The sequence below is a fragment of the Candidatus Hydrogenedentota bacterium genome (genome assembly GCA_013359265.1).
Lineage (GTDB): Bacteria > Hydrogenedentota > Hydrogenedentia > Hydrogenedentales > SLHB01 > JABWCD01.
This window is the reverse complement of record JABWCD010000040.1, coordinates 1-40,667: the sequence shown is the minus strand read 5'-3', so window position 1 is coordinate 40,667 and position 40,667 is coordinate 1. Positions and strand designations below refer to the sequence as shown.

Annotated in this window: 32 protein-coding genes; 7 read left to right on the top strand and 25 right to left on the bottom strand. The window is 60.7% G+C overall.

Going from position 1 to position 40,667, the window contains the following annotated elements; translation table 11 throughout:
- Window positions 1–188 precede the first annotated feature (188 nt).
- The gene (locus HUU46_24520; protein ID NUM56806.1) at window positions 189–1,064 is read left to right on the top strand and encodes a protein-L-isoaspartate O-methyltransferase; all 876 of its coding nucleotides are present in this window, start codon (window positions 189–191) and stop codon (window positions 1,062–1,064) included.
- Between the two features lie 17 nt (window positions 1,065–1,081).
- Here HUU46_24520 and HUU46_24515 read toward each other — a convergent pair whose 3' ends face one another.
- The 8 genes from HUU46_24515 to ubiE form a co-directional block, all read right to left on the bottom strand.
- On the bottom strand, window positions 1,082–1,792 hold the full coding sequence (locus tag HUU46_24515) for a leucyl/phenylalanyl-tRNA--protein transferase (GenBank protein ID NUM56805.1): 711 nt from the start codon (window positions 1,790–1,792) through the stop codon (window positions 1,082–1,084).
- 168 nt (window positions 1,793–1,960) lie between these two features.
- Window positions 1,961–4,198: an ATP-dependent Clp protease ATP-binding subunit ClpA gene (gene clpA, locus HUU46_24510; GenBank protein NUM56804.1), complete on the bottom strand. Its 2,238-nt coding sequence runs from the start codon at window positions 4,196–4,198 to the stop codon at window positions 1,961–1,963.
- 8 nt (window positions 4,199–4,206) lie between these two features.
- Window positions 4,207–4,524: an ATP-dependent Clp protease adapter ClpS gene (clpS, locus tag HUU46_24505; protein ID NUM56803.1), complete on the bottom strand. Its 318-nt coding sequence runs from the start codon at window positions 4,522–4,524 to the stop codon at window positions 4,207–4,209.
- A gap of 107 nt (window positions 4,525–4,631) precedes the next feature.
- On the bottom strand, window positions 4,632–5,366 hold the full coding sequence (locus HUU46_24500) for a hypothetical protein (GenBank protein ID NUM56802.1): 735 nt from the start codon (window positions 5,364–5,366) through the stop codon (window positions 4,632–4,634).
- 110 nt (window positions 5,367–5,476) lie between these two features.
- Window positions 5,477–6,541 (bottom strand): glycosyltransferase family 4 protein, encoded by a 1,065-nt coding sequence (locus HUU46_24495; protein ID NUM56801.1) that lies wholly within the window; start codon window positions 6,539–6,541, stop codon window positions 5,477–5,479.
- A gap of 62 nt (window positions 6,542–6,603) precedes the next feature.
- Window positions 6,604–8,370 (bottom strand): 2-succinyl-5-enolpyruvyl-6-hydroxy-3-cyclohexene-1-carboxylic-acid synthase, encoded by a 1,767-nt coding sequence (menD, locus tag HUU46_24490; GenBank protein NUM56800.1) that lies wholly within the window; start codon window positions 8,368–8,370, stop codon window positions 6,604–6,606.
- Entirely contained in the window at window positions 8,367–9,755 is a 1,389-nt protein-coding gene (locus HUU46_24485; protein NUM56799.1) for an isochorismate synthase, read from the bottom strand. Before HUU46_24485 ends, menD begins: the two co-directional genes overlap by 4 nt.
- A gap of 181 nt (window positions 9,756–9,936) precedes the next feature.
- Window positions 9,937–10,668 carry a bifunctional demethylmenaquinone methyltransferase/2-methoxy-6-polyprenyl-1,4-benzoquinol methylase UbiE gene (gene ubiE, locus HUU46_24480; GenBank protein NUM56798.1) on the bottom strand — a complete coding sequence of 244 codons (732 nt, stop codon included), beginning with the start codon at window positions 10,666–10,668 and terminating at the stop codon, window positions 9,937–9,939.
- A 78-nt stretch (window positions 10,669–10,746) separates the two neighbouring features.
- Between ubiE and HUU46_24475 the strand changes: the two genes are divergently transcribed.
- Both HUU46_24475 and HUU46_24470 read left to right on the top strand, forming a co-directional pair.
- Complete coding sequence (locus HUU46_24475; GenBank protein ID NUM56797.1) at window positions 10,747–11,388, top strand: cyclase family protein; 642 nt, start codon at window positions 10,747–10,749, stop codon at window positions 11,386–11,388.
- A 179-nt stretch (window positions 11,389–11,567) separates the two neighbouring features.
- Window positions 11,568–12,692, top strand: a complete 1,125-nt coding sequence (locus tag HUU46_24470) for a peptidoglycan DD-metalloendopeptidase family protein (GenBank protein NUM56796.1) — start codon at window positions 11,568–11,570, stop codon at window positions 12,690–12,692.
- Here the strand turns inward: HUU46_24470 and HUU46_24465 are convergent.
- The 4 genes from HUU46_24465 to larA all read right to left on the bottom strand — a co-directional run bounded on the left by HUU46_24465 (window position 12,666) and on the right by larA (window position 16,607).
- On the bottom strand, window positions 12,666–13,922 hold the full coding sequence (locus HUU46_24465; GenBank protein ID NUM56795.1) for a sulfatase: 1,257 nt from the start codon (window positions 13,920–13,922) through the stop codon (window positions 12,666–12,668). The genes HUU46_24470 and HUU46_24465 overlap by 27 nt on opposite strands.
- An 8-nt stretch (window positions 13,923–13,930) precedes the next feature.
- Window positions 13,931–14,461, bottom strand: a complete 531-nt coding sequence (locus tag HUU46_24460; GenBank protein NUM56794.1) for a hypothetical protein — start codon at window positions 14,459–14,461, stop codon at window positions 13,931–13,933.
- A 172-nt stretch (window positions 14,462–14,633) separates the two neighbouring features.
- Entirely contained in the window at window positions 14,634–15,239 is a 606-nt protein-coding gene (locus HUU46_24455) for a glutathione peroxidase (protein ID NUM56793.1), read from the bottom strand.
- A 78-nt stretch (window positions 15,240–15,317) separates the two neighbouring features.
- Window positions 15,318–16,607 carry a nickel-dependent lactate racemase gene (larA, locus tag HUU46_24450; GenBank protein NUM56792.1) on the bottom strand — a complete coding sequence of 430 codons (1,290 nt, stop codon included), beginning with the start codon at window positions 16,605–16,607 and terminating at the stop codon, window positions 15,318–15,320.
- A 113-nt stretch (window positions 16,608–16,720) separates the two neighbouring features.
- Between larA and HUU46_24445 the strand changes: the two genes are divergently transcribed.
- Window positions 16,721–17,734 carry an HD domain-containing protein gene (locus tag HUU46_24445; protein NUM56791.1) on the top strand — a complete coding sequence of 338 codons (1,014 nt, stop codon included), beginning with the start codon at window positions 16,721–16,723 and terminating at the stop codon, window positions 17,732–17,734.
- Here the strand turns inward: HUU46_24445 and HUU46_24440 are convergent.
- The 3 genes from HUU46_24440 to HUU46_24430 form a co-directional block, all read right to left on the bottom strand.
- Window positions 17,715–18,617, bottom strand: a complete 903-nt coding sequence (locus HUU46_24440; GenBank protein ID NUM56790.1) for an esterase-like activity of phytase family protein — start codon at window positions 18,615–18,617, stop codon at window positions 17,715–17,717. The two genes, HUU46_24445 and HUU46_24440, sit on opposite strands and share 20 nt — an antisense overlap.
- Before the next feature lie 7 nt (window positions 18,618–18,624).
- Window positions 18,625–19,731 (bottom strand): IMP cyclohydrolase, encoded by a 1,107-nt coding sequence (locus HUU46_24435; protein NUM56789.1) that lies wholly within the window; start codon window positions 19,729–19,731, stop codon window positions 18,625–18,627.
- Window positions 19,732–21,239: 1,508 nt separating this feature from the next.
- A complete protein-coding gene (locus HUU46_24430; GenBank protein ID NUM56788.1) occupies window positions 21,240–21,665 on the bottom strand; it encodes a DUF4189 domain-containing protein in 426 nt (141 codons plus the stop codon).
- Between the two features lie 574 nt (window positions 21,666–22,239).
- On the opposite strand from HUU46_24430, the gene HUU46_24425 reads away from it, so the two are divergent.
- Window positions 22,240–24,909: a DUF2339 domain-containing protein gene (locus HUU46_24425; protein NUM56787.1), complete on the top strand. Its 2,670-nt coding sequence runs from the start codon at window positions 22,240–22,242 to the stop codon at window positions 24,907–24,909.
- A gap of 284 nt (window positions 24,910–25,193) precedes the next feature.
- The gene (locus tag HUU46_24420; protein ID NUM56786.1) at window positions 25,194–27,680 is read left to right on the top strand and encodes a hypothetical protein; all 2,487 of its coding nucleotides are present in this window, start codon (window positions 25,194–25,196) and stop codon (window positions 27,678–27,680) included.
- Window positions 27,681–27,922: 242 nt separating this feature from the next.
- Here the strand turns inward: HUU46_24420 and HUU46_24415 are convergent, their stop codons facing one another.
- The 5 genes from HUU46_24415 to HUU46_24395 all read right to left on the bottom strand — a co-directional run bounded on the left by HUU46_24415 (window position 27,923) and on the right by HUU46_24395 (window position 33,312).
- The gene (locus tag HUU46_24415) at window positions 27,923–30,367 is read right to left on the bottom strand and encodes a hypothetical protein (protein NUM56785.1); all 2,445 of its coding nucleotides are present in this window, start codon (window positions 30,365–30,367) and stop codon (window positions 27,923–27,925) included.
- Window positions 30,368–30,569: 202 nt separating this feature from the next.
- Entirely contained in the window at window positions 30,570–31,667 is a 1,098-nt protein-coding gene (gene leuB, locus HUU46_24410) for a 3-isopropylmalate dehydrogenase (GenBank protein NUM56784.1), read from the bottom strand.
- 65 nt (window positions 31,668–31,732) lie between these two features.
- Window positions 31,733–32,008, bottom strand: coding sequence for a BrnA antitoxin family protein (locus tag HUU46_24405; protein NUM56783.1), 276 nt, complete (start codon window positions 32,006–32,008; stop codon window positions 31,733–31,735).
- Window positions 32,009–32,021: 13 nt separating this feature from the next.
- Complete coding sequence (locus HUU46_24400) at window positions 32,022–32,291, bottom strand: BrnT family toxin (protein NUM56782.1); 270 nt, start codon at window positions 32,289–32,291, stop codon at window positions 32,022–32,024.
- Between the two features lie 31 nt (window positions 32,292–32,322).
- On the bottom strand, window positions 32,323–33,312 hold the full coding sequence (locus HUU46_24395; protein NUM56781.1) for an RluA family pseudouridine synthase: 990 nt from the start codon (window positions 33,310–33,312) through the stop codon (window positions 32,323–32,325).
- Between the two features lie 55 nt (window positions 33,313–33,367).
- Here HUU46_24395 and HUU46_24390 point away from each other — a divergent pair, with 55 nt between their 5' ends.
- Window positions 33,368–35,854 carry a penicillin acylase family protein gene (locus HUU46_24390; protein NUM56780.1) on the top strand — a complete coding sequence of 829 codons (2,487 nt, stop codon included), beginning with the start codon at window positions 33,368–33,370 and terminating at the stop codon, window positions 35,852–35,854.
- An 18-nt stretch (window positions 35,855–35,872) separates the two neighbouring features.
- Here HUU46_24390 and HUU46_24385 read toward each other — a convergent pair whose 3' ends face one another.
- From HUU46_24385 to HUU46_24365, 5 genes are all read right to left on the bottom strand, one after another.
- A complete protein-coding gene (locus HUU46_24385; GenBank protein ID NUM56779.1) occupies window positions 35,873–36,250 on the bottom strand; it encodes a DUF86 domain-containing protein in 378 nt (125 codons plus the stop codon).
- Window positions 36,207–36,515 (bottom strand): nucleotidyltransferase domain-containing protein, encoded by a 309-nt coding sequence (locus HUU46_24380; protein NUM56778.1) that lies wholly within the window; start codon window positions 36,513–36,515, stop codon window positions 36,207–36,209. Before HUU46_24380 ends, HUU46_24385 begins: the two co-directional genes overlap by 44 nt.
- 37 nt (window positions 36,516–36,552) lie before the next feature.
- A complete protein-coding gene (gene xylB / locus HUU46_24375) occupies window positions 36,553–38,079 on the bottom strand; it encodes a xylulokinase (protein ID NUM56777.1) in 1,527 nt (508 codons plus the stop codon).
- A gap of 90 nt (window positions 38,080–38,169) precedes the next feature.
- Window positions 38,170–38,361 (bottom strand): 30S ribosomal protein S21, encoded by a 192-nt coding sequence (gene rpsU / locus HUU46_24370; protein ID NUM56776.1) that lies wholly within the window; start codon window positions 38,359–38,361, stop codon window positions 38,170–38,172.
- Between the two features lie 1,519 nt (window positions 38,362–39,880).
- Window positions 39,881–40,667: KH domain-containing protein (locus tag HUU46_24365; GenBank protein NUM56775.1), on the bottom strand; the 787-nt coding region annotated here is incomplete at its 5' end.

The window sequence follows — 40,667 nt, the reverse complement described above, 5'->3', positions numbered from 1 at the left end:
CCCGGCGCCCGCGCCGGAGGCGGCCCCTGCTCCCGCGCCCGCGGCAAGTTCGTAGGACCGCAGTTACAACTTACACTCCTGGCGTAAACCACGCACGCGGGAGCGCTCGCCTGCGTGGTATGCTTTTTATAGAACCAAGGATAAACGGAAGCCCGAATCGGCGCTTGCTTCGTCGGGAGGTGCCGGGCATGACGAACACGTTCCGCCGCGCGATATCGTCCGTCGTCCTTGCGGCTTGTGGCGCACTCTCGGCGAGTGCCGAACCAACCAAGGGCACTCGCCCGGCATGGACGTTTGAGCGTTACAGCGACTTGGTCCGCGCGACGGAACGGAACATGAACATGTCGCGCGAGGCGTTCGACGCGGTGCAAGCGCGCAAGCCCATCGCGATCGCCCAGACGAAGCGGTACTTGGCGTCGCGATTTGGAGAGGCCGATAGCGCGGTCATCGCGGCGTTCGAGTGTGTACCGCGCGAGTACTTCCACTACAACTACGAGCGAAAGCAATCTTCGGCGGAAGACGCCTACGAGACGTTTGGGACGCCTTGGCCGATTGGCTTTGGGGCGACGATCAGCGAATACAAGCTGCAGTGTTACATGACGCAGCTTGGCCGGCCGAAACCCACGGACGTCGTGCTTGAGATAGGGGCGGGCAGCGGGTTCCAGGCCGCTTTGTTTTCCGAGATTGTAAAGGAGGTCTACACCATCGAAATTGTCGAGCCGCTGGGAAACGCCGTGAGAGAGGTGTTGAAAAAAGGCGGGTACGACAACGTTCGCGTGAGCGTGGGTGACGGATTTTACGGTTGGCCGGAGGTGAAGGGCGGGTTCGATATCATCATGGTGACGTGCGCGGCGCGGTATGTGCCGCCGGCGCTGATTCAACAACTTAAGGTCGGCGGCCGCTTGATAATTCCGGTTGGCCCTCCGGGCCGCGGCGGGCAGGTCCTGTATTTGTACGAAAAAGACGCACAGGGCAAGGTGCGATCGATGCGCGACCTGAGCGTGATATTTGTGCCGATGACCGGTGCGATTGACAAACAACGTGAAACGGCGCACGTGGAATAGGACACGTCACCGATACGTCAATCGGGTTTTCTGATATCCGTCCAACCGACGAATTTCCATGCGCCACGATGTGTTTCGTGCGCGATCGCTCGGCCCAATCGAAGAAGGTAATCGGAGCGCGGCACTTCGCGCGCGCCGAGGCTGGCGAGGTGGGGCGTGTGGAGTTGGCAGTCGATAAACGGAAACTTCCAGTGGAGCGCCTGGCGCACGAGCGCGGCCATAGCAATCTTGCTGGTGTTCGGCTCGAGCGAAAACATGGATTCGCCGATGAAACATGCGCCGACGGATACGCCGTACAGGCCGCCGACCAATTTGCCGTCGCGCCACGTCTCGACCGAATGCGCATAGCCTTCGCGGTGCAGCCGGCAGTAGGCGTCGCGCATTTGGCGCGTGATCCAGGTGCCATTTCCCTTCTGCCTGGGCGCCATGGCGCATGCGGCGATGACGCGATCGAATACTGTATCCATGCGCACGTCGAACACGGCCTGTTTGATAGTCCGTTCGAGCCGGCGCGAGAGATGAAACTCCTCCGGAAAGAGCAGCATGCGCGGGTCCGGCGACCACCAGAGAATGGGATCGCCTTCCGAGTACCAGGGAAAGATTCCGGACCGGTACGCAAGCAACAATCGATTGACGCTCAAATCGCCGCCGACCGCGAGCAGGCCGTCGGGCATGGAGAGCGACGGCGGCGGAAAGGTCAGTTCGCGAGACAGGCGGAACAGAGGCATTGGGAATTTTGGATTTTGGATTTTGGATTTTGGATTGGAGAACGCAAATCGTAATTACACCCGCACATATTGCCGTCCGCCACCACCAAGCGAACATTACGGAGCAGACACGCGCCAAACCACAACGCAACTCGCGGCAATCCGAAATCCAAAATCCAAAATCCAAAATTATTCGAACGCAAAACCGATCTTTCCTTCCGATACGTCCACGGTTACGCGTCCGCCGCGCTCGAGTTTTCCGAATAGGAGTTCGTCGGCAAGGGCGTCTTTGATTTCCGTTTGGATGAGACGTGCGAGGGGGCGCGCGCCGAAGGCGCGGTCATAGCCGTGTTCCGCGAGCCACGCGCGCGCCGCATCGGCCACACTCAACGTAACCTTGCGCGCGGCGAGCTGGAATTGTACTTGTTCGATGAATTTTCCGACGATGCGCAGCATGATTTCCTGTGTAAGCGAATGGAACGAGATGATAGCGTCGAGCCGGTTGCGGAACTCGGGACTGAACGCTTTTTCGATCGCTTTCAGCCCTTTCGACGACGCGTCATCCGCGCCGGAACCAAAGCCGATCGTATGCGACGCCATTTCGCGCGCGCCCGCGTTGGAGGTCATGATCAGCACGACATTGCGAAAGTCGGCCTTCTTGCCGTTGTTGTCGGTGAGCGTCGCGTGGTCCATGACCTGCAGCAGGATATTGAAAAGGTCCGGGTGCGCTTTCTCGATCTCGTCGAGCAGCAACACGCAATACGGGTTGCGGCGAATCTCGTCGGTTAACAAGCCGCCTTGATCGAAGCCGACGTAACCCGGGGGCGCACCGATAAGCCGCGCGACGGTGTGTTTCTCCATGTATTCGCTCATGTCGTAGCGGGCAAAGTGTACGCCGAGAATCGCGGCGAGTTGCTTGGCGACTTCCGTCTTACCCACACCGGTCGGGCCGGTGAAGAGGAAACACCCCGTCGGCTTCTCCTCGTTGCCGAGGCCAGCGCGCGAGCGTTTGATTGCCGTGGCGAGCACGTGAATCGCTTCGGCTTGCCCATAAACGACGCGATTGAGTTCGTCTTCGAGCGTGCCCAACTGCACCTTGTCCGAGGACGATACGCTACGCGCGGGAATTCGGGCGATGTCGGCGACGATCTTTTCGATATCCGAAGGACGAATGGTCTTTTTCTGCGCGCTTGCGGGCAACAACTTTACCGCCGCGGCCGCTTCGTCGATAACGTCGATGGCTTTGTCCGGAAGGAACCGGTCATTGATGTGCTTTGCGGCCAGTTCCGCGGCGGCCTGCAAGGCAGTGTCGGTGTAGGTAATGCCGTGGTGCTCTTCGTAGCGCGCCTTGAGTCCGCGCAGAATGAGCACGGTTTCCTCGACCGACGGTTCGTGAATCTCAATCTTTTGGAAGCGCCGCGACAGGGCTTTGTCGCGCTCGAAGTGGTTCTTGTATTCCTCGTACGTTGTCGAGCCGATGCACCGGATGTCGCCGGAGGCGAGCGCGGGCTTCAAGATGTTCGAGGCATCCATCGTGCCTTCACCGGTCGCGCCCGCGCCGACGACCATATGGATTTCGTCGATGAAGAGAATGACGTTCTTCTTCTCGAGGATGGCGCCGATGACGGCCTTCAGGCGCTGCTCGAATTCGCCGCGAAACTTCGTTCCCGCGATGATAGCGGAAAGGTCGAGTTGCAGAATTACGGCTGCCTTCAACGCGTCCGGCACACCCCCCTGATGGATGTGCAGGGCAAGACCTTCGACGATGGCCGTCTTCCCCACTCCCGGTTCCCCGACGAAGATCGGGTTGTTCTTGCGGCGGCGGCACAGCACCTGCAGCGTGCGGCGGATTTCCAAGTCACGCCCGATGAGCGGATCGATTTTGCCGTCCGCGGCGCGCTGGTTCAGATTGATCGTAAACGCCTCGAGCGGATCGGTCAGGGGGCGGCCTTCTTCGTCAACGGCCGTTTGGCCTCCGGCGCCGGCTCCGGCCGGGATTTTCGAAACGCCGTGGGAGATGTAATTCAATACGTCGAGCCGCGAGACGCCTTCAGTCTGGAGGAAGTAGGCCGCGTTGCTGTTTTTTTCTTCGAACACCGCGGCGAGGATGTCGCCGGCGTCTACCTCCTTTTTTCCGGAAAAGCGAACGTGCGCGATGGCGCGTTCGAGCAGGCGCTCGAACGCGAGCAACTGCTGCGGCACGTAGTCGCGCTTGCCCGGGACCACCGGCACGTGATTCTGAAAATAGTCTTCGAGCGCGTTGCGCAAGTTGGTCACGTTTGCGCCGCAGTTCGTGAGAATCTCACGGCCCTGCACGTCGTCGAGCAGCGTGTAGAGCAGGTGCTCGATCGTGAGGTACTCGTGACGCCGCTCGCGCGCGAGCGCCAACGCGCTGTTGAGTGATATTTCGAGGGGTTTGCTGAACATGTTGCCGCCTAGTCCGCCGGCTCCATGGAACACATGAGTGGATACCCACTATTCCGGGCGCGGTCGTGCGTTTCCGCAATTTTGGTTTCCGCGATCTCGTGCGTGAATACGCCGCACATGCCGATACCTTTGTGGTGGATGTTCAACATGATGCGGACGGCGTCCTCGATCGGCTTGTTGTAAATGGTGCAGAGCACTTCGACGACGAACTCCATGGTCGTGTAGTCGTCGTTGTGCATGAGCACACGATACATCGGCGGCTTCTTGACCTTTTCCTTGGTCTCGGCCAGCGCCGCGTCGCCGGTTTGTGGGACATATTGGGGCACGAAATCCTACCTTTGACTTGTTCGCGAATCTGCCGTAATTCCTTCAGGGCAACGATTCGTGGATGCGCCTGCGAGAGAATCGCGTTCAATTGCATACAAAAATCATATCACAAGAGCGCAGAAGCGATGGCGGCGGGCACGACCTGCAGGGTGAAATTGTCCCAGCCGTGGGGCGATACGGCTTCACATAGCGCGCTCGCGAGTCCGATGAGCAGGCATAGGCCGGCAACTCCGGCCATGGAAAGTTCGCTGCCGTTTAACGATGCCGCGAGTAGCGCCGCGAGCGTCGATACTGCAAACACCGCGGCGGACCCTTCGAGCGAGCGGGTGCACGTAACGCCGCGCATGGATGGTACGCGGTAGGGGTGCTTGCCGAAGCGGGTGCCAACGGGCTCGCCGATGGCGTCGCCCACGCCGGTGACAAGAAACCCGTAGAGCGTGTAACCGGTAAAGAACATCGACGTCGTGAGGCCACCAAGTAACGTCGCGATATATGGCACTACAATGTAGTGCGTGCGGTACGGCGCGTCCTTTTCCCGGGCGATGGCTTCATAGTGGAGGTTGCCTTCGCCGCGCATAAGAGCATACGCGACGACGACGGTCGTCATCGCGCCGAACAGACACACCGCGCGCAGACCGAGTGTGGCCTGCAAAGCGGCGACGGTGAAGAAGATGGCGAAGTGAAAGACTTTGCGCGTATATCCCGTGCGCATGGCGACGCGCCGCTTGAGCCATCCCGCGAGAGTGAGCGCGGCGAACGCCCAGAACAACATGGGCGGCCCGTGCAGCGCGAATTCGCGCCACGTAGGCCAGTTCGTGTAGACAAAATCGATAAACGGCATCTGATTTCGCGGTTTTCCTGCTATGGTCGGAACACGCAATACTGAAGTTTACTCGCACGAACAGCCAAAATGGTGGCGGAGCGGCCAAATGGAGACGCCGCATTCGCTGCTTAATTATTGCTCAGCGCCATGCAAAAGGTGTCAAGCGTCCGACTTGCACACGCGCCCCATGTGAAGCGTTTGGCGTTCTCGCGGCCACGCGCGATCCATTGGACGCGGACATCCGGCGGCTCATTCAAAGCGTCGACAATGGCTTGCGCAATACCGTCCTCGCTCTCGCCATCGAAATACGTTGCGCCATCGCCGCCGATTTCGGGTATGGCGGCGGAGCGCGATGCGATGACGCGAGTGCCCGCTTCCTGCGCTTCTACGACGGGGCGCCCGAAGCCCTCGTAGAGCGACGGGAACACCACAAGGTCGGCGGCCTGCACCATGCCGATGAGTTCTTCGTAGGCGATGTAGTGGATGCGTTTCACGCGCGGGTGCGGGGGCGGTTCGCCTTCGCGGGGTTGGCCGCAGATGACGAGGGTGTGGCGAATGCAGTCCTTGATTCGGTCGAACGCGCGGACCAGACGCGTCGCATTCTTGTGCGGGTACGTGTTCGCAATGTAAAGGAGGAACGGTCTCTCAAGCGCACAGGGTTTGGGTGGGGCGAACAGTCCAGACAACGCTGAGTGCGCCACGATAATCTTCTCACGCGGAACGCCGAAGCGTTCGGCGATGCGCCTACGCGAGAACTCCGATACTGTCGTAATTGCGTTTGCGCGCCGCGCCGAACCACCTACGATAATGCGCTGCGCCGCGCGCGACAACCATGGGAAATCCTCCGGGAAGTCGAGGAATTGCGTGTCGTGGATCGTAACTACCTGCGGGAACGTCGCACGGAGCGGAGCAGTGTAGCCGGGCGAATAGAGAACGTCGACTCCCGCTCGGGCTGCTGCTCGTGGCAATGACGTTTGCTCGGCGACGATGCGCCGTGGCCGAGATGTGGCCGCGACGTCGATGAGCGTACGGTCGTAATCGGCGAAGGAGTCATGATTCTCGCGATTGGTGAAGACGGTCAGCCGCAGGCCTGCTTCCAGCGCCTGCAGCGCGGGCAGCAGGCTGCGCACGTAGATTTCCGTTCCCCCCACTTCGCGGGGAATCAGAAAGAGAGTGTTTACGCCGACATGCACAGTGTGTCCCGAGTTCCCCAAGCCAATTGGCGGCGGCAACCCACCGCGATGGGTGCGGCGGTCTAGAGATTCTCCAGTGCGTTTACTACTGCCTCGCCGATCCTACGGTGCAGGCGCAGGTTTTCCTCGCGGTCCGTCACCACCTCGATGATGCTCGATCCGCCCGACTCGCGTGCCCTCTGGAACGCCGCGACAAACTCGTCCTTTGTCGCCGGCCTCGAGTAAGGTAGCCCGAACATTCGCGCTGCGTCCTCAAAGTGCAAACCGTGCGGCGTCGCAAAATACTTCTCGAATACGTCGGAATGTTCGGCGATAGGCAAGAAATGAAAAATACCGCCACCATCGTTGTTGAGGAGGACTAACGTTACGCGTACTCCGTTGGATTTGAGCAAAGCTAAAGATCCCAGATCATGCAGTGCGGCGAGATCTCCGACCATTGCGGTCACGTGGACGCCCGACGCTGCCGCATACCCTGCCGCGGTAGCAACATTTCCATCAATGCCGCTGGCCCCGCGATTTGCAATGACGTGGGTGGTCGCGTGAAGGAGGCCACTGTACATCTCAAGATATCGGACCGGCATACTGTTGCCGGCAAAAATCGCTGTGAACTCGTCCGCCGGCTGCAGGCCACAAAGTAGATTTGCGACAAGTGGCTCCGTTAGTCGAGTCTCTCCGCTCAGGATTTCGGCGACAATGTCCTCAGCGCGGCGGGAAAAATCGATGATGTTCCGCACCCACGACTCCGCCTGGACAGGTTGTTCGTCTTTCACATGTGCGAGAAAACCCACCGCCGACATGCAAACGCGGTGCGTAACTATGCTGCACGGATCGACTCGCTCGAGGTGTGGGGCAATCCGCACGTAAATATGGGGCTTTACGTGGGCCAAGTGCTCCGACAGCCGCTTAGATACGATAGCCCCCCCGACGTGAACAACTGCGTCCGGACTGCAGATGTCTCGAAATCGAGGTGAGAACAGAAGAAGATCGTAATTTGAAACGGGAATTGTTCGCTTTGCATCAATCGGCTTGCTGCGCGCCGAAGAAGTAACGTCGGCAAGTAAAGGGCGCGTCAAACCCAGCTCAAGTGTATTGCCAACGCTAAACTCCGACTTCCGACAATCTTCCTGCCCTATCAAAAGCAGCACACGTTCAAGCTTTTGCAGCTCGTCGATTATAGGTGCCATGTCGTCGACATAGTAGCGGTCTTCGTCGATTACCCACGTTGTATACGGCTGGCGTGAGTCCCTCCAAGGTTGAGGCGCGTCGGATTGGATTGAGTTAAGCGGGGGCGCGAGTGGTTCTCGGTACGCGCAATTTATATGGACGGGGCCGCTCGGCGACCTTCGCGCCGCAGCAACCGCGTGATCAATGGCCGTAAGCACATACTCCGGCAAAATCGTTTCGTCCGGGCAGGGCATCGCCACGAAGTGGCGAACATACTCGCCATAGATGCGCGTTTGGTCGATCGTTTGGTTTGCGCCGGTATTTTGGAGTTCCGGCGGGCGGTCGGCGGTGAGGACAACGAGTGGCACGTAGGACATGGACGCTTCGATGAGCGCGGGGAAGTAATTCGCGACGGCGGTGCCGGAGGTGCAAATCAGCGCCGCGGGTTTGCCGAGGGCTTTCGCAACGCCCAGCGCGAAAAAGGCCGCGCCGCGTTCGTCGAAGTGGACGGTTGTTTTCGCGCGCGGATTGCGCGCGGCGGCAACGGTGAGCGGCGTCGAGCGCGACCCGGGCGAGATGACGAAGTGGTCGACGCCGTTACGGATCAATTCTTCGACAATCAGTTCCGCCCAGAGGATGTTCAAATTCGGTGCATCGGTGATCATGCGTCGAGAACAGCGGTGTATGGCGTCAGCTTGTTTTCGAGTTCGGCCCATTCTTCGTCGGGGACGGACCCGTCGACAATGCCCGCGCCGGTGTAGACGGAGAGCGTGTTGCCGGTGACAAGTGCGGAGCGAATTGCGACGGCGAACTCCGCGGAGTCGCAGCCGACCCAGCCGACGGGCCCCGCGTACCACCCACGATCGAAAGGCTCCGATTCGGCAATCCAGTCCAACGCCGTCCGGGTCGGCACACCGCCGACGGCGGGCGTCGGATGCAGTCCGCGCAACAATTCCGCGTCGGTGCCAAAATGATCGAGGATGCCTTCGATTCCGACGTAGAGATGCTGGTACTTGTCCAGGCGCATCACGCACACGTCGTCGTCGGTGTGTACCGCGGTGCATTGGCGCGCCAGTTCCGCGCGAACCGCATCGAGCACGTGTTTGTGTTCGCGGCGGTCCTTATCGCTGTTCAGCAACTCGTCCGCAAGCGCAGCGTCGACGCGCAGGTCGCCGGTGGTGGGACGCGTGCCCGCAACGGCCTCGGTACGCACGTAGCGATCTTGCCGCTTATACAACCGCTCCGGCGACACGCCGATGAACGCCACGCCGGGCTTCGGCTGAAAGCAGAATCGATACGACTTCGACGCCGAGGCGTTCAATTGGCGCAACAGCGCCACGGGATCGATGGGGGCGTCAAACGCAAAAACGCTTTCGCGCGCCAGCACCGCTTTCTCGATTGCGCCGTCGTGTATTGCCGCAAGCGTGCGCTCCATTTGCCTGATCCATTCGTTCCGATCCGGCGCGTCCGCGCGCGACTGCGGGTGCGCGATCGCCGCGGGCGCATCGAGACCTGGAAACGGCATCGCGTCCAACTGGTCCAACAATTTCGCCAGCAGGTTTTCCTGTTCATCCTTCAGCATCGCGTTGCACGCGAGGTAGGTTTGGTCGCCGCGCGACAACACCTCGAACTTCGGTAACACAAACCGGTACGCGCCGAAGGGGGCCCACTTTTCGACGGGCGGCGTGGTGAGGCTGAAGCGCATCCCGCCGTAATAGTGGAGATGCGGGTGCACGCTCGCGATGCACGCGCGCAGATGATCGAACAACTCGTCGTAGTTCGTCAACACCTCCGCGGTGATGATGTCCGCGGTGCCGACACCCGCCAACTCGAAGTGCCGCTCGCGGTCGCACCAGTACCCGCGCGATCGGTTCCCCTGCGCCTCGAGCCATGCCAGCGGATCGACGCCATCGACCGGCACTTCGCACCGGACGACGCGGCGCGGTTTCGACGAGTGCGCCGCCGAATCGAAGGCCTGCTCGAGCAGCGTGGCGAGCGCGCGCTTTGCGTGGGTGGGTTCGACGACATCTGGGTAGAGGTACGGGGTCATGACGCGAGTGCAGCCCCGCGATCATGGAGGATTTTGGATTTTGGATTTTGGATTTTGGATTGTAGCAGAGACGTTGACCTGCCTTGCACATTCTCTTGATGGCGGCGTCGACTGCAATGTATAAACGGCGAACTCACAAATTCCGTAATCCAAAACCTGAAATCTGAAATCTGAATTTGCATCACTTGTCACCCTGATAAATGGTCGCAATTCCGAACGTCACCGAATGCATTTTCACATCCGAAAAGTTCGCGTCGCGCATCATCGCGCAAAACGCCTCGCCATACGGGAATGTCTCGACCGTTTGGTTGAGATAGCGGTAGGCGTACGAATCGCCGGACACCAGCCCGCCGATGCGCGGCAAGAGGTATCGGAAGTACAGCAAGTAAGCGCGACGCAGGAGCGCGTTGGACGGAAGCGAGAACTCGAGGATGAGCACGCGGCCGCCGGGTTTCAGCACCCGGTGCATCTCGCGCAGCGTGGCGCCCACGTCTACTACATTGCGAATTCCGAAGGACATGGTCACGACATCGAACGACGCGTGGGCCGCTGCTATCCGCGTTGCGTCCCCGCGCACCATTTGCAGGGCCGAAGCCTGGCCCTTGTCCTCGAACTTCACCGTGCCCAGTTCGAGCATTTTGCGGGCCATGTCCATTCCCACGCCGGACCGCACGCGCGGACATCCGGCCCGCAGCGCCAGCAAGACGTCGCCGGTCCCGGTAGCGAGGTCCAACACGCGCAGGTCCTCGCGTTCCGGCAATAAGGTTGCCAGCCGCTTGCGCCAGGCCACGTCCTGCCGCATGGACAGCACACGGTTCAGCAGGTCGTACCGGTGGGCGATACGGTCGAACATCCGCCACACGTCGTTGCGCGCGGGCGTAGGGGGACTTTCCAGTTTTGAAACAGTCGCCATGAGAATTGACCTAGTATAGCGTATGGTATAGTCGGTTTTCGCGGCGATTCGCCCAGGTTTCAGAAGGGAACGTTTACGATGTTTGCCATCGATCTTTCGCGCTACGACCTCGTCGATCTCTCGATGCCTGTCGTCCCCAATCAGCTTACGGAGGGGCGGCCCTTCGAGGTGAAGGAAGGTCGCCTCGGCGATGGCACGCTGAAGTACGACATTGTCAACACGCACACCCACGTGGGCACGCACATCGAGTCGCCGGTCCACTTCTATTTCAGGGGCAACACGTGCACGGACTATCCGCTCGACCACTTCATGGGCCGGGCCGCGTTGGTAACGACGGCGATTCCGGAATCGGCGCAGCGTGTTACGCTCGACCACATCCGGCCGCAACTTGAACCCAAGCGGGGCCAATTCGAGATACTCTACGTGCGCAACGACACGGCGCGCCGGCCGCTGTTCATCGATCTCGATTGTGTGCGCTATTTCGCCGAATTCAATCTCAAGCTCTTCATCTTCGAGCACACCATTAATTTCGGCGACACGTCGCTCGAAGCCGGGCGCATCTTTCACGACCTGCTCCTGAGCCGCGATACGCTGCTCGTCGAGTTCCCGCAAAACGGCGCCGCCCTCACGAAGCCCGATTTCTATGTCTTCGCAGTTCCGCTGAGAATTCAGGGGATCGATTCGAGCGGGTGCCGATTGTTCGCCGTCGTCGAGCGGTAGGTCGGCACGCAATCCCGGCATAATCCGCCAGTCCACGGGAACAATATTCCGTTGGCGGGCAGGTCTCGCGAAGGCGAGATTCTCACAAGTCATTATGCACAAATATGTTACGAACAAAATGCGTTTCGGGCATGGCCATTGCTGTCGAGGTACGACCTTGAGTCGCAGGGGAGTGTTACATGGTCATCAAGCCTGTGCAACCGGCCACCCCGCCGGAACTGGGAGAGGCGCCGTCGCTGCGGACGCTGCCGTTTCGCCAAGATTCCCGGTTTATGGAGCTGCTGCAGGCGGCAACGACGGCCAAGGTTTCCGCGAGCCGTCCGCCGGTGGATCACCAGGTTCGGGCCGGCGAATCGCTCTGGAGCATTTGCCGGGACGCGCTGAAGGCGAATGGCGACGCCCCAACCAAGAGCGCGATCAATGCGGCCGTGCATCGTGTTGCGGCCTCAAACAAATTGCGTGATGCAGACGTAATTTCGGTCGGTCAGAAGCTCGACTTGTCCGAGTTGGCTGGGAATTCACCGATTGCGCGCGGGCAGATCGAATCCAGACGCGACGTTCCCCCGTTGATGCCTGCGCAAGGCGTGGCAGAGACCAACGGCGTTCCTTCGAAGGAATTCCATGCCACCGGGCCGGTCACGGCGCGCGCGCCGCTCGCGACATTGTCGGAAACGCGGCGCGGGACGGCGATGGGCGGCGCGCAACCGACGTTGCGGCCAATTTTCCACCGGCTGTCGAATGCACGGCCCATGCTGCATACGCATACGCCATTCGCGCACGTAAACGAGGCTGCCGCGGAATCGGCCAAACCGGTCGATCTCACCGCGCTCATGCAATCGATTCTCGAACCCGGAACTGCTGCGCGCGAGGCCGCGCCGGCGGCCGGTCCATGGTCAAAGCTGTTGGCGGGCGCGGGGCGATTCACGTCGGGTTTTGGCGTGCGCAGCGATCCGTTCTCGGGCAAGCCGCAATTTCACCAGGGCATTGACATCGCCGCCGCGGCAGGTACGGAGATTTATCCGTACATGCCGGGCACGGTGAAGTCCGCGGGATGGGACGGCGGACACGGAAACATGGTGGTGATTCAGCACCCGAACGGCATGGAGACGGTGTATGCGCACGCTTCCGAGTTGTTGGTGAAGACGGGCGACGTGGTGCTGAAGGACACGCCGATCGCGAAGGTGGGTTCGACGGGCCGGTCCACGGGATCGCACCTGCATTTCGAGGTGCGTCAGAACAACAAGGCGGTGAACCCGCTGCCGCTCATCAAGCAGGACTCACTCGACGTAGCCAAGGCTCTTTAGGGCGTCCACGTCTTCGTCGCTGAGCTCCGCCGCTTCGGTCGTTCCCTTGGGTGTCTTCTCGTCCCATTCATCGATAAGCGCGCGCAGTTCTGCGGCGCGCGGCTTCTCCTCGTCTATTAGATTCTTCAGTTCGCCCGGATCGGTGCGGAGATTGAAAAGTTCCGGGCCGGGCCCTCCGACGATCAATTTCCATTCGCCCTTGATTACGCTCTGGCGCATGGGTGGCCGCGCGGTCATCACGGCTTTCGCTCCGGGCACACCGGGTACCGCGCCGCCGTATGTTTCGACGACGCGCGCGCGATCCATCGGTGGCGAATGGTTGATCAGGTCAACGCCGAACATGTCCTTCATCGGGGGAAGTTCTGCGAGCGACAGAAGGGTCGGGGCGATATCGACAAGGCGGGCCGGCGCGTTCGACCGTCCGGGCGCGACACCCGGCGCGCGCAGAATGCACGGCACGCGAATGCTGTTGTGATAGAGCCTGCGACCGTGACCGAGGTATTCGTGCTCGTGGAGGCTCTCGCCGTGGTCGGCGACAAACAGAATGACGGCGTTCTCCTTCGGTAACGCGTCGAGCACTTTGCCGATCTCCGAATCCGTATACGCTACTTCGGAATCGTACCGCGCGCGGGTCGCCTCGACCTCGGTCATCTTCCATAGCGGTTTGCCGACGGGATGAAACTTGTCATGGAACTTGTATGGCGCGTGCGGGTCGCTGTAGTGAAACCACGCGAACATCGGTTTGCCCGCGTCGCGTTCGTTGAGCAGCTTGAGCGCGCTCTTGGTGACGTCGTCGGCGAAGCGTTCGGCGATCATGAATCCCCAGCGCTTGTCTTTGAACCCGTCGTCGTATACGTCAAATCCACGATCGAGTCCGGACAAGTCCGCTTTCAGCGTCCAGTTACTCGTCACGCAGACGGTCTGGTAGCCCGCCGCTTTGAATTGTTCGGTGAGCGCCGGGACACCCGGCGGCAGCGGCAGACCGTTGCGCGCCGCGCCGTTCATGCGCGGGTAGCGCGAGGTCAGCATCGCGCCAAACGACGGCGAGGTGAGCGGCACTTCGGCGACGCAGTCATCGAAGATCAGCGCATCGTTGGCGAATGCATCGATGTTCGGTGTCGTCGGGTGGGTGTAACCGTAACAGCCGAGCCGGTCAGCGCGCAGCGTATCAACCGACACAATGAATACGTCCGGCGCCGCGGACATTGCGGCCAGCAGAAACGCGATCATTGGGGCGGTTACTTCGGCGGTTCTTGCGCAGGCGCGGCGGGAGCTTCGGCGGGCGGCGGGGTTGCGGCCGGGGCTTCCGCGGCGGGCGCATCGGCCGGCGCCGATTCCGGCGGATAGGTGATGCTCCACGAGGTGGTCGCGGTCAAGGGGCCAATCTCTTTTTGGCCTTTCTTGACGTTGATCGCCTCGCCCTTCGCGTTATACGCGGTGATTTCGAGCGTGAAATTCCCGGGCGGCGCCATGAACGGCACGCGCACGGAGTACGACCAGATGCCATCCGCCGCTTTTTCGTCGGGGGCCACACCATCATCACGCATCTTGAACTTCATCCGCTGGTCTTCGGCGACGGTCGCCACGACACGCTGTACGATCTTGTGTTTGTCGACGACCTTGACGGTAATCGTCGCATTTTCGCCGGGCTTTAACGCGGCGGGATTTATGACGGCGTCCTGAAGTTTCGGCTGACGGCCCATCGTATTGCAGCCGGTCACAGCCAGCGCGAAGAAAATCGCAGCGGATACCCCCGCAAACCGCATCATTTCACGTTTCTCCACTTGGGTTACTCGTATAGCGCGTGGGAATGAGACCGCCCAACACGCGAAACCGCACACATATGGCGGACCCGTCGTCTAGCCTATCGAACCACGCCAATCGAGTCAAAAAAAGCGTGCCGCGTTACGAGAACGCGGCACGCGCGGTTTCGGTTGACGGTTACTGCGTCTTGGCCGCCAGCGCCTTCTCGACGGCTTCGGTCACTTCGGTGTCCGTCGGCTTCACCTTGGGTTCGTAACGGGCAACGACCTTTCCGTCGCGGCCGACAAGAAACTTGGTGAAATTCCACTTGATGTCGCCGCCGGTGGCCGGGTGCTTGGAGGAATCCGTTAGATATGCATACAACGGGTCTTTGTCGTCACCCTTCACGGGAATCTTCGAGAACAGAGGAAACGTCACGTCATACTTGGACGAACAAAACGTCTTGATTTCGTCGTTGGTGCCCGGTTCCTGCGCGCCGAAATCGTTGCTCGGAAACGCGAGCACTTCGAGCCCTTGATCGTGGTACTTTTTGTAGACCGCCTCGAGATCGGTGTATTGAGGTGTATACCCGCATTTTGACGCCGTGTTAACGATCAACAGTACCTTGCCGTTGAATTTGTCGCCCAGTTTTGTTTCCTTACCGTCGATGTCCTTCACGGTGAAATCGAGCACACTGGCCGCCGCAGGCTTGTCATTGGCGGATTCCTCGTCGTCTTTCTTGTCCGCAGCCGACGCTCCCACCGCGACGGCCACCACCGCGACATATGCGATTAATCGAGACATAGTGCTACAGCCCTCACCTGTTATCAGTACCTTTTGCACCAGAGACCGAATCCATATCCTACCATAGTTCTTGCCCGGTCACGAGCCGTCGAGACGCTCGTGACACCACGGCACCGTGTACGATGCCGACGGCATGACGTAGTACGATGCCTTATCGGGGAGTTCATTGCGTGCGATGCGCAGCGCCTCTTCGAGGGACGGCGCGCGCCGCGCGCCTATTAAGGCGACGGCGTCGTCCGGCAGTTCGGTCACCATGATCGCGGACGGCGACTTCTCTCGCGTGGACAGTGCGGTCTGCCCGTAGATTTCGCTCTGCTTCCGCAACGAGGCGATAATCGCTTCCACGCCGCCCAGGCGCAACCATTTTTCGATTTGCTCGCCGCCAAGGCCTTCCGCGCACGGAGCGAGGTAGACGATGCGGCCGCCGGGTTTCATCGCCTGGTAGGCGTTGTACAGCGCCTTGTGCGACTGGACGTAGTTGCGCGCGGCCCCGGCGCTCGCGATCACGAGATCGGCGCGCTCGGCGATAGGAACCGAAAAGAGGGAACGCGCAAATTCAGCGCCCTTCCGGTGCGCTTGATCGAGTTCGCCGACAAAAAGCCCAGCAATGCGCCCGTGCCGGTTCATGACTGTATTGATGATTCCGTGGACACGCGCGAGCTTCGCCGCTTCGAGCATGTCCTCCGCGACGGGATTGCCGTCGAGGACGCCGATGCGCACGTCGGGATGCAGCCGGCCTTCGGTCGGGTGGAGGTTCATGGCGTGGTTGTGCGCGATCGTCCGCGCGGAGGCAAGTCCCGGCACGATAGATTTTCTGCCGCCGCCAAAGCCGCCGAAGTAATGAAGCACAATCGCGCCGGTCGCAACGATATGGTCGCACTCGACCGCGAGGCGGTCGAGTTCAACAGGGGTGCCGCGCGAGGTGGCGCCGATATACACGTGCCGGTCATCGTTGTACGCCTCGCGCGTATAGGCGCGGTCCCTGAACCGCGCGTACACCTCCGGTCCCAGGATGGACCGCTGCTGATCAGGGGTCGGCACGCGGTGGGTGCCGCTCGCAAACACGAAGCGGATGTTCGCGTCGCGCACGCCTACGCGTCCCAATTCCGACAGCAGCGCGGGGAGATACTCGTGAACGCCGGTTTGACGGTACGCGTCCGAGACCACGACCGCCACGGACGCGCCCGCCCGGACCCCGTCAAAAAAATGCGCCGCCATGCCGATGGGCCTGGCAAGGCCTTCACGCAGGGCGGCTTCGACGTCATCGAGCGCAGGGGCGTCTGCAATTTCGATGACACCGAGCGATCGGCCCCAAGCCATCTCGGCGCACAGGCGACGTTGACCGTATGGTACTTGTATTAAGGTCATGATCGAATTGTACTCGAAACGGGATATTTAGCCGCGAAACCCCTTGACGAAAACGGCAAGGGTCATTAGGATTACCCCCGGAGCGAGCATTATGAAGCAGGAGTCTGCCTTTCATGAGTGCTTCGCTGTTCGTGTCTTTTCCTTCCGGGCCCGGACCACGGCGCTTTCGGGCGGTCCCGCTTTCAAGCCTGCGTGTTGACACGATCGCGCGGTTCGAAATCCATATTCGGACGCAGCATCAACCCGATCCCGTCTTATACCGCGCGCGCGAGCTGCCGATAACCGCGCAAACACTGCTTGTGCTGAGGGACCGCGGACATAAGGAGGTATTGGTTCCTGCCGATCAGGAACCGGAGTACCAGCAGTACATCGAGGAAAACCTGGGATCGATCCTGAGCGACGAATCGATTCCGATCGAGCAGCGGTCGCAGGTACTCTACGAGTCGGCGACAAACCTCATGCGGTACGTGTTCGAGGCGCCGCGGTCGCCCGATATGGTGAAGCGCAGCAAAGACATGGTCGCCAACGCGTCCGCGTTTTTGCAGAACGAAAAAGTTGCGTTCGAGCACCTGCTGTCGCTCGTTTCGTTCGATTACTACACATACACACACAGCGTGAACGTGTTCGTGTTCAGCTACATGCTGGCGCAGTACGCCGGGTTCACCGACCCTGCATTGCTGCGCGACCTCGGAGAAGGCGCCCTCCTGCATGACGTCGGGAAGAGCAGATTGGACAGCTCGATCGTCCAATGCGCGGGGCCGCTGACCGACGCGCAGTGGGCGGAAATGCGCAAGCACCCCACCTACGGCTACGAAATTCTGCGCGACCACAATGCGTTCGGCGCGCTGGCGCTGGATATCGTTCTGCACCATCACGAGAAACTCGGGGGAGGCGGGTATCCCGACGGGCTCTCGGGAGATCAGATTCATCCGCTGGTACGCATCTCGACCATCGCGGACATATTCGACGCGATGACGACCCGGCGGTCGTACCGGGACGCGATCGATTCGTTTCCGGCGCTCCGGACGATGCGCGATGAAATGGCGAACGCGCTCGACCCGACGTTGTTTCGTCAATTCGTCGAGATGATGGGCAATCCGCGCGGAATCAGGGTCGCGGCATCGTGAACACAAACAGCATCGGACGCCTGTCTTCGGCGTTCGCTTCTCGCGCGTTGCCGTTGTTGTCCAGTACGATGTACAGGCGCGCCGCGTCCATGGCCAATCCTTCCGCCGTACCGAACCGGCGGTCGGCGTAGCGGTATTTCGGACTATCGGCGGTTTCGCGAAAGGAGCGCCACGGCTTTACGTCAATCCTCTTCCCGTCGCGGACAATTGTCGAAATTATCTCGGCATTGCGTTCGAGTGCGTAGAGCGCACCATCGAACGCGCAGAGGTCGGTGAAATCCGGGAAGCGGATGCCGCGCGGTTGCACTGAAGGTTCGTTCAACACGAATCCTTCGACGAGCGGCGGGGTGTTTTCGATGCCAACGTACAAGAGGCCGCGCGGCTGACGTTCGGCGCAAAGGATGAACTGCGCATCATCGATGCGCGCCAGGCCCTCGATATATCCGCCGCGAAACTTGAACAGCCCCGCGGCTTCTCCCGGCGCCTTGAGGCTTGGCGTAATCCATGCGCACCGTTTGCCATCCGCGGAAACATGCAGGATGCGAAACTGCGATTCGCTTGCGAGATAGAAGTCCCCCGCGTCGTCCACGGCGATGCCTTCGAAATCGGCGCGCGCGCCGTCCGGTACCGAAACCGGGACTGCCGGTTCGAGGACGGCGCGCTCGGCTTCGATTCTCAGTTTGTAGATGAACGTGTCGTGATTGTCGGATACGGTAAAAAGTTCGCCATTTCGAATGCCGAGTCCGGACGGTTCGGCGGACTCCAAACCGTCAATGGGTAACGCGCGCTCGAGCACAAGCTCCGCGGGCCGGGGCGAAACGTCCGCCACCGCGTTAAGCTGAACAGCGAAAACGATTGCGAATACTTTGATTGCGCGCGACATCTGCCCGCTAATGGTGTGAGAAACAGCGCTCGTGCGTGAACAGCATGGAGACGTTCGCCTCGTTGCACGCAATGATCACGTCGTGATCGTTGACGCTGCCTCCGGGCTGTACAAAGGCCGTGATGCCCGCGTTGATCGCCGCGTTCACCGCGTCACGGAACGGGAAGAACCCGTCCGACGCGAGCACCGCGCCCGCGAGCGATTCGCTTCCTTTGTATTTCGCCTTCGCCTTGGCGATCGCCTGCTCGACCGCGCCTACGCGGTCTTGTTCGCCCGTGCCGACGGCCAACGTTTGGCCGTTCCGCGCGATGACGCATCCGTTCGAGCGCACGTGGATATTCACGTACCATGCGAACAGCAGGTCTTCGAGTTCGCGTTCCGTTGCACCGCGCGCGACGGTAACCTTGCCCACGCTTTTGTGTTCGGCGCTCGCGTTGTCCAAGTCCGCCGTGCTGCGCACACGGGACAGGTACGGCATGGCCAGCACGATGCTGCCGTCGTCGAACACCTTTGCCTCCAACACGTCCGTGGCGTCGCCGACGTACTTGGGCAGCATCGAGAATCCGGGCAATCGGATAATCCGAATCTCTTTGTTGCGGCGGAATTTCTCGAAATCGTTGAACGCGGCGAGCGCGTCGTCGTCGAAGCCCGGCGCGGCGACGCCTTCCACGATTGTCTGCATGATCTCGTGTGCGGCCGCGGCGTCCACCGTGCGGTTGAACACGACGACACTGCCAAACGCCGCCTGTGCATCCGCGTCGCGTGCACGCTGGTATACCTCGACCAACGGCATTTCCCCTACTTGAATCGCGACGCCGGAGGGATTGCAGTGCTTCATCACGGCGCACGCGGGCCGTTGCATGTATTTCAGAATACCAACGGCGTGGTGCATGTCTTCGATGTTCGTCTGCGACAATCCGCTCTTGCCCGTCTTCAGGATTTCATATGCACCGAGCACGAGCCGCTTGCCGTCTTTTGGACGGTAAAAGGCGGCGGGTTGGTGCGGGTTTGTGCCGTACCGCAAGTCTTCGATTTTTTCGTAGGCCCGCCCGAGAAACTCGAACTCCGCCGGAAACTCGCCCACGTTCCGCGTGCGGTACATGTCTTTGCTCATGATGTCCCCCGATAACGGTTATTCGTGCGATCGCAGCATAGCGCCGGCACGACTTGCATGCTCGTGCGCTCCCGCGTCGCCGTGCGCGTCGAATAAGCGCATAGCCTGCCAAACGCGTCGGCGAAGGGTCAAACCCTTCATATATATAGCCCAGCGTGTTGCACTCTTGGAATCGGGTTTCGGGTATCGGGTGTCGGGTTTCGGGAATTCAAGAGGAGGAAGTAGCCGCGAAAGAGCGCGGGGAACGCATAGGTAGTCGGAGTCGGGTGGCGAGTGGCGCGGTACGTGGGAATCGGGGGCTGACGGTTCCGGCGGGTATGTCGTGAGCATGGGTTGACGCGTGAGGATTGCGACGACGATTCGCAGCACTCCATGTGAATGGTGGAGGGGGCGCGTTTTTTTTGACGGAACAGGGGGGTGGTTGAGCCGAAATCTTTGTAACCTCAGTGATTTCGTGGAGGCGTCCGATTTCGCACCGGGTGCAGGGGGGTACTCGACAATTTGACGATTCAAGGGGGTGTCGGGTTAAGAGGGTCGTTACTGCTGATTTCATGGACGTCTCCGATTCTGGATCCTGGGGGCGGTGTTGAGGCAGGGCACGAAGCTGATTCCGCGCTCCGCGAGAGCAATGCTCCCCTATATGATAGCCCAGCGGGTTGCAGTCGGGAGGAGGAGTCGGCAGTCAGAAGTCAGGAGTCAGAAGTCAGAAGTCAGGAGTCAGAAGTCAGGAGTCAGAAGTCAGAAGTCAGAAGTCAGAAGTCAGAAGTCAGGAGTCAGGAGTCAGGAGTCAGAAGTCAGAAGTCAGAAGTCAGAAGTCAGAAGGACGTACCATGGAAAGCGCGGATTCGAGGCTGGCGCTGCAGTTGGTTGGGAGCAGAAGATGGTAGCGCCAACTTTGGGAAACGAGGGTGATTTGGTTGACGGGAGACAGGAGGGGATCGCCGAGCTTGAGTTCTGTTGGGCACGAATTAACCCCTGTTTGGTTGACATGGGTTATGAGCAAATGCGAAGGTCCGGGAAGTCGCGTTTGAGGCTTGTTTGCAAGACGAGGGGTTTTGATGGAAAGGCGCAGTTTTGGCCTGGATCAGTCAATATAGAACTAGAACGACAGATTTCACGAATTACGCAGATGAAGAATTGTTTGTGGGCGGAGGGAAGCCGGGGGTAAGGGTTGCGGCGATGGGGGTCAGATGGGCGCTCTCGGGTTCGCTCGCGGGCAGAAGTGATGGGGGCGTGAGTTTGATGACGGGCTGTGTGCAGAGGGCGCAGCGTCTTGTTGCCCGGGAGCGGCCTCTATTTCACGTGGCCAGCGCGTTGCCCCAGGACGGTCGTCGTACTCCACCAACCTCGACGGGGCGACTTTGCGAGTTCGCGTCGAATTGATTGCGCTTGTGTATCTGTGTTGGAGTACTGTAATTCGTAGTCTGTCCCTGAATTCGAACGGCCTCGCGTACCCTGCGCCGAATACGGTGTTGTCGGATTCAGTTGGTTGAAGAAGCGCAGATCGGCTACACGGAATACGGATCGTAAAATGTTCGCACGACCTTGCAGTTCGTGCCGCCGGCGTTTTTACACGTTTTTTTGGCCTGTTTCTTGGCCTTCTTCCTCGACGCCTTCTCCCACGTAATCCCCGAGTGCCCTGAGTTGTCTTGTGCGATCGCCCCCCAGCCGAGGGTATCCACGCGCGTAATACGATGATTGCAGTCAGTGCCGCCCCTCGACTTGCAGTCGAGCTCGCCAGCGGCCCTGGCCGCATCGCCGGTCGTGCCTACGCCGACACCCCAGATCGAGGCGTCGTTGCTATCTTGCCAAATCGAGTTTGCGGCCCACACCTGCGTAGCGGCAATGGCGACGCACACGAGTGCGGCAACCGGCACGGCAAACAAGGACACCCCATCGAACTTCCGGCTAGCGTTTCGCATGGATGCAAACATGTCTCTTTCTCCTCGGAGATTCGACTTGCATTGGCGGCCGTACTTCACGAACTGCACCGGCGCGCGGGACGCCGCGCTTTCAGCCTCAAGGCGGCGAAGCCAATTATAGTACAGAATTCGAGTAATCCTACTCAAAATAACAGATGGCTGTTTGAATTCCCCGCCTGAATTCCCCCCTTGCGTTTTGCGGGAAAGTTTCACGTCGTAGGGCTGCGCGTTGGGAAGGAAGTCGTGTGGCTGATTCCACAATTGCGCGGTTGCGCCCGATTTTGCCTTACCGAACGGGTTGTCCTATGCTGGTAGTGAGTACGAGGGCTCGGGTATGACAAGCCAAGCCGACGAACTACGCCGGGAGATCGACTACCTCATGGGGCGAGTCAAGGACTTGTCCCACCGACTGGAGCGATTCGAGAAAGCGTCCGCGGAGCCTGCTGCCCCGCGTGCATCGCAACAGGAATCCGTGGCATCCGAGGTTCCGCCGCCCCTACCCGAATTATCGGCACCGCTTCCGCCACAAGCGCCCGCCGCACCGGCAAGAACCGAGCCAGCCATTGGTACCCGGATAAGACCCATCTTGCCGTCGGGCTGGGAGATGTCGCTCGGCACCTATCTGCTGCCCCGAATTGCGTTGGTCTTGGGCGCGATAGCCGCAGTGTACTTTCTCGGCACCGCGATGGAACGTTGGGGGCCCCACACCCGAGTCGCTATCGGATACGCCGTATGCCTTGGGTTTCTTGGCACGGGATGGTGGCTGGAGGGGCGTTATCCGTTGTACGCGCGCATTCTGTATTCGGGCGGACTGGCAATGAGCTACTTCGTTACCTTCGCCGCCCATTTCATCGAGTATGCGCGAATCATCGAGAGCATCGCGCTGGGTCTGGCGCTGCTTGCGGTGGTGGTGGTGTTCTGGGCATTCGTCGCGCACATTCGGCGTTCCATCACCGTGGCGTATCTTGTCACGTTTCTCGGCCATCTCACCGTCATGCTCGCAACCATACGCGGCGAACATCTCGCGCCGTATTCGATCGCCGGCATCGTGGTACTTGCACTTGGCAACGCCTACTTTTTGCTGCGGCACCGATGGTACTACGTGGCGGTACTTGGCCTTGCGGGCTGCTATGCGAACCACGTGGTGTGGGCGCTTACTGTTGAATCCCGCGGGTTGGCGCGGGACTTCTGGATTTCGACGGGATTCCTGGCGTCGTACTTTGCGATTTACGCCGTGACCGAGTTTTTCACGCCGGAAGCCGTCCGCCGCAAAGCCGTGCCGACGTGGTTCAGGACGTTATTCTTGACGGCCAACTCCGCCGCGTTCTTCGCTATAGGTTCCGCGACGGTATATCACTTCGAGAACTATTCACGCGGGCATCAGGATATTTTCAGTTTCTGTTTTGCGTTGGCGTTGACGCTGTTGGGCCTTGCTTATCTCCGGTGGCGCGAACGCGATCCCCTTTTCAATGCGTACCTTGCCAAGGCCGTCACGGTCGCCACGCTTGGCCTTGCCGCGCGTTACGGGAGCGCCGGCGGCGAGCACGCGGAATTGTCGCCGTGGCTCGCGGTCGAGACGGTCGCACTTCTGTATTCGGCACGCCGGTCCGGTCTCGTGGTGACCCGTGTGCTGGCGTTTTTCGTTGCTTTAGTAGCATTTTTCTATACCGCATTCGTGACTTTTGCCCTTCCAGCCGCGGCGTATGGAAGCGACTTATATTGGCGATTCGTTGTCCAGAGTCTGTTGACGGTAGCGGGGTTCCTCGTCGCGTCGGTGTTATACCAGCGTACCGATTGGTCAATTCGGTCACCGCGAACGCTGCCTGTGGCGCAAGAGACGCTTGGCCTCTTTTGGCAACTTGATTTGATAAGCGAGCGTCCGCCCGGCGCGATGCCAAGACCGTATGGCGGGCTGCAATTTCCTTTCATATACGCGATTGGTGGCGCTGTTCTGTACGTGACCTGGCTTCGAGTGCTTTTCGCTGACGGCGACCGATCATTGCCGCTCGCCGTATTGACGTTCGCGCTCACGTTGACCGCGGCATGGCTGGCGTCACGTCCGCTCGGCCTTGCGGCAATGATTTTGAGTGTGACCACCTTGGCGTTGGGAACATACGAGATTAGCGCGGAACGAACCGCGCCAGCTTGGTTAGCGATGATGGCGACAGCCTTTATTTTCTCGTCCGCCGTTCGTTCGGATCGCCGGCTTGTGCAAACGAATGAAGGTCTGGTCTTTCACCAGCACGACGTTGGCGCGTATTTGCTCTACGCGGCAACGGGCCTGCTGGGTGGCTGCTTGCTTGTGCGAGAATTCACGGTGGCCGGGGCGCCAACCGCCCATGCCGCCGCCGCACTGGCCGGCGCCGCGTGTATTGCGGCGGCGCTGACGCAATTACTCCATCGCGGCGCGCTTACATGGACGGCCACCGGCCTACTGCTTTGGGCATCCTGGGCGTGGCTGATCGGCGGCGACCTGCGCACGCAGTACACCTGGCACTTCGTCGCATTCGCGGTTGCGATCATTGCGCTGTCCCTTGACCGGTATGTCGCGCGGTTGCGCCTGCAACAGGAGGTAGGGCCTGCAGGAAGCCTGCTAATCGTCGCGGCAGCCATCGTGCTCGCGCGTTACATTGACCTCGTCGCGGCGCCGGGCTACCGGTTCGCATGGTTCGCGCTGCTCGCCTTTGGTTTTCTCGGGTATGGTCTGGTCTATCGAGAGATAATTGCCGGCGCCGTGGCGATAATCGGCGCGGCATGCGCGTCGGTTTGGCTCGTCGATTACAGCTACACCCCTTCTCTCGCATGGCAAGCGCTGGTCGCTGACTCGCTGCTGCTGACCGCATTCTGGCTGACATGCGAACGGATAGCGGCCCGCTGGCGCAGCGACGGAAGCAACGCCGCGGTGTTGCCGCTTCGCGATTTGCTTCCGTATGCCGCCGCCGCCCTGCTCGTCCATCTGCCGTGGCGAGTGCCGCTTGAAGGCGCGTACCTTACCAGTTCGTGGACGGTCCTGGCTTTTCTACTGGTCGCCATCTCGTTGCCATTCCGCCAAGACCACTACCGATATGCCGGCCTCGCGGTGTTTGCCCTCGCCATTGGCCGCGCATTCGTGGACATAAACTCGGCGCTCAGCGGCTTCAACAAATCCGCCGCGTTCGCCGTGCTTTGCTTCGTCCTCCTTGTCGTGGCGTACGGTTATCACCGGGCCATGTTGCACATTACCGGTGGCCCCCACGGATTAGCGGGACAGAAATAAGACACACAACCAGGAAGTAGTAGTCGCGCCGCACTGCAACGCGATTGGAGCAATTCAAACTTGAGCTCACCGACTGTTTCGCGCTCCTGCTCCTGAGGCGTCATCGTGCTCGCACTCGATTCTCGAAAAGATCGAGTACGATGAGGAGCACGAGCACGCGGTGCACCCAACCTTGAAATGCGCTAGGCGTTTGGGCTGCGGATGGGTCGTGAAGTCTTCGGGCCGCAATTGAGCGTCGGGTGGCCGCGTGGCCGCCTTTCCAGGCGGCGCATTTGGGGGGAACAATGAGCACGCGTACCGCGGGGATTGTTTTGGCTGTTGCCATACGCGTGGCCGCGTCGGCCAGTGAAAGTAGCGTCGACCTATCGGCGCGCGCGGCGTTGCACCCGATTGTGCTGGAGCGGCCGGGGCCAGATTTTTTTGAAGGGGCGTTGTTGGGCAACGGCGGATTGGGCGCGGTCGTCACGACGCGTCCCGATGCGGTGGTCGTACACTTCGGGCACAACGACGTTTGGGACATTCGCATAGCGGAAGACAACCGCGAGAAGATTGGCACGTTCCAGGAAGTGTTCGCGAAGGTGAAGGCCATTCCGAGCGACGCGCCGAGTCTGGATACGGACCCGTGGTACCGCGAGTATCTGCGTATGTCGCGGGAGAATTACGACAAACCTTATCCGAGGCCGTTTCCCTGCGGGTCGCTGTTGTTGGGATTCGATCGGCGCCGTGTGGAGTTGTTGGGATACCGGCTCGATATTGCGACGGGCATGTGCGCGGTCAACCTTTTGATCGAGCGAGCGCCCGCGCGATTGCTGCTTTTCGTCGATATGGAGGCCGACCGGCTGTGGGCGCGGCTGGTTGATGCCGAGAGCAAACCGATTCCCAATTGCTTCGGGCGGGTGCGCCTGATTCCGGATCCGGACACGCCAACGGACATTCCGCCGTATCAAACGAGCGGGAATGAAGTCGAATCGACGCTTTCGTTTCGTCAGGTGTTGCCGTTCAACCGCCCGGTTGACGGCAAGCCCGGCGTAGCCAGCGAAAAGGACCGTGCGTTTCGATTGTCGGTACGGTCGAGCGGACGTCTCGTAGCGACAGAACGGTTGGATTGGGAGGGCCGTCCAGAGACGATGGGGTTGTTGGAGCGGTCGATACTTTCGTCCGATCCGTTTTTGGCGTGCGTGCAACTCGATGAAGGCCTCGCGGTGGACGTGGGCGAACCCGCGGGAAGGGTACCGGCTCCATCGAGCGATGCGTTCGCGTTGGCGGTGAAGCGCTCGGAGGATGTCTGGCAAGCGTACTGGGGCCGGTCGGGCATTGCCCTCGATGACGAGTCACTCGAGCGCGTCTGGTATTGGAACCATTACTTCCTGAACTGTTCCGCGAAGGCGGGGGTAAATTGCCCTGGCCTGTTCGCCAACTGGAGTTATCGCCGGATCGGCACAGCGTGGCACGGCGACTACCACATGAACTACAACGCGCAGCAGGCGTTCTGGCTGCCGTTCTCGAGCAACCGTGTCGAGAAGAACCTGCCGTACGTGGAACTGGTCGAGCGATTGCTGCCGGTCAGCCGGACATGGGCGCGCGAGTACTACGGTCTGCGCGGCGCGTACTTTCCGCACTCGGCGTATCCGGTCGAAATGACGATGTCGCCGTATCCCGTGCCGACGTGGGGATGGGAAATCTGCGAGACCCCGTGGACCGTCCAGGGACTGTGGTGGCACTACCTCTACACGATGGACGACGCGTTTCTGCGCGAGAGGGCGTTTGTGCCGATTCGCGATGCGGTGCTGTTTCTTGTGGACTATATGAAGCGTCCGGAAGCGCATGGACCGCAGTGGGGTGACGACAGGTACCACGTATTTCCGACGGTGCCGCCGGAACTGTATGGGCTGCGGCCCGGCTTCAAGTACAACCGCGATTGTTTGGTAGACTTGACGCTGATCAAGTTTGTGATGAAGGCGTACCTCGAGGCGACGCGGGTGCTCGATATTGAGAAGGGCGAGGAGGAGACGATTCGTGACGTGCGGGACATCCTCGACCACTTTCCCGAGTATCCGACCGCGGAGTCCCCGCGCGGACGCGTGTTTGTGTCGGTGCCGGGCGAGCACTCCGAGGTTGTGTACAACGTGCCGAACAGTCTCATGACGGTATTTCCCGGCGAGGACCACGGGCTGCATTCGCCAAAGGATGTGTTTGACATCCTGGTCAATTCGTATCGAAACCACCGGAACGAGGGCGGCAACGACCTGGTATTCCTCAATCTTCAGGCCGCGCGGCTTGGCTTGTTGGACTTGGAGCGTTTCAAGCGGCAAATCGACTATTGCCTGCTGGAAAACGGCACGTGCACCGACATGGTGATGCAAGTCCACGGCCGCTACGACGACACGACGCCGTTCGACTTCATGCGGCCAATGGGCATCTGGTTCGAGAATTTCGGATTACCGGTCGTGATCAACGAATGCCTGATGCAGAGTTACACAGGCACGATTCGCCTGTTTCCGAATTGGCCGCTCGACCGTGCGGCTTCTTTCGAGACATTGCGGGCGGTTGGCGCGTTTCTCGTGAGCGCGTCCTGCGCGAATGGAGAGGTGGAGCACGTGCGGATACTCAGCGAAGCGGGAAGCACGCTCCGACTCGTGAATCCGTGGAAATGCGCGGTCCGAGTATCGTCGGGCGCGGGCGCTACGACGGCGTCAGGCGAATTACTCGAAATACGCACGAAAGCCAGCGAACCGATTTACCTCGAGCCGGAGCCGGAAGCCAACTCTTAGAGCCTCTAACATTAATGCTGAAACCCCTTCAGGGTACATTCCCTAATGCGGGTGGTTGGTACCCAGGGTAGCCCCGCCTGCGTCGAAGCGACTTCGGCGGGCCAACCCCTAGGCTGCGCGCCGAAACCCCTTCGGGGTAAACGCAAAGACGTTATTATTGTTAGAGCCTCTTAGATTCTGCCGCCGCCGGGTATCGAAGCGACCTATTGCCGGAGTGAGGCGCGTTTACGCGGGCGATTGCATCAGCGCAAGAACGAGCGGAAATCCTCCGGCAGCGCTTCGAGCGCGGTGAGGTTGCCCAAGGCGGCGTAGCGCGCGGCGCGAACGGCCTCGAGCGCGGCCAGCGCCGTGGCGTCGCGCTCGCAGAGGGGCCGCAGGGCCAGTTCGGCGGCGCTCACCTGTGGCGCGATGGCGGGATCGAGCGGCATCAATCGACGCAGCCACAGTACGATGCCGCTGGCAAGCGCGCCCGGGTCTTCCTTCAGCGCAGGCACCAGCATCGGAATAAGACCCGCGCTGACCATTGCCTCGCGCAGCACGTCAGCGACGAGCGCCGCCCGTTGCAGCGTGTCTGGAGCGAATGCGGTGTACGCGTCGGACATCGCAGCCATCGCCTCGCCGACAAGATTGAGCTGAAGGTAGGTTGACACGCGCAACGAGTGGGCGCGCACGTGCTGAGCATCCCGCGCGATCGCGGATTCGCACGCTTCGATGGTTTCGAAGCGGCGCTCCTTCTTCAGATGGAGAATCGCCGCGTTATAGTGCGCGTCCGCGGCGAGCCGCCGCATGCTCTCGCCGGTTGCCGCGCTGCACGCTTCGGCGACTGCGGTATAGGCGGTCTGCGCTTCGTCTTCCTTGCCGAGTTGCGCGAGCGCGAACGCGGCGTTGAACTGCGCGCTTACAATCGCCTCGGTGAAGATGCTGTCGATGTCCTGCGGGGAACACGCGAGCAGCGCGCGGCATACGTCGAATGCGTCTCTACCGCGGCCGAGCGCGATCAGACTCGAGCTCTTGTTGACGAGGGCCATCGCGACGCATGCGAGCACGTTCGCGCGGCCGTCTTCGCCGTATTGCCGCACGAGCGCATCCGCCACGCCAATGGATTCTTCGTGGCGCCGCAGTCGCGCCAGCGCGTACGAAGTGTTCAGCAGCGCGCCGGCCGCGACTTCCGCCGATTCGCCCGAGCGCAAACGCCGGGCCAGTTCCTGAAACATGTCCAGTGCCGCGTCATAGTGGGCGCGTTTAAGATGCGACGACCCCCTGCGGAATAGTGAATCGTCGCTTTCAATTCCAAGAATGGGCGCCGTGTCTTCGAGTTCGAGCAACGCTTTGCGCGCCTCGGCAAGCGCCTGCATGCCGTTGATCGATGCTTCCGCGTGCGTAAACGCCACGAACGACGGTGGATCGGCCTTGCGTCCGTCCGCGGGGTCGCCTTCGACGTGCGCAACGTAGAACGACGCGGGCGTTGTCGGCACGTATGACTTAATCTGCGCGAGCGACTGTACGCGCCGCCAGGTGCGCGTCAGGGCGCTCGACTCTACGCGTGGCGCGGCGGGTTCCGGTTTGGCCGTCCGCAGGTGCGGTTCGGCCTCGGTCTGGTCTTTGAAGAGCACAAACGCGGGGGGGAGATTCAGTACCGGGTTCGGCTGCGCGCCGCGCGGGCTTTCCGCGGCCAGCGGTTCGGGCACGGGTTTCGACAGGGTCTCCAACACGTTCGCAGCGCGCGCCAGTTCGTCGTCGGCGTCGCTCGCCTGCAATGACTCGTCCGGCACCCCAGTGTCGTCGGCATCGGTCGATTCGATCCACAAGACGGTAGGCACTTCACGCACGCGGTCCGGCGTCCAGACGCCCGGTTGAAAGCGCGCCATCCAGTCGATTGTGTTGTGTATCAGGAACGGGTTCTCGCCCGTCGTCGTCGCAACTGCCTCCGCCACCTCGTGAAGGTCGGAACACGGCACGGATTCGCCCTTCAGCAGGCACGCGGCAAGGTACTGCGCGTCGTCGTGACTGAGCGGCGGCACGTCGAATTTCGAGAACGCGGCGTAGAGCGTGCTGCCCGGTTGGTCGCCGTAAGTGGCGCGTAACGCCTCATCGAGCTCGCCGGACCCGCTGATAACGCACCGCAGGCGCGGCCAATCGTTTGGAAACGCGGCAACCGCGTCGATGAAGCGGCGCGTGGTATCGCGCGCGCCCGATTGGTGCAACCGGTGTACGAACGCGCCGAACCCGTCAAGTATGAGCGTGGGCACGGTCGCGCCACTGTGCATGGAAGCGTGCTGGAGCGTGCCGTTGAGCACCATCGCCCAGGGCGCGGCGGGTTTGCCGTCCGTATTGGCCACGCCCAACTTCGTGTACCACTGGTCGACGCGGGCGTACCAATCGCGCGGAACGACACCGGCACGGCCCAGGGCCTGCGCGATGCGCCAGACCAATTCGGGTACGGTCTGGCAGGCGCCTGTATCGATGAGGACGGGTGATACCCAGTCGGGGTGCCTGGCTGCGGCAAGCTTGAGGGTCCACGTCTTTCCCATGTGGCGGGCGCCCGTGACGCAGACGCACCCGTCCCGGACCAAGTCCCAAAGGCGCGCGACGAGTTCTGCCCGGCCGACCACCAAGTCTGGCGCGCGCGACTCGTCCAGCGTTCCGACCAGGATCGGCAGCGCCTTCACTGCCCCGTGAATTGCCATAGTCCCAACCCCCCGTCCCAAGATTTGGCCAGCCTCCGCAGGCAGGCCATTAGGGAAGACTACGCGAAAATGTACAGCCCACACGTTACCGAAAGTAACACCGCCGTGGGAACGGCGGGTACTATATCCTGTGGGCAGATAACCGTCAAGTTCAAAATATCGAGCGATTTTATGGTTTTTATTGAATATGACCCCGGATGCGTTAACCGGCCAGCGCCGCTACCACCTTGTCGCCAAATTCCGACGTGCCGATGACCTGCGACTTGCCCTCCGGGTCTCGCAGGTCCGCCGTCGTGTAGCCGGCGCCAAACACGCTCCGCATCGCGTCCATGACGCGCTGCGCTTCTTTCTCCATGCCGAAGCTTTTCTCGAGCATGAGCGCCACGGACCCTATCATGGAGTAAGGGTTTGCCACGCCCTTCCCCGCGATGTCCGGCGCAGAGCCGTGGGAGGGCTCGTAGTAGGCCTTCTCTGGCCCGACGCAGGCGGAGGGCATAAGCCCCAGCGAACCCAGCAGACCGCCTCCGAGGTCGCTCAGGATGTCGCCAAACATGTTTTCCATCACCATCACGTCAAATTGGCGCGGGTTTAGAACGAGTGCGGTAGCGGCCGCATCGACAATCACGTGTTTGACCGTCACGTCCGAATACTCCGGGGCGACTTCGTCGAGCACTGTGTTCCAGAGAACGCTTGATTTCAGCACGTTGCTCTTGTGGATGTTGTGCAACACCTTTTTTCGTTTGCGCGCCTCCTTGAACGCGATGTGCATGATCCGGCGAATTTGGTCTTCGTCGTACTCGAGCACCTCGTTGACGTAGCGTTTGCCTTCGGCATTGCGCCCTTCTTCTTTGCGCCCGAAGTACAGGCCGCCGACGAGTTCGCGGATCATCATCAGATCGATGCCGCCCTCGACGACGCGCGGTTTGAGCGGCGAGAAGTGGGCCAATTCCGGCGGGAGATACACGGGGCGAAAATTCGCGAAGGTGTTGTAACGTCGGCGGAGCGGCAACAGTGCGCCGCGTTCGGGCTGTTCGTCGACCGGGATCTTCTGCGAGTCCGCGTGGCTAAGCCCGATCGGGCCTTTGAGAATCGCGTCCGCCTTGTCGCAGACCGCCTTCGTTTCGTCGGGAAACGCCTTGCCCGTATCGAAGTAGGCTTGCCCGCCGAACGGCGCGTACTGCAAGTCGAACGTCACGCCGGTATGTTGCTCGATCGCGCGCAAGACTTTCACCGCCTCACGCATGATCTCGGGGCCGATGCAATCGCCTTCGAGCATGGCGATGGTGTATCTCTTGGTCATGGAATTCCTTTCCGCGGAAAATAAGACTGCGAACACAAATCGCGAAATTGCGGGCAGCAGCGCAGCTACTTACGCCGAAGCTCCTCACGGACTACCCGCCGTACAACGTCTTCCAAACTGTCACGATCCTTAACTTGGCGTAACGCATCATTGATCAACGACTGATAGCCGGACGCGCCCGCCTTTGCTTTGAAATACTCGATTACACCGGTATCCAGCAGAATTGTGATTCGTTGCTTGCGCGTCGCTGGCTTGAAACCAATGCGGAATTTGGCCCGGTCCATGTCTGCCTGTGTCAACTCCGGGTACTCGTCGTACTCCGGCGGTACGTTTCTGACCATAGGCCCGCTTTTTTTAGAGGCGCGTAAAGAAGAGGATTTGTTCATATTGAGTTGCCTTGCGCATCGAAATGATGCGTACTGTGTTTCCTGTTTCTGTATGGACAATTAGGACGACCTGTCCGTTCAACAGTCCCGACGTAATCCAACGCTGTTCATAGTAATTCAGGCGGTCATCTTCAATTGTGAATGTCGGACCATCGAAAACCGCAGCGGCGTCGCGAAAATCGAGCTTGTGCTTGATAAGGTTTTGGCGCCGCTTTTCTTCGTGCCAAACGATTCTCATATGCGGTATTATGCATATAATCATGCATATATCAAATGTTTAGCGCATCCCGTTGGTCTACCTGCGCGATTCTCGAACGCAGTTCTCTCAATGTGTGCTCGAAGTCCTTGGGTGGCGGCGCGGTGAACTGCACACGTTCCCCCGTCGCGGGATGTTCGAATCCCAACAGTTCGGCGTGGAGCGCCTGGCCGTCGAGCGATTCGAGGGCCTTGCGTACTGCCGGCGAGACCTTCCAATCTGCGAAATCGGTGACGCCGTAGACAGGGTCGCCGAGTACCGGGTGCCCCGCGAAACGCAGGTGCACGCGAATCTGGTGGGTCCGGCCCGTTTCGAGGACGAGCGCGACGAGCGATGCCACACCGAAGGTCTCCAGCACTTCGAAGCGCGTTACGGCGTCGCGGCTGTTCAGGCCCGTTACCGTCATGCGATGACGGTCGTGCGTGCTGCGTCCGATGGACGCGCTGATGCGGCCCGCGGCGTCCCTGAACTCGCCGCGCACCAGCGCGAGATATCGGCGGTCGAAGGTGTGCTCGCGCGCCTGTTCTGACAGACTCGAGAACGCACGCGGCGATTTCGCGATTACCATCACACCGGACGTGTACTGATCCAGCCGGTGCACAATGCCTGGGCGCAACGCGTCTTCGCCGGGCCGCTGAAAATCCCTGCAATGATAGAGCACGGCGTTCACGAGCGTGCCGCCCGCGTGCCCCGGCGCGGGGTGTACCACCAGCCCGGACGGCTTGTTCACCACCAGTACGTCGGCATCCTCGAATAGAATGTCGAGCGGAATATTCTCCGGATCGAGGTGTGTGGTCACGGGCGGAGGCAATTCAGCCTCGACCCTGTCCCCCACGTTCATCATGCGCCCCGGTTTCGCGCAGACTTTGCCGTTCACAAGGGCTTTGCCGTCCTTGATCAGCTTCTTGACGAAAGAACGGGATGCGTCCTCGATGGCGCCTGACAGGAAGACATCGAGACGAAGCCCGGCGGTATCCTCGGAAACAGTCTCTTCAAGTTTCATCCATCTATCGTACATGCTACCGTAGTCCGGTTCGACTCCGAGGGGAAGGAAATCCATGAGACGGGTGCGCCGTATCGTCTTGTTTTCGGTGGCTGCCGTAATACTGATTATTGCGGTCTCATACTACGGTCTACTATGGCTCGCGCGGAGCGGTATGCCACAGCTTGACGGCGAGCTACGCGTTGCAGGGATCGTTAAAGGCGCGACGATCACGCGCGACACATGGGGCGTGCCGCATATCGAAGCAGAATCCGAGAGGGACGCCTATTTCGCGCTCGGTTACAGCATGGCGCAGGACCGCCTCTTTCAGATCGAGATGATGCGGCGGCTCGCGCAGGGCGAATTATCGGAGATATTGGGGCCGGTCACGTTGGATATTGACAAGGCGATGCGCACCCTGCGGTTGCGGCCGAAGGCGGAGGAGAACGTGAAACTATTGCGCGAGCGCTTTCCAGAGGCGTTTAGCGCGGCAGAGGACTTCCTAAAGGGCATCAATGAGTACGCCTCGCATGGGCCAGCGCCGTTCGAATTCACGGTGCTCGGCATTCCGCGCCGCACCTACACACTTACGGACAGCCTGTGCATTGCGGGCATACTGCCGATCACGTTCTCGTACGGCCCGCGGCAAGATGCGATGTACAGCATCGTGCAACAGAAGTTCCCGGACCTCGATGTATCGCTTCTATTTCCCGGCTATTCGCAGGAGATACCGACGACAATCATGGAATCGCGCGAGGAGGCGGAAGCGATCCTGCGCGAACGTGGCATGTGGCCGCCGAAAGGCACGCGCGCGCCAGTGCAACAGGCCACGGCGGCGCTGCAACCGTTCGTCGATCAATGGCAGAAAGTCGCCGATTTGCTTGGCAACCACATGGGCAGCAACTCATGGGTGCTCGGCCCTTCGCGCACTGCCGGTGGGGGTGCGCTGCTCGCGAACGATCCGCACATCGGGTTCACGAACCCGTCGATCTGGTACGAGGCGCACGTGACGTACGACGGCTTCGATTTGTATGGCTACTACCTTCCGCTCATTCCCATCGCGCTGCTCGGGCACAACCGCGACATCGGATGGGGCTTGACGATGTTCGCGAACGACGACGTCGACTTGTACGTGGAAACGATCGATCCATCGAATCCCAATCGCGTGATGTACAAGGGAGAATGGACGGAGCTAAAGGTCGAGCGCGAGACTTTCAAGGTGCGTTTCGGCGAGGACGTGGAGCACGAGGTCCGCACTTCGCCGCACGGCCCCATCATTACGCCGTTGCTCGAGAAATACGAGGACTACAGCGGCCCGCCGGTTTCGCTGTATTGGGTGTGGCAACATGTCGATTACACGGACATCGCGGCGTTTTACCGGATGGCGCGCGCGAAGGATTACGACGCGTTCGCCGAGGCGGTGTCTCTTGTCACGTCGCCGGGCGTGAACGTGTCGTACGCCGACCGCAAGGGCGACATCGCATGGTGGGCGGCGGGCAAACTGCCGATTCGCCCAGCGCACGTAAACAGCAAGGCGCTGCTCGATGGCGCGTCGGGAAACGACGAGCCGCTGGGCTTCCTCCCCTTCGACCAAAACCCGCACTTGAAGAATCCGCCCTGCGGCTACATCGTCACCGCGAACAACAAATCGAGTGTGCGCCCATTCGGTCCCATTGCAGACCTCCCCGGCTACTGGCAGCCTTGGGACCGCGCGGAACGCATCGAGCGGATGATTGAAACGAAAACGTCGTGGAGCGTACAGGACACGAAGCGCCTGCAAACAGACGATGTCGGCGTGGCCGCGCCGGAGATTGCCGCCGCAGTCGCGGCGGTGTTGGGCGATCGGAAGGGGGAATTATCGGCGACAGAGATCGAGATGTTGGACCGCTTGACAAAGTGGGATGGCTCGCATACCGCGGACTCAATCGAGCCGACGGTCTACACCTATCTCTGCGACGCGATACTTTCTCAGACGGTCGGCGACGAGCTCGGTCCGAACAATCTCGCCGTGTATAGCACGCTGGGCGACGCGTGGTGCTTTCTGCGCTACGTTGTCCATCGCGACGATTCGCCGTTCTGGGACAATCGCGGCACACCCGGCAGCGTCGAAACGCGCGCGGATATTTTTGTTGCCGCCATGCACGAGGCCGTCAATCGTATCGAATTGGCTCATGGGAAAGACCGCGCCAATTGGACCTGGGGCGAAGACCACACGATCACGTACACGCACCCGCTCAGTTACATTCCCATTGTCGGTGCGTTGTTCAACATCGGCCCCTTCGACGCCTCCGGCGGCGCGCAGACCATCAACAACCTGCTTTATCCGCACGGGACCTTTGACCACAAGATCATCGCGGGCCCTTCGACGCGCCGGATCATCGACTTCGCCGATCCGGAACACAGTCACACAATTTTGCCGACAGGCAACTCGGGCCATTGGTTGGACCCACACTACGACGATCAGGCGGAAATGTTTATCAAGGGCGAGTACCGAAATGCTGCGCTGACGGTGGAACAAATCTCATCCACGAAAGCCCATATTCTACGGCTATTGCCACGGTAAATAGTGTAGCCAGTATGGTTATTCGTCTTTCGCCAGCAGTTCGGCCGCATCTTCGAGCAGCACTGGCAAATCCCTCTGAATGATGTCCCACACGATTCCCTCGTCCACGCGGTCGTAATCGTGAGCGAGGATGTTCCGGAATGCGATGATGCGCCGATAGTTGCGTATCGATTCTAGTAGGGAAGAATCATTCTTTCCAAGCCGGTTCAATGCCTCGCCGACTATCTCGAACTGGCGTTCGACCGCCGACCGCAGAAGAAGGCTCCCGGCGAAGTCATGCTCATTTTTCTCAGCGGTGAATTGTTGGATGTGCTGCCCCGCTTGCAGGATTTCCGACAGCAGGGCTTTCTCATTAAGCCGCATAGAGGGTTGAACGATTGACCCGGATGGCGTCAAGAAAGTAGGGATTTCGTACAGCGCGCACACAAACAAGGTCAATGGGTCTTTGCAGAAGAGTCTCTAGTTGTTCCAACAATCCGAAATAGGCATCGGCACGGCGGCCACTGGGCAGCGGAAGAAACTCGACGAGAAGATCGATATCACTCGATTCCGTGTCAAACGCGTCCGACAACGCCGATCCAAACAAATCCAATTGCTTAACGTGATACTGCCTGCAAAGCGAGAGAATCGATTTCTGATTTTCTATAACCGTGTTGTGCATAATTGGTACCCGGTCCACAAAAGGCATTATATCATTCTCATAGAATCTTCGCCGTTCGCGCAAATCCCGCTGCCAACGCTTTGTATGCTTCCTGGTATTCCATAAACCATGCATCGTACACCGTTCCGTTCGTTGAAATCGGATTGCATTGATCGATCACCTTGACGATCGCGTCACAGGCTTCTTCAACGGACTTGTACAGTCCAGTTGAAACCGTGGCGAGCAGGGCCGCGCCGTATGCGGGTCCTTCGTCGATGTTTGTGGTGACAAGCGGCGTCTTGTTTACGTCCGCCTGAATTTGGCGCCATAACGGGCTGCGCGCGCCGCCGCCGGACGCGCGAACTTGAGTGATCGCAACGCCCATCTCGCGCATGATTTCGAGGCTGTCGCGCATGGCGAACGCCACGCCTTCGAGCACCGCGCGGGCCATGTGTGCGCGCGTGTGTTTGAGCGACAGCCCTATGAACGCGCCCTTCGCGTACGGGTCCTTGTGCGGCGTTCGTTCGCCGCTGAGGTACGGCAGAAATATCAGTCCTTCCGCGCCGGGCGGGATGGTCCCCGCCGCTTCGATAATCAATTCGTACGGGTCCTTACCGACTTCGGCGGCGATCGATTTTTCGACGGGACACAGCGCGTCGCGAAACCAGCGTAACGAACCGCCCGCACTCAGCACGACGCCCATCACATGCCACTTGCCGGGCACCGAATGGCAGAACGTGTGCACGCGCCCCTGCGGATCGAGGCTGATTGAGTCGGCGAACGCGAACACCACGCCGCTCGTACCAACGGTCGACGAGATTACGCCCTTGCGCACGATGCCATTGCCGACTCCCCCCGCCGCCTGATCGCCGCCGCCGGCAACGACGGGAATGCCCGCCGGCAAGCCCGTAAGTTCCGCCGCTTCCTTCGACAGCGTCCCCGTTACTTCGGGCCCTTCGTATGCGCGCGGCATGAACGATGCATCGATGCCGAGCAGGGACATGAGGTCCTTGTGCCATGTGCGCTCCTTTACATCGAACAGCAAGGTGCCGGACGCGTCCGCGACGTCCGTGGCGTATTCGCCCGTCAATGCCCAGCGGACGTAGTCCTTCGGCAACAGGACCTTTTTGAGCTTTTCGTAGTGGTACGGTTCGTTGTCCCTCAGCCAAAGAATCTTCGGCGCGGTGAACCCGGTCAACGCGGGGTTACACACCATCTCGATGAGCTTCCGCTCGCCGACTTTCGAGGTAATCGCCTCGCACTGCGGCGCGGTACGGTTGTCGCACCAGAGCAGCGCATTGCGCAGTACGTTGTCGTTCGCGTCGAGAAACACGGAGCCGTGCATCTGCCCCGTCAGGCCGATGCCCTTCACGTCCGCCACGTTCACGCCGTTTGCGCGCGCGAGTTGCGTCAGCGCGCCGAAGGCCGCCTTCAGCCATTCGGCCGGGTCCTGCTCAGCCCATCCCGGTTTCGGCGTCAACAGCGGGTATTCGACCAGCGCCGACGCGACGAGTTCGCCCTTCTCGTTGATAGCGACGGCCTTTGTGCCGCTGGTGCCGACGTCCACTCCAAGGATAATTGGCATGTGAAGCTCCCCGTTGTCCTCGATAAAAAGAAAAGCGCAGGGCCGATTGTTCAGCCCTGCGCTTTGGATTCGCAAGTCACGCGAGAAACATTACTCGTCGGATTGCAACGCTGCCGCCCGCGCGATCGCTTTCGCCAGTTTGCGGCGACGCTTTTCGCTGGGCTTTTCGTAGTGCTTCATTTCCTTAAGGCGTTGCATGATGCCTTCTTTGTTGCACTTTTTCTTAAACCGCCGAAGGGCCTTTTCGAATGGCTCGTCGGACTTGACGCGCACTTTCGTCACGTCGCTTCAACCTCCCCTCTGTCGAAAGTATGTGGAAAAACGGTTGGGGTGACAGACGCTCCCGGCCGGCCATCGGCGCCCAGGGCATCAAACGGGTCTGTAACCAGCCCCATATTTTAGCAGACAGGCGGTTATCAGTCAATGAAAGCGCGGGCTTCGTTACTTCCCGATGCAAAAGCTGGAGAATATCCGATCTAGCACGTCGTCAGGGGTCGTTTCGCCGGTAATCTCGCCGAGGGCGTCGAGTGCCTCGCGCAGGTCGATACTCAAGAATTCGGGGGACGCACCGTAGTTTTGCAGCATCCGTTCGAGCGCTTCTGCCGCGCGCCGCACGGAGTCCTTTTGGTGTACGCGCGTAATCAGGCCCTGGTCCGGCGCAACCGCGCCGCCGCCTAAAAGAAGCTTCCCCAGGGCATCTTCGAGACCGTGCAGCCCATCTCCCGTCTTCGCGGAAACGCGGCAGGCTACGGCGGGCCACTTGTTCTCGTCAATGCCGGCGTGGGCCGGGAGGAGGTCGGATTTGTTCAACGCCAGGATCGTGGGCCGGCCGAGCGCAGCGGATTCTTGAAGGATGTCCCTATCGCCGTCATTCAGCGGCTCCGATACGTCCAGCACAACCATGATAATGTCGGCATTTTCCAACGCGGCGCGCGCGCGTCCAATGCCGATTTGTTCGACTTCGTCGCTCGATTCGCGCAACCCGGCGGTATCGCTCAACCGAACGGGTACGCCCGAAATGGTGATGACCTCTTCGAGCAGGTCCCGCGTTGTTCCGGGAACGGAAGTCACGATCGCGCGAGCGTCGCGCAGCAGCGCATTGAACAAACTCGATTTTCCCACATTGGGCCTGCCCACGATCGCCACGCTTGCGCCTTCGCGGTACAGTCTTCCCGCTTCCGCCGTTGCCAACAGTTCGCGCATGCGCGCGAGGGCGTCGTCCAACCGCGAGCGCAGTGCGGAATCCACCAACTCCGGCAGGTCGTCATCCGGAAAGTCGATTGCGGATTCGACACGCGCCAGGGCGTCAATCAGGACCTCTCGCAGCTCACGAATTGATCGCGACAGCACACCGTCCGCCGCGGCGGACGCCGCGCGCAATGCGGCATCGGTCCGCGCTTGAATACGATCGATGACGGCTTCGGCCTGTACGAGGTCGATGCGGCCGTTAAGGAATGCGCGTTTGGTGAACTCACCGGGCGTGGCAAGACGCGCCCCTCGCGACAACACCAACTCCAGCACCGTGCGCAGCGGCGCGGCACCGCCATGGCAATTGATCTCGACCACGTCTTCTGCGGTGTAGCTGTGCGGCGCGCGCATGACGTGCACCAGCGCTTCGTCGATCGCGCCGCGCGCATCGCGAATCGTCCCATGAAACACGCGTCCTCGCGCGGTGCGAATGTCGCGCCCGCGCGAGGACACGAAAACCGAGTGCACTATCGAAATCGAATCCGGACCGCTCAGCCGCACAATCCCGATCCCGCCTTCGCCCGGCGGCGTCGCGATAGCGGCGATCGTGTCGTCAGGAGTCCTGCGGTCCACTTTCAACCGCGTCGCTCGGCGCTGCCGGCGCTTCGGGACGCGGTCCCCGGCCACGCCCGCCACGTCGGCTACGCCGACGCCGGCGTGGCGCACCGTTTCCGTCGCCATGTTGGTGCTCGCCGTCACCGTCCGGCGCGCTCTGCGCCCGCGCCTGGTTCTGCCTGTCGAAGATATTGCGCGGTTTGTGCTCGCGCGGTTCTCCGCCACGCTGCCCGCGATCACTGCGTGGACCACGCCCGCGCGGCGCACGGTCGCCGTCGGCCCGTTCGTCCTTTGGCGCGATCACAACGTGCCTGTCGCCGGCATCGCCGACGCTGAATGTTCGAATCGTGTCGTCGCCCTCGAGGGCCATGTGAATGACGCGGCGCTCCTGCGACCCCATGGGCTTGGTGCGCTGGCGGCGGCCCGTCTCGCGCGCGCGTTCGGCGAGCCGGTGCGCGAGTTCCTCGAGCGCTTCCTGCCGGCGGTCGAGATACCCCTCGATATCGATCGTAATGCGATCTTTGTCGTCGCCTTCCGTTTTCGGGCTCATTCGGTTCACTAAATACTGGAGCGATTCCAGACTGCGCCCCTTGCGGCCAATCAGGATCGCCGAATCAGGCGACTCGATCTTGATGCTCACCGCGCCCGCCTCGTCGGTCGCGCTCGAGATCGTCGCCTCGATTCCCATGCGCTGGACGATCTCGCGCACGAGCGCTTCCGCTTCCGTGTCGGGCGGACCGGCGTAGACGCGCGGGGCCGGCGCGGGCTTGCGCGGCGCCGGCGCC

Bases quoted from the DNA above. Each gene is read 5' to 3' on its own strand.
- HUU46_24520 (NUM56806.1), top strand. From the start codon at position 189: ATGACGAACACGTTCCGCCGCGCGATATCGTCCGTCGTCCTTGCGGCT.
- HUU46_24515 (NUM56805.1), bottom strand. From the start codon at position 1,792: ATGCCTCTGTTCCGCCTGTCTCGCGAACTGACCTTTCCGCCGCCGTCG.
- clpA (NUM56804.1), bottom strand. From the start codon at position 4,198: ATGTTCAGCAAACCCCTCGAAATATCACTCAACAGCGCGTTGGCGCTC.
- HUU46_24500 (NUM56802.1), bottom strand. From the start codon at position 5,366: ATGCCGTTTATCGATTTTGTCTACACGAACTGGCCTACGTGGCGCGAA.
- menD (NUM56800.1), bottom strand. From the start codon at position 8,370: ATGATCACCGATGCACCGAATTTGAACATCCTCTGGGCGGAACTGATT.
- HUU46_24485 (NUM56799.1), bottom strand. From the start codon at position 9,755: ATGACCCCGTACCTCTACCCAGATGTCGTCGAACCCACCCACGCAAAG.
- ubiE (NUM56798.1), bottom strand. From the start codon at position 10,668: ATGGCGACTGTTTCAAAACTGGAAAGTCCCCCTACGCCCGCGCGCAAC.
- HUU46_24475 (NUM56797.1), top strand. From the start codon at position 10,747: ATGTTTGCCATCGATCTTTCGCGCTACGACCTCGTCGATCTCTCGATG.
- HUU46_24470 (NUM56796.1), top strand. From the start codon at position 11,568: ATGGTCATCAAGCCTGTGCAACCGGCCACCCCGCCGGAACTGGGAGAG.
- HUU46_24465 (NUM56795.1), bottom strand. From the start codon at position 13,922: ATGATCGCGTTTCTGCTGGCCGCAATGTCCGCGGCGCCGGACGTATTC.
- HUU46_24460 (NUM56794.1), bottom strand. From the start codon at position 14,461: ATGATGCGGTTTGCGGGGGTATCCGCTGCGATTTTCTTCGCGCTGGCT.
- HUU46_24455 (NUM56793.1), bottom strand. From the start codon at position 15,239: ATGTCTCGATTAATCGCATATGTCGCGGTGGTGGCCGTCGCGGTGGGA.
- larA (NUM56792.1), bottom strand. From the start codon at position 16,607: ATGACCTTAATACAAGTACCATACGGTCAACGTCGCCTGTGCGCCGAG.
- HUU46_24445 (NUM56791.1), top strand. From the start codon at position 16,721: ATGAGTGCTTCGCTGTTCGTGTCTTTTCCTTCCGGGCCCGGACCACGG.
- HUU46_24440 (NUM56790.1), bottom strand. From the start codon at position 18,617: ATGTCGCGCGCAATCAAAGTATTCGCAATCGTTTTCGCTGTTCAGCTT.
- HUU46_24435 (NUM56789.1), bottom strand. From the start codon at position 19,731: ATGAGCAAAGACATGTACCGCACGCGGAACGTGGGCGAGTTTCCGGCG.
- HUU46_24430 (NUM56788.1), bottom strand. From the start codon at position 21,665: ATGTTTGCATCCATGCGAAACGCTAGCCGGAAGTTCGATGGGGTGTCC.
- HUU46_24420 (NUM56786.1), top strand. From the start codon at position 25,194: ATGAGCACGCGTACCGCGGGGATTGTTTTGGCTGTTGCCATACGCGTG.
- HUU46_24415 (NUM56785.1), bottom strand. From the start codon at position 30,367: ATGGCAATTCACGGGGCAGTGAAGGCGCTGCCGATCCTGGTCGGAACG.
- leuB (NUM56784.1), bottom strand. From the start codon at position 31,667: ATGACCAAGAGATACACCATCGCCATGCTCGAAGGCGATTGCATCGGC.
- HUU46_24405 (NUM56783.1), bottom strand. From the start codon at position 32,008: ATGGTCAGAAACGTACCGCCGGAGTACGACGAGTACCCGGAGTTGACA.
- HUU46_24400 (NUM56782.1), bottom strand. From the start codon at position 32,291: ATGAGAATCGTTTGGCACGAAGAAAAGCGGCGCCAAAACCTTATCAAG.
- HUU46_24395 (NUM56781.1), bottom strand. From the start codon at position 33,312: ATGAAACTTGAAGAGACTGTTTCCGAGGATACCGCCGGGCTTCGTCTC.
- HUU46_24390 (NUM56780.1), top strand. From the start codon at position 33,368: ATGAGACGGGTGCGCCGTATCGTCTTGTTTTCGGTGGCTGCCGTAATA.
- HUU46_24380 (NUM56778.1), bottom strand. From the start codon at position 36,515: ATGCACAACACGGTTATAGAAAATCAGAAATCGATTCTCTCGCTTTGC.
- xylB (NUM56777.1), bottom strand. From the start codon at position 38,079: ATGCCAATTATCCTTGGAGTGGACGTCGGCACCAGCGGCACAAAGGCC.